This is a genomic window from Rhizobium sp. BK399, assembly GCF_014194695.1.
Taxonomy (GTDB): Bacteria; Pseudomonadota; Alphaproteobacteria; order Rhizobiales; family Rhizobiaceae; genus Rhizobium.
Window position 1 is genome coordinate 1 of sequence record NZ_JACIAH010000016.1, and the last position, 56,591, is coordinate 56,591.

Here is a 56,591-nt window from a genome sequence, read left to right on the forward strand (position 1 = left end):
CGGCCGAAGTCTTCCGAAAGAAACTGCTCGCGCAGATCAGACATGCCGGCTAGCTTGATGAGCCACAAAAGTCGCGGTTCAGCATGAACTCACACGAAGCGGTTCCATCTTCAAACCCGACGAGAACACGATAATGGCCATGATTTCGTGGTGGTGGATGGAGCTCCCCTAGTTTGTCCTACAGTTGAATATGCGAATGGCGGCGTTGATCGCGCGGATGCATGAGAAACGATCAGCAGACAGAAATTGCACCTTTGCTCCGCCGCTACGGCATGACGATCACTCGCGAACTGGTTCGGGATTTTTGCCATGATCGCGACACTCCGATAACGGCGCCGCCGCCGGGCGGCATGTATAGTCGTTGAGCGCAACAGCCCGGATGCATCGCGCTTATATAAATATTAGCAATGAGGTATATGGGGAGTGCCTGATATTAATCAGGTGGATGACTCGGCTTTCTCCATCGCCAGCTATCCGTTTCTACCCGTTTCTTTGGTTCCCTCAGCCATCCTTGCCCGCGTGAGTGGGCAGTCGATGGAGAATGGCGAGGAACTTCGTTCTCGATCCACTCGATCGGGGGAAGTTCCTTGCTTGGATAGCGGGTTTTCTCTCGATCTTAACAGACAAGAGGAATCCTATGAATCTCCTCAAAGCAACTGCCATTATTCTTACGGTATTCTGCGGCCTTGCCGCCTTCGCGATTGCTACGCTGCCCATTATTTTTCCGACGGTGCACAGCACCGCGATGCTTGACGAACTTTTCAAGGTGATGACCTTCCTGTTTTCGACAGGTGCGGGCGCACTGCTCTTCAAGGCCCTCGGCTAGGCTGTAGACGCAGGCGGGGTCGCGAGGCGTCGCGACCCCGCCACCAAAGCGAAAGCGCCATGCCTTCCTGCCCCTTCCCTTGTCCGTAGACTGCTTTAGAATACGCTGACACAGCCGGAGCCGTTGCCATGCGCGCCATTCTTGCAATTTTCATTCTGTTTGCCGCGTCTTTCGTTTTTCTTGGTACCACTCGGGCCGAGGATCCGATCGACACGACGCGTACGATGATCGAGGCGCAGATCAAGGCATTCTTGAACGACGATGTTGATACGGCCTATTCCTATGCTGCGCCCGGTATCAAGGCGATCTATCCCGACAAGAATGTTTTCTTCGCGATGGTCAAGAAGAGCTATGAGCCGGTTTATCATCCCGGCAACTATGCCTTCGGCCGCAGCCGATCGATCGACAACGGCGCGATGATCTATCACGAGGTACTGATATCAGGACGCGACGGCAAGGACTGGACCGCGATTTATCAGGTGGCCCGCCAACCCGACGGAAACTACAAGATCAATGGCGTCCAGATCGTGCCGAACACCGAAAGCAAGGGCATCTGAGTGGCGGGCAGGCGGGCTTCCACCGGACGGAGTGCAGTGCCCTTCCCGTCTTATACCGGCTCCAGGTCGCCCCTCGCCCATTCTTCCTGGGTCTCTGCCATAAAGTCGGCAAACCGGCCTTCAGCGATCGCCTTGCGGATGCCCTGCATCAGTTCCTGGTAGTAAGCAAGATTGTGCCAGGAGAGCAGCATGCCGCCGAGCGCCTCATTGGCGCGTACGAGGTGATGCAGGTAGGCGCGCGAGTAGTCACGCGAAGCCGGGCAATTCGACTGGTCATCGAGCGGACGCATATCCTCGGCGTGGCGGGCGTTGCGGATGTTGACCTTGCCGCGGCGCGTAAAGGCAAGCCCGTGCCGGCCGGAACGGGTCGGCATGACGCAGTCGAACATATCGATGCCGCGAGCGACGGACTTCAGGATGTCGTCAGGCGTGCCGACGCCCATGAGGTAGCGCGGCTTTTCCGTCGGCAGCACCGGCAGCGTTTCCTCGAGCATCTTCAGCATGACGTCCTGAGGCTCGCCGACAGCGAGACCGCCGACCGCATAGCCCTTGAGATCGAGATCGGTCAGGGCCGCGGCCGAGCGGACTCGAAGTGCCGGCACATCCCCACCCTGCACGATGCCGAACATCGCCTTCCCCGGTTGGTTGCCGAAGGCGATCTTGCATCGTTCGGCCCAGCGTAGCGACAGCTCCATGGCGCGCTCGATTTCGCGCGGTTCCGCAGGAAGTGCCACGCACTCGTCGAGCTGCATCTGAATGTCGGAATCCAGCAATCCCTGGATCTCGATCGAACGCTCCGGCGACATGTGGTGCAGGCTGCCGTCGACATGCGACTTGAAGGTTACTCCCTGCTCATCGAGCTTGCGAAGGCCGGAGAGCGACATGACCTGGAACCCGCCGCTGTCGGTCAGGATCGGCCCGTCCCAGCGGATCAGCTTGTGAAGACCGCCGAGGCGGGCAACGCGTTCGGCCGTCGGGCGCAGCATGAGATGGTAGGTATTGCCGAGAATGATGTCGGCACCGGTATCGCGAACCTGGTCAAGATACATCGCCTTGACGGTGCCGACGGTGCCGACAGGCATGAAAGCAGGCGTGCGGATCGTGCCGCGCGGCATAGAGACCTCGCCCAGGCGGGCACCAGCGTCGGTCGTCTTGAGGGTGAACTGGAAGTTCTCGGTCATTTAGGTTTTCCGGAAAAGGAGGCTGGAATCGCCATAGGAATAGAAGCGGTAGCCCGTCGAAATCGCGTGGCTGTAAGCTGCGTGCATCGTCTCGAAGCCGGCAAAGGCCGAAACGAGCATGAACAGCGTGGAGCGAGGCAAATGGAAGTTTGTCATCAGCATGTCAACCGCCTTGAAGCGGTAGCCGGGCGTGATGAAGATGCCGGTGGCGCCTGACCAAGCCCGGATTTCTCCGTTCTCCTGCGCGGCACTTTCGATCAATCGGAGCGACGTCGTGCCGACGCAGATGATGCGCCCGCCCCTTGCCTTCACGGCATTGAGGCTCGCAGCCGTCTCGGCGCTGACATAGCCGCTCTCAAGATGCATCTTGTGATCGTCGGTGTCGTCGGTCTTCACAGGCAGGAAGGTGCCGGCGCCGACATGCAGCGTCACGAAATGTCGCTCGACGCCTGCCTTGTCGATGGCTTCGAAAAGATCTGGCGTGAAGTGAAGCCCGGCCGTAGGAGCCGCGACGGCACCCTCCTCGCGGGCATAAATTGTCTGGTAGTCGGCGCGGTCGCGCTCGTCCTCGGCCCGCTTGGCGGCGATATAGGGCGGCAGCGGAATATGGCCGACGGAATGGATGGCCTCGTCGAGCATCGGTCCGGAAAGGTCGAAGGCAAGCGTGACTTCGCCGCCCTCGCCCTTCTCTTCGACAGTGCATTCGAGCTTGCCAAGAAGGCAGCTGCTACCATCGTGGCCGAACGAGATACGGTCGCCGATCTTGATGCGTTTGCCGGGCTTTGCGAAGGCCTTCCAGCGGCTGGCGCCGATGCGCATGTGGAGTGTCGCCGAAACCTGCTGACCGCCAGCACCTTCGCGATGACGGATGCCCTCAAGTTGTGCCGGGATCACCTTGGTGTCGTTGAAAACAAGCGCGTCCCCTGCTCTCAGAAAGCTGGGCAGTTCGCTTACCCGATGGTCCGACAGCTGCACCTCCCTGCCAGGGTCGACGACGAGCAGACGCGCGCTGTCGCGCGGCTCGGCTGGCCGCAGGGCGATCCGTTCATCCGGCAGGTCGAAATCAAAGAGGTCTACGCGCATCACTCAAAATCCAGGCAAAGCGAAACCCGCCCCACGCTTTCGCGCAAGGGCGGGTTTCAGCAGAAATCACAATCAGACGTCAGCGGCAACCCGCATCGAGACGATCGAGTCCGGATCGACGACCGGCTCGCCCTTCTTGATCTTGTCGACGTTGTCCATGCCTTCGATGACCTGACCCCAGACGGAGTACTGCTTGTTCAGCCAGGGAGCGTCGGTGAAGCAGATGAAGAACTGCGAGTTGGCCGAGTTCGGGTTCTGCGAGCGAGCCATCGAGCAAGTACCCCTGATGTGGCTGACGGCAGAGAACTCAGCCTTCAGGTCCGGCTTCTCGGAGCCACCCATGCCGGCGCGACCCGGGTTGAAGCTTTCGCTGCCCTTCTTGCCGAACTTCACGTCGCCGGTCTGCGCCATGAAATCGTTGATGACGCGATGGAAGACAACGCCGTCATAGGCCTTCTCGCGAGCGAGTTCCTTGATGCGGGCGACGTGCCCCGGCGCCACTTCCGGCAGCAACTGGATGACAACCTTGCCCTTGGTGGTTTCCAGGATGATGGTGTTTTCGGGATCTTTGATCTCGGCCATTCTTCTTCTCCTACTTGTCTTGAAACTTACTTCTTGCCGACGGTGACTTTGATCATCCGGTCGGGATTGCTGACTTCGCCGTTCTGGCCTTCGCCGCGCTTGATCTTGTCGACGTTCTCCATGCCGGAAACGACCTTGCCGACGACGGTATACTGGCCGTTGAGGAAGGATCCATCAGCGAACATGATGAAAAACTGCGAGTTGGCCGAGTTCGGATCCTGCGAGCGGGCCATGCCGACCGTGCCGCGAACGAAAGGCGTCTTCGAAAACTCTGCAGGCAGATCGGGCAGGTCGGAGCCGCCGGTGCCGGCAAGGCTTGCATCAAAGCCCTTTTCCATGTTGCCGAACTTCACGTCGCCAGTCTGCGCCATGAAGCCTTCGATGACGCGATGGAAGGCCACGTTGTCATATGCGCCCTTCTTGGCAAGCGCTTCGATCTGCGCGACGTGCTTCGGCGCAACGTCGGGCATAAGCTGGACTACGACCGGGCCGTCCTTCAGCTGGATCGTCAGCGTGTCACTGGACTGCGCGAACGCGTCGCCGGCGAACGAAGCAAGGTAAAGCACGCCTGCAAATGCGAGATAGAAGAGTTTCATGTTGGCTCCGTTGCGGCGAAAATGTCGCCTAGGATTTGCGCTTGGATTGAAGGGCTTTCAAGACGGCAGCCGGTACAAAGGCGCTGACATCGCCTCCCATGGCAGCGATTTGCCGGACCAATGTGGCGGTTATGGGCCGCGAGGCTGTTCCGGCCGGTAGAAAGATGGTTTGAATGTCAGGCGCCATCTGGCGGTTCATGCCGGCCATCTGCATTTCGTAGTCGAGATCGGTACCGTCACGCAGGCCGCGGATCAGGAGCGCAGCGCCATGAGTGCGCGCCGCATCGACCACGAGATTGTCGAAGGAAACGACCGAGATATTCCTGGCCTTCTCAGGCAGCGCATCCGCCAGAGACTGGCGAATGAGATCCGCCCGCTCATTGAAGGAAAAGAGCGGCGTCTTGCCGGGATGGATGCCGATCGCGACAATAACCTCGGACGCAACATTCAGCGACTGGATGAGCACATCCAGATGTCCGTTGGTCAGTGGGTCGAACGACCCCGGATAGAAAGCTGTCGTCATTGGCCTAGCCGTTTGTTTCGACGCCTTTTGTCACGGATAAAGGTCGCCCGCAAGTCGTTTGCCCGTCGCTGAACGGTGGATGAATGCGGCATTCAAGCCGGCTTCAGGCGAGATCTCTATAACAGAGAGCGTCAACAGCCGATGTCATTCCGGCATCGGCCCCTCCCCGGAAGCGCTCATGCTGATCATCATTGTTGCACTCGCTGTCATCGTCTCGCTGCTTGCCGAATTTTTCTACGGCTACGTGCAAGATAAGATGGATGCAGGTTGGGTTCGGCCAAGCGTGCGGGAACATTACGCAATCGTGCGTGCGACCGGAAATGTTGCGTTTAAACCGATTAAGAATTCTGAACGCCAGATGAACGACGCATTCAAAGTCGCTTCAGATCGGCCTTGGTAAATGACCGGCCAATACCCCTGGAACCATTTTCGCACGCATGCGTTCACTCAACCGAAGCGTAACGCGATACGCTGCACAAGGAAGAAAAAATGCCCAATAAGATTACCATGATTAATGCCGTCTGGATGGTAATGATGACCGGTATGCTTGCAGCGACTATCGCGCTCTACGATCACAAAGTGGATGCGTCCAAGGTATATGGCCCCTATGCGTCGGCACGCGCGGCGATAACGAGCCAGTACTAAGGAACGTGAACGCAAAGCCCAGGAGGATTGCTCATGTTCACGATATTGACTGTGCTTACTGCCCTAATCAGCATCATGTTTGTCGTGTCCGTGGCCTCCACCATCGCCGCTCTTCGCCATGAAAGCGAAGAGTTGAAGAAGGTCGATGGAAAGCAGAGTTGGTTCTAGCGCTGACGCTGACCTAGGAACGCCCCGATTTCAAGGCCGGATGACTCTGTCATTCGGCCTTTTGCATGCTTGGGACGGCAATGGTGATCTCGCGTGTGGTGCCGACGAGAGACGCTCTTGGTCCGCTAGACGCCGAACCATCATGACGTCATCGATTTCCCTGCCGTCGCGCAAAAGAAAACCGGGCAGCTTGCCCGGTTTTCAAAGTCGCCATTTCACTACGTCAAGCGTCCGCGTCAGGCGCGCTCTCGGCGGCGGGCCCAATGTCGTCGCCATTCTCGGTAACGTCTTCTGCCTCTTCTTCCTCGGGCTCGCTGATGCGCTCGACGGATACCACCTTTTCGTCCTTAGCCGTCGAGAAGATAGTCACGCCCTTCGTCGCGCGGCTGGCGATGCGGATGCCGCCCACGGGGACGCGGATGAGCTGCCCGCCATCGGAAACCAGCATAATCTGGTCGCCCTCGTTAACCGGGAAGGCCGCTACCAGCTCGCCGATCTCCGCGGTCTTCGACGTATCGGTAGCCCGAATACCCTTGCCACCGCGGCCAGAAATCCGGAAGTCGTAAGAAGAGGAGCGCTTGCCGAAGCCCTTTTCGGAAACCGTGAGCACGTATTGCTCGCGCGCCTTCAGTTCTTCGTAGCGCTCGTCGCTCAGTTGCCCCTCTTCGGTGACCTCCTCGCCGACGAGCGAGATTTCCTCAGCGTCACCTGTCGTCAAGCGTCGCTCGCTTGCAGCACGCTTGAGATAGGCCGCGCGCTCCCAGGGCTCGGCATCCACGTGGCCGACAATTGTCATCGAGATGATGCGATCGCCATCACCGAGGTTGATGCCGCGGACACCGATGGAGTTGCGGCCGGCAAAGACGCGGACGTCATCGACGGGGAAGCGTATGCATTGGCCCAGCGCGGTAGTCAGAAGCACGTCGTCATGTTCGGTGCACGTCTCGACGGAGAGGATTTCGTCGCCCTCTTCCTCCAGCTTCATCGCGATCTTGCCGTTACGGTTGACCTGGACGAAGTCCGAAAGCTTGTTACGGCGAACGGTGCCGCGCGTTGTCGAGAACATCACGTCGAGCTTGTCCCAGCTTTCCTCGTCCTCGGGCAGCGGCAGAATGGTGGTGATGCGTTCGCCGGGCTCCAGCGGCAGCATGTTGATCAGCGCCTTGCCACGCGCCGTCGGCGTGCCGATTGGCAGGCGATAGACCTTCTCCTTGTAGACGATACCGCGCGATGAGAAGAACAGAACCGGCGTATGTGTGTTGAGAACGAATAGCTGGCTAACGAAATCCTCGTCTCGCGTCGTCATACCGGAGCGACCCTTGCCGCCACGGCGCTGCGCGCGATAGGTCGTCAGCGGCACGCGCTTGATATAGCCGAGATGCGAGACGGTCACGACCATGTCTTCGCGGGCAATGAGATCCTCATCGTCCATCTCAAGCCCGCCGTCCATGATTTCCGTGCGGCGCGGCGTGCCGAATTCGTCGCGAACCGCAGCAAGCTCTTCCTTGACGATTGTCTGGATCCGGACGCGCGACGATAGGATCTCAAGATAATCCTTAATTTCTTCGCCTATCTTATTGAGTTCGTCTCCAATTTCGTCGCGGCCAAGAGCTGTCAGACGCGCCAGGCGCAATTCGAGGATGGCACGCGCCTGCTCTTCCGAGAGGTTGTACGTCATATCCTCGTTGATACGGTGACGCGGATCATCGATCAGTCGGATCAGGCTCTCGACGTCGGATGCCGGCCAACGGCGGGTCATCAGTTCTTCGCGTGCGGTCTGCGGATCCGGCGCCTGCCTGATCGTGCGGATGATTTCATCGATATTGGCGACGGCAATTGCGAGACCGACCAATACGTGCGCCCGCTCGCGCGCTTTGCGCAAGAGAAATTTCGTTCTCCGGCTAACGACTTCCTCGCGGAAGAAAACGAAGGCGCGCAGCATGTCGAGCAGCTGCAACTGTTCCGGCTTGCCGCCGTTTAGCGCCACCATGTTGCAGCCGAAGGATGTCTGCAGCGGGGTATAGCGGTAAAGCTGGTTCAGGATCACGTCGGCATTTGCGTCGCGTTTCAGCTCGACGACAACGCGGTAGCCCTGGCGGTCGGACTCGTCGCGAAGGTCGGAGATACCCTCGATGCGCTTGTCGCGCACCAGTTCGGCCATCTTCTCGATCATCGTCGACTTGTTCACCTGATACGGGATCTCGGTGATGATGATCTGCTCGCGATCGCCGCGCATCGGCTCGATCGTCGCAACGCCGCGCATGATCACCGAACCGCGGCCGGTCTCGTAAGCCGAACGAATGCCGGCGCGGCCAAGGATCTTGGCGCCTGTCGGAAAATCCGGGCCAGGAATGATCTGCATGATATCCGGAAGTTCGATGGCCGGATTGTCGATCAGCGCGATACAGCCGTCGATGACTTCGCCAAGATTGTGTGGCGGAATATTGGTCGCCATACCGACGGCGATGCCGCCTGCCCCGTTGACCAAGAGGTTCGGGAATTTCGCGGGAACGACGACGGGCTCCGACAGCGTGCCGTCATAGTTGTCGCGGAAATCGACTGTCTCCTTGTCGAGATCGTCGAGCAGCGAATGCGCGGCCTTCTCCAGACGGCATTCGGTGTAACGCTCTGCCGCTGGCGGATCGCCGTCGACGGAGCCGAAGTTGCCCTGGCCGTCGATCAACGGCAGGCGAAGAGACCAGTCCTGGGCCATTCGCGCCAGCGCGTCGTAAATCGCCGAGTTGCCATGCGGATGGTATTTACCCATCACATCCCCGGTCACGCGGGCGCACTTGACGTATTTCTTGTTCCAGTCGATGCCGAGCTCGGACATGCCGTAGAGGATGCGGCGGTGCACAGGCTTGAGGCCGTCGCGCACATCAGGCAAGGCGCGGCTGACGATAACGCTCATCGCGTAATCGAGATACGACCGCTGCATTTCCTCCATGATGGAGATGGGCTCGATGCCTGGCGGGAGCTTCCCGCCGCCGGGGGGTGTTTGCTCAGTCAAAACGGATCACGATCTCTTCTAGAATCACTTGAAGATTTATAGCGGAAAGGCTGTTCCTGCGCCAATTTTGGCGAGAGTTTTGAACAGTCTTTTGCGGTCTTATGAGGGCAATTTTGGCCTCAATGGCAACTATTTACGCCATTCGAAGAGCGCCATTTGCCAAATTGATTTCTCCGCATCACAATCGTCCAAAACCGAGCGTTTATATGGGCTCATGGAGGGACAATGGCAAGCGCCGACCAACTGATCAACGCCTTCACGACGCTGCTTGTCACCATCGATCCGCCTGGCCTTGCGCCAATCTTCCTCGGGCTAACCACCGGTATGAGCCGTAGCCAGCGAAAGCAGGTGGCGCTGCGCGGCTCGATCATCGCCTTTGTCATCCTTGCCATCTTCGCGCTGTTCGGCGCGAGTGTGCTCGGTGTCCTCGGCATCTCGATCGGCGCCTTTCGCATCGCCGGTGGCCTTCTCTTGTTCTGGATTGCGTTTGAAATGGTTTTCGAGAAGCGGCAGGACCGCAAGGAGAAGACGAGCACGGCCGCAATCACCATCGATCATATCCATAATATTTCGGTTTTTCCGTTGGCGATTCCGCTAATCGCCGGTCCCGGCGCGATTTCCGCGACCATCCTGATTGCCGGGTCAATGCACAGCTCCATCGAGCGCGCGCAATTGATCATCGTCCTTGCATCGAACCTGCTACTGCTCTTTTTCTCCTTGCTTGTCGCTGAAAGAGTCGATCGTTTCCTGGGTGTTACGGGGCGCGCAATTCTGACGCGCCTTCTCGGCGTCATCCTGGCCGCGCTGGCAACGCAATTCGTCGTTGACGGCCTGAAGTCCACCTTGGTCACAATGCCCGCGGGCTAGGCCTGGAGTAGGCGCTTTTGTGCTTCCAGGATCGTTTGCCGAGGCGCATCGGCCCGTTCGAATATTTGATAAAGGAATAACTTTACTGCCTCGGCTTCGCGAAGCACGACCGAGGTCAGTGCCGGATCGGTTTCGGCCCATGCCCTCATCGTGGCGATTGATCTGCCGATGGCGCCGGACCTGCGCATCGCGGCGGAGTTGAACAGTTTGCTCTCAACCACGTACCAGACGAAAATCCGGATTGCGACAGATCTGATGTGCGGCTCCTCTGCGCGGAGAGACTTGAATTCGCCCCACAGCGTCCGCAAGTGGTTTTCGCTCAGGCGGTCGAGATCCAACCCCAATTCAAGAAGGTCGTGCGCGACCATCGTTCTCGCAGCACTGGCCGTCATTGACCGAAATTGGGAGTTCGCTTCTGTCATCCTACGAATATCGCGCGGGTCTGGAGATTTGAGAACCCAGCCGTGCCTATCCTTTCGGAGAGTGAAGCGCCGTCACTTTGACTAGAATGATCGACTGAAATGCATCGCGTCCGCCTATTCGACTGAGGTATCGCGATGGAATGGTGACCGGGCGCTGCCGAGATGGGCCCGGTCCGGCTGAAGTCTTGGGCCCGTGAGAAAGAGCCGGCTGCGCCGAGCCTCGAGCCAAAACGCGTTCGGCGCACCTCTCGGCGCGCCGTCAGAGATGCCGTGATGACGGCTTCGATCAGAACGGGATATCGTCGTCGAGGTCGCGCGAGAAGTTTCCGCCGCTACCGCCGCTGCTGCGGCCGGACGATTGCGAGGGCGCGCCGTAATCGTCGCCGTAGCCACCGCCGCCACCGAAATCGCCACCGCCGGCATTGCTGCTGCGACCGCCGCCAAAGCCGGAGCTTGCGCCTCCGCCCTCGCCGCGACCGTCGAGCATCGTCAGCGTCGAGCCGAAGCCCTGCAAAACGACTTCCGTCGAATAGCGGTCCTGGCCATTCTGGTCCTGCCACTTGCGGGTCTGCAGCGCACCTTCGATGTAGAGCTTGGCGCCCTTCTTCACATACTGCTCGACGACCTTGCAGAGGCCCTCGTTGAAGACCACGACAGTATGCCATTCCGTCTTCTCGCGGCGTTCGCCAGAGTTGCGGTCGCGCCAGGTCTCGGACGTCGCGATGCGAAGATTGGCGATCGGCCGGCCATCCTGGGTCCGCCGGATTTCGGGGTCAGCGCCCACGTTCCCGATCAGAATTACCTTGTTTACGCTGCCAGCCATACTTTCACCTTACCTGCCGCCCTGCCCGGCGGCGCTTGAAACAATCGGTGCACCTTAAACCATAGGGCGCCGGCGATGGGCGCCCATAGCCGGTTCATCCACAGAGAATTTTGTTCTTTATTTGTTCTAGTTTATCCCTATGATCCTGTCAACCGAATCGAAAACCTTGCAGCAGACGGACATTGAGCCTCGACTCGCCAGCCGGCATCACTAAATAAGGGGCTTGTTCCAGCACAGAAGCAGAAGACGATGAGCGAACTGAAGACGATTTCCATCCGCGGCGCGCGCGAGCACAATTTGAAGGGCATCGATCTCGATCTGCCGCGAAACAAACTGATCGTCATGACCGGCCTTTCGGGATCCGGAAAGTCGTCGCTTGCCTTCGATACGATCTATGCGGAAGGCCAGAGGCGCTATGTCGAAAGCCTGTCGGCCTATGCGCGCCAGTTCCTCGAAATGATGCAGAAGCCCGACGTCGATCAAATCGACGGCCTGTCGCCGGCGATTTCGATTGAGCAGAAGACGACCTCGCGCAATCCGCGCTCGACGGTCGGTACGGTGACCGAGATCTACGACTACATGCGTCTGCTCTTTGCGCGCGTCGGCATACCGTATTCGCCTGCAACCGGGCTACCGATCGAGAGCCAGACGGTCAGCCAGATGGTCGACCGCGTGCTGGAGTTCGGGGAAGGCACGCGTCTCTACATCCTCGCGCCGCTCGTGCGCGGGCGTAAGGGCGAGTACAAGAAAGAGCTGGCGGACCTGATGAAGAAGGGCTTCCAGCGCGTGAAGGTCGATGGCCAGTTCTACGAGATCGCGGACGTCCCAGGCCTGGATAAGAAGTACAAGCACGATATCGATATCGTGGTCGACCGCATTGTCGTCCGCCCCGATATGGCATCGCGGCTCGCAGACAGCTTCGAGACCTCGCTAAAGCTTGCCGACGGCTTGGCCGTTGCGGAGTTCGCCGACAAGCCGTTGCCGCTGGAAGAAACCGCCGCCGGCGGGTCTGCCAACAAGTCGCTCAACGAAACGCACGAGCGAGTCCTCTTCTCGGAAAAATTCGCCTGCCCGGTGTCGGGCTTCACCATTCCCGAGATCGAGCCGCGGCTTTTTTCCTTCAACAATCCAGCCGGCGCCTGCCCGACCTGCGACGGTCTTGGCGCACAGCAGAAGATCGACGCCAATCTGATCGTGCCCGAGCCTGAGCGCACGCTACGCGATGGCGCCATTGCGCCGTGGGCGAAGTCGACATCGCCCTATTACAACCAGACGCTGGAGGCCCTCGGTAAACACTACGGCTTCAAGCTCGGTGCGCGGTGGAACGATCTGTCCGATATGGTCAAGGACGTCATCCTGAATGGCACCGACGAGAAGATCGAGTTTCACTATGCCGATGGTGCGCGGTCTTATACCACGCATAAGAATTTCGAGGGCATCATCACCAATCTCGAGCGCCGCTGGAAGGAGACGGATTCCGCCTGGGCGCGCGAGGAAATCGAGCGCTATATGTCGGCGGCCCCCTGCCCGTCTTGCGGCGGCTATCGCCTGAAGCCGGAGGCACTTGCTGTCAAGATCAACGCGCTGCATATCGGCCAGGTGACCGACATGTCGATCCGCGTCGCCCGCGACTGGTTCGAAGTTCTGCCGCAGTCGCTGAGCGCCAAGCAGAATGAGATTGCCGTTCGCATCCTCAAGGAGATCCGCGACCGCCTGCGCTTCCTCAATGACGTCGGCCTGGACTATCTCAGCCTGTCGCGAAACTCCGGGACCTTGTCCGGTGGCGAGAGCCAGCGCATCCGGCTGGCGTCGCAGATCGGTTCCGGCCTGACCGGCGTCTTGTATGTCCTCGACGAGCCGTCGATCGGCCTGCATCAGCGCGACAACGCTCGATTGCTCGATACGCTGAAGCACCTTCGTGATATCGGCAATACCGTGATCGTGGTCGAGCATGACGAGGACGCGATCTTGACCGCCGACGATGTCGTCGACATCGGTCCGGCGGCCGGCATCCATGGTGGCCAGGTGATCGCCCACGGTACGCCGCAAGAGATCATGGCGAACCCGAAGTCGCTGACCGGCAAATATCTGTCCGGTGAACTCGGCGTTCCGGTTCCAGACGAACGGCGCAAGGCCAAGAAGGGCAAGGAGATCAAGGTCGTCGGTGCCCGCGGCAACAATCTGAAGAATGTCACCGCCTCCATCCCTCTCGGCGTCTTTACGGCCGTTACCGGCGTATCGGGGGGCGGCAAGTCCACGTTCCTGATCGAGACGCTGTATAAATCTGCCGCGCGGCGCGTCATGGGCGCGCGTGAAATTCCCGCCGATCATGACCGCATCGACGGTTTCGAGCACATCGACAAGGTCATCGACATCGATCAGTCGCCGATCGGCCGCACGCCGCGCTCCAACCCCGCGACCTATACGGGCGCGTTCACCCCGATCCGCGACTGGTTTGCCGGTCTGCCGGAAGCGAAGGCGCGCGGCTATCAGCCGGGACGCTTCTCGTTCAACGTCAAGGGCGGACGCTGCGAAGCCTGCCAGGGCGACGGCGTCATCAAGATCGAGATGCACTTCCTGCCTGATGTCTACGTCACCTGCGATGTCTGTCATGGCAAGCGCTACAACAGGGAAACGCTCGACGTCACGTTCAAGCACAAGTCGATTGCCGACGTGCTGGATATGACTGTCGAGGAAGGCGTCGACTTCTTCGCGGCTGTTCCAGCCGTGCGTGACAAGCTGCAGGCGTTGAAGGATGTTGGCCTTGGGTACATCAAGGTCGGGCAGCAGGCCAATACGCTGTCCGGCGGCGAGGCGCAGCGTGTCAAGCTGGCCAAGGAGCTGTCGAAGCGGTCGACCGGCCGTACCCTCTATATCTTGGACGAGCCGACGACTGGCCTGCATTTCCACGATGTCGCCAAGCTCCTGGAGATGCTGCAGGAGCTGGTCAATCAGGGTAATTCGGTCGTTGTGATCGAGCACAATCTCGAGGTGATCAAGACCGCGGACTGGATTCTCGATTTCGGTCCGGAAGGCGGCGATGGTGGCGGCGAAATCGTCGCCGTCGGCACGCCTGAAGCGATCGTCAAGGAGAAGCGGTCCTATACCGGGCAATTCCTGAAGGAGTTGCTTGAACGGCGACCTGCTGGAAAAGCCGTAGTGGCAGCTGAGTGATGCTGAGAGCGGCGTCGCTCGATGATCTGCAGGCGGTCGAAGCGCTGACCGCCGAAGCCTATGCTCCATATACGCGTCTGCTTGGGCGCCCGCCGATCCCCGTCACCGAGGACTACGCGCCGCGCATTGAACGCGGTGAGGTCTGGCTGCGGGAGGTACTCGGCGGGCTTGCCGGTCTGGCCGTCATTGAGCGGCACCCGGACCATGTGATGCTCTTCAGCGTCGCCGTCTCGCCGAAATTTCAGGGCGGCGGTCACGGTCTTGCCATTCTGAGATGGGTGGAAGCGACCGCGCGGGAATGGCAGCTTCCGGAAGTGCGTCTCTACACGAATGCGCGCATGGAACGGAATATTGCGCTCTATCGAGCATTTGGCTTTCAGGAAACGGGTCGCCGCGAAAATCCGCATAGGCCAGGATGGGTGATCGTCGACATGGCAAAGCATGTCGACGCACAGATATAATCAGAGGAGGAAGGAATGACGAAATCCGGCAATGTTCGCGTCGGCATCGGCGGCTGGACCTTCGAGGCATGGCGGGACCACTTCTACCCTGGGGATCTGAAGCAGAAGGACGAGCTGCACTACGCAAGCCGCCAGCTGAAGGTCATCGAGATCAACGGCACCTATTACAGCTCGCAGAAGCCGGAAACCTTCGCCAAATGGGCTGCGGATGTGCCTGACGGCTTTATCTTTTCGCTCAAGGCCAGCCGTTTTGTCACCAATCGTCGCGTGCTGGCGGAGGCTGGCGAGTCGATGGAGCGTTTCCTGACGCAAGGTTTAACGGAGCTTGGTCCGCACCTTGGACCAATCCTCTGGCAGTTCGCACCGACGAAGAAGTTCGATCCGGATGATTTCGAAGGCTTTCTCAAGCTGCTGCCGGCAAAGCAGGACGGGCTTCCCCTGAGGCACGTCGTCGAGGTCCGACACGATTCCTTCAAGGTTCCCGAGTTCGTGGCGCTGCTGGAGAAATATGCCGTCGCACCAGTTGTCGCCGAGCATTTCGACTACCCGATGATAGCGGATGTTACGGCCGACTTTGTCTATGCGCGCCTGCAGCAAGGTTCCGATGAGATCAAGACCTGCTACGCGCCGAGTGATTTGAAAGCTTGGGCCACGCGCCTCGAAACCTGGGCGGATGGCAAGGTACCGGGCGATCTGCCTCTGATTGATGGCGAGCGCCAGGTTGCGGCCGAGCCGCGGGATGTCTTCGCCTTCATGATCCACGAAGGCAAAGTCAATGCGCCCTTTGGAGCAATGGCATTGCAGGAAGCGGTGTCGCGGTAGGCCTGTCGTCAGAGCGGACGAACCTGCGTCGCCAGGTCTTCCGCCGTCAGTCCTTTGCCCGCCCGCATGCCGGCCTCTCCATGCATGTAGACGCCCGCAGCGGCGGCCTCGAAAGCGGGAACTCCTTGAGCCATGAGCGCTCCGATGATCCCAGCCAGAACATCACCGGAGCCGGCGGTCGCGAGCCAAACGGGTGCGTTGGTGTTGATGTAAGCTCTGCCGTCGGGTGAGGCGATGACGGTGTCAGCCCCTTTGTAGACGATTGCGGCGTTTGCCCGTGTCGCTGCTGCTCGCGCCTTTTCGACCTTTCCCATGGCGGTGTCGGCGGCGATATCGGGAAACAGTCTACCGAACTCGCCCTCGTGTGGCGTAAGCACTAGACGCGGCTTGCCGGAAAACTTTGAAAACAGCTCGTCAGGGGCACTTTTGAACGAGGAGAGCCCGTCGGCATCCAGCACCAGATGCCTCTCGGACAACGCGGCGACGAACCGACGTGCCTTCTTGCCTACGCCGAAACCCGGCCCGAGAACGAAGGTCTGCAGCCGCGCGTCATGCAGCCAATCGCGGAGTGCCGCCTCGTCCTCGATCGGATGCAGCATGATCGCGGTCAGATGTGCTGCATTCTCGTCGATCGCATCGTCCGGCGTGGCGATTGTCACCAGCCCTGCCCCCGCCTTCAGCCCTGCCATAGCAGACATCCGCGCGGCGCCTGTCTTGCTCGCTTCGCCGGAGAAGACGACTAGGTGACCTCGCTTGTATTTGTGTGTCTCCAGGCCGGCAGAAGGCAAAACCTCACGCCAACGTTCGGGTCTATTTTCGGCGATCTGCTGTTTCTTCGCTGCGCGGATGATGCGGCCGGGTATGCCGATATCAAAGACTTCGAGTTCACCGCAGAGTTTGCGCCCCGGCATCAGGAGATGCCCGGGCTTTCGCGTCATGAAGGTGACGGTTCTGCTGGCGGCAAATGCAGCGCGTAGGACCGATCCGCTGCGACCATCAACACCGGATGGCAGGTCGACGGCAATAACCGGCACACCTGCTCCACTTACCCGTTCGATTGCGTCTCTAACGTCGGCCGGAACATCACGTGCAAGGCCAGCGCCAAAGATGGCGTCGATCACCACATCGCCGCTCCGCGGCTGATAGGATTCAAGTGGCCGAACCATGGTCGGGAAGCTATCCCTTGCCCGAGCGGCATCTCCCTTGAGCCTCCCCGGTTCCCCCAACTGGAAAATCTCCACGGCAACGCCGCTCTCTGCCAGGTGGCGCGCTGCGACATAGCCATCGCCGCCGTTATTGCCAGGCCCGCAAAGGACGACGGCGCGAAGGACGGTGGGAAAATGACGCAACAAGGTGGCGGCAATTGCTGCTCCTGCGCGCTCCATGAGCGCATAGCTGTCGATCCCGGATCCCGTTGCCGCCGCATCGACTGCCGTCATTTCCTCTGGAGTAAGGAGTAACTCGGAGATTTCATCGATCATCGCCGCATTCAAACAGAAATCGCCTAAATAACAACCGGCTGATTGATTGGTGGTGAGCTCATAAAATAATCAAATGCATAAAAAATATACAATTGCCGCGCATTTGTGCGGACCATTAGTGCGGGCGAATGTTCCGAAAAACGGCCCGAAATTGCGTCTGGCGGATCGATTCTGGAAAGTTCTGGGCTGAAAATCGATGAAAATCCCCGAGATTGCGGACTTTTATGAGCAGCGAGGCTCATTTTTCGAAAAATCAGCTTCCCAACTGGCACGATAACTGCATCATCACGGCAGCAGGTCTGAGCCTGCCATTAACGGGAGAAGCGGAGAGTCATTTTCTCATGAAAAAGATCGAAGCGATCATCAAGCCCTTCAAGCTCGACGAAGTGAAGGAAGCCCTTCAGGAAGTTGGCCTGCAGGGCATTACAGTTACGGAAGCGAAGGGCTTCGGTCGCCAGAAAGGCCATACGGAACTCTACCGTGGCGCTGAATATGTTGTCGACTTTCTGCCGAAGGTGAAGGTGGAAGTCGTTCTCGCGGACGAGAATGCGGAAGCCGTCATCGACGCCATCCGCAAGGCCGCACAAACCGGACGCATCGGCGACGGCAAGATTTTCGTGTCAAATGTGGAAGAAGTCATCCGCATTCGTACCGGCGAGACCGGTATCGACGCAATCTAATCTTTATCGCCTTTCCGGCGAGCCAAAGTATCGTCATCTCAAATAAAGGAACTATTTAATGGCGACCGCAAGCGAAATTCTTAAGCAAATCAAGGAAAACGACGTCAAGTTCGTCGATCTGCGCTTCACCGATCCCAAGGGCAAGCTGCAGCACGTCACGATGGACGTCGTGTGTGTCGACGAAGACATGTTTGCCGATGGCGTCATGTTCGACGGTTCCTCGATCGCTGGCTGGAAGGCCATTAACGAATCCGACATGGTGCTGATGCCCGACCCGGAAACGGTCCACATGGACCCGTTCTTCGCGCAGTCCACCATGGTCATCCTCTGCGATATCCTCGATCCCGTCTCCGGCGAGGCCTATAACCGCGATCCGCGCGGCACCGCCAAGAAGGCTGAAGCTTACCTGAAGGCATCCGGTATCGGCGACACGGTCTTCGTCGGCCCGGAAGCTGAATTCTTCGTCTTCGACGACGTTCGCTACAAGGCCGACCCTTACAATACTGGCTTCAAGCTGGACTCCACGGAACTGCCGTCCAACGACGACACCGAATACGAGACCGGCAACCTCGGTCACCGTCCGCGCGTCAAGGGCGGCTACTTCCCGGTTCCGCCGATCGACAGCTGCCAGGACATGCGTTCCGAAATGCTGACGGTTCTGTCGGAAATGGGCGTTGTCGTCGAGAAGCACCACCACGAAGTGGCTGCTGCTCAGCACGAGCTCGGCATCAAGTTCGACACGCTCGTTCGCAACGCCGACAAGATGCAGATCTACAAGTACGTCGTGCACCAAGTCGCCAACGCCTACGGCAAGACGGCAACCTTCATGCCGAAGCCGATCTTCGGCGACAACGGTTCGGGCATGCACGTACACCTTTCGATCTGGAAGGGCGGCAAGCCAGGCTTCGCCGGCGACGAGTATGCAGGTCTTTCCGAATCCTGCCTCTACTTCATCGGTGGCATCATCAAGCATGCCAAGGCGCTGAATGCCTTCACCAACCCGTCGACGAACTCCTACAAGCGTCTCGTCCCGGGCTATGAAGCACCGGTTCTGCTCGCCTATTCGGCGCGCAACCGATCGGCTTCATGCCGCATTCCGTTCGGCAGCAACCCGAAGGCAAAGCGCGTCGAAGTCCGGTTCCCGGATCCGATGGCGAACCCGTACCTCGCCTTTGCAGCGATGCTGATGGCTGGCCTCGATGGCATCAAGAACAAGATCCATCCTGGCAAGGCCATGGACAAGGATCTCTACGATCTGCCGCCGAAGGAACTGAAGAAGATCCCGACTGTCTGCGGCTCGCTGCGCGAAGCGCTGGAAAGCCTCGACAAGGACCGCAAGTTCCTGACCGCTGGCGGCGTCTTCGACGACGACCAGATCGACAGCTTCATCGAGCTGAAGATGACGGAAGTCATGCGCTACGACATGACCCCGCACCCAGTCGAATACGACATGTACTATTCGGCTTGATCTCAAAACCGAGGCCCCGGCTCCCGCCGGGGCTTCACCGACCGATGTCATGGTCGTCAAATGGCGTATGTGACACTCATGTGACGAGATCCCGCACAAATCTTGATTTGAGTGGGGCCAATCACCAAATCAGGTGATGAAAGGAAGTCGTACCATGAAAGAAAGAGTAGCTAAGTTCAGTATCGGCGAAGTGGTTCGGCACAAGGTATTTCCGTTTCGCGGCGTCATCTTCGATGTCGATCCGGAATTCGCGAACACGGAAGAATGGTGGAACTCCATTCCCGCCGAAGTGCGCCCCAGCAAGGATCAACCCTTCTATCACCTGCTGGCAGAGAATGATGAAAACGAATACGTTGCCTACGTATCCGAGCAGAACCTGGTGAACGACGAGAGCGGCGTCCCGCTCCGCAACGAACAGGTCTATCAGATTTTCGATATGGCACCGACGGGGCAGTTCAAACCCAAGATGAGCTTCGCCCACTAACGTTCACTGCCATAATTCAAAACCCCGCTCGCCGCGGGGTTTTTCTTTGTCTGGATTGGGCAACAAAAAACCCGGCGCGAGGCCGGGTTCTTCGACAATTCCGATGGGCCAGATTACTGAGCCTTGGCAGCCTTCTGGGCTTCTTCGAGCTTCTTGCGCGCTTCGTCAGCCTTCTTCTGCATGCTGTCCTGCAGGCTCTTCTGGCTTTCGGCGAGCTTGGAGGCGGAAACCGCTTCGCCATCGAATGCGCCGGTGAAGCCTTCGAGCGAGATCTTGATCGGGTTCGGCGCACGACGGAAGTTGATCGAGGTCAGAACCAGATCGGTGCCCTTCTTCAGGCTGGCGACCATGGCGTCGGTCAGCGGGATCTGGGCGACGCAACGGTCGGGCATGCACATCAGGTAGTCGATCTTCTGTGCCTTGCCGCCGTCGATCTGCATCGCTACACCTGGCGGGATCAGACGTGCCGGGGGAACAGAAACCTGAAGGCTCTTGTTGTTGATCTTGCCGGAGACGCTGATGAGGCCGACGCCCGTAACGAGCTGGCCGCCGCCTGCGAGAACGACGTTCTGGACGACGCAGACATCATTGTCTTCCTGCTTGCTGCAGGTTTTGTACCAGCCGAGACGCGGAGCGCCGGCAGCCGTGGCAGGCGCATCGGCGGGTGCTGCTGCCTCCTGCGCGTAGGACGATACCGGAGCCGCTGCAGCACCAAGCATCACTGCCAGAACGGACAGGGCTGCCCGCGTTTTGTTTTCAGCCTTGAACATCATAACGAATTCCGTCTCCTGAAATCCCTTAGGGACGACAACGTGCCATCCTCACCAACAGGGTTGTTCGCACTCCACCTCTTAAAACAATGAGGCAAATGCATGACCCCCGACTTCGGGTTCCCCTGTTACATCGCGTCGGGCTAGATATCCAGTATTTCTTTGGCCTTTTCGGAGTGATCCGAAAGAATTCGGCGCGGATGGTGAATTGCCGCGGCCGCGTGATAGTCTTGCGCCGAATCGTGCCGTTCCCGGAAAGGACCTCAACGATGCTCCGGATCGTTCTCCCCGTCATTTTCACCTTGGTTGGCAGCGCAGCTCTCGCAGAGCCCGTGCATGGCATCGCGATGCATGGCGAGCCGGCCCTACCCGCCGATTTCAAGAATCTTCCTTACGTTAATCCCGATGTGAAGAAGGGCGGCAAGATCAGTTATGGCGTCGTCGGCACCTTCGATAGCCTCAATCCGTTCATCCTGAAAAGCATGCGCACGACGGCGCGCGGCATGTGGGATCCGGAATACGGAAACCTTGTCTTCGAAACGCTGATGCTGCGCTCGCGCGATGAGCCATTCACGCTCTACGGGCTGCTGGCGGAATCCGTTGAATGGGATGAAGACCGGACCTTCATCCAGTTCAATCTCAACCCGGCCGCCAAATGGTCTGACGGTCAGCCGGTGACACCCGATGATGTGATTTTCACGCTCAATCTGCTCAAGGACAAGGGCCGCGTCCCCTTCAGCACGCGGTTGAATGCCGTCGAGAAGATGGAGAAGGTCGGCGATCACAGTGTTCGCTTCACCTTTAATGACAAGGCCGATCGCGAATTCCCGCTGATCCTGGCCGGGTCAACGCCGATCCTGCCGAAGCATGCCATCGATCCAGAGACATTTGATCGTTCGTCGCTCACGCCGCCCGTCGGGTCCGGCCCCTACAGGATCAAGGCGCTGAAGCCCGGCGAAAGCATCACCTTCGAGCGCGATCCCAATTATTGGGGCAAGGATATTCCGGCCAAGGTCGGCCTCGACAATTACGATCAGATTTCGGTCCAGTATTTCCTGCAGGACACGACGCTCTTTGAGTCCTTCAAGAAGGGTGACGTCGACATCTATCCCGACGGCAGTCCCGGCCATTGGGCAAGCGCGTATAACTTCCCCGCGGTCACCTCGGGCAACGTCGCCAAGGACACGTTCGAACCGAAGCTGCCGAGCGGCATGTTCGGCTTCGTCTTCAATACGCGGCGGCCGGTGTTTGCCAACGCGAAGCTTCGCGAGGGGCTGTCGCTGGTCTTCGATTTCGAATGGGCGAACAAGAACCTCTTCTCGAACGCCTATATCCGCACCCAGAGCTTCTGGCAGAACTCCGAGCTGTCGAGCTTCGGCGTGCCGGCTGATGAACGCGAACTGAAGCTTCTCGGCCCGATCAAGGATCGAATCGATCCAGCGATTCTTGACGGTACGTATAAGCTTCCGGTTACCGATGGTTCGGGGCGCGATCGCAATGTTCTGAAGCAGGCCGCCGCGCTCCTCAAGGAGGCGGGTTACACGATCAAGAATGGCAAGATGAGCGACGCCAACGGACGTCCGCTCACCTTCGAAATCATGACGCAGAACACCGACCAGGAGAAGCTCGCGGTCTCCTATCAGCGTTCGCTGCAACTGCTCGGCATTGGAGCGACAATCCGCACGGTGGACGATTCGCAGTATCAGAGCCGCACCAGCAGTTTTGACTACGATGTGATCGTGAAGTCGTACACCTCATCCCTGTCTCCCGGCATCGAACAGCTCGGACGTTGGTCTTCCGCTGCCAAGGAACGGGATGGCACTGACAACTTTGCTGGCGTTGCCGACCCTGACGTTGATACGCTGATCCAGCATATCCTCACCGCCCGTTCGGCGGAGGACTTTACGGCTGCAGTGCGCTCGCACGATCGAATGCTGTTGTCGGGGCACTATGTCCTGCCGCTCTATCATGTTGATAAGCAATGGGTTGCGCGTAGCAAACGGATCGGCCACCCCGATACCGTGCCGCTCTATGGCTATCAGTTGCCGGCGTGGTGGGATCAGAGCGTGCAATAGGCGGTTCCCTTTTCCTGCCTGGTTGAAGTCGCCCGCCACAGGGCCTAGATGGCGGGAAGGTTCGATTTCAGGAAGAAAAAGGAAAAGCCCATGGAACGCATTACCATCGACGTTGTCTCCGACGTCGTCTGCCCGTGGTGCTATCTTGGCAAGGCGCGGCTGGAGCTTGCGATTGCCGAGGTTCAGGACGAGATCGGCGTGGACATCAATTGGCGCCCCTACCGCCTCAACCCCGACTATCCCAAGGAAGGCGTCGACCAGAAGAAGGCATTGGAGCAGAAGCTTGGTGGCGCCGAGCGTGTCGCTGAGGGGCACAAGATGCTTAGCGAACTTGGTCGCGACGTCGGCATCAACTTCGATTTCGAGGCGATCAAGATCGGCCCGAATACGCTGGATGCGCATCGCCTGATCCATTGGGCAATGGTTGAGGACCGCGACAAGGCGGACAAGGTCGTCAACGGCCTGTTCAAGGCGAACTTCGAGGAAGGCCGCAATGTCGGCGATCATGCCGTGCTGCTCGACGTTGCCGAGAAGGCGGGCCTCGACCGCACGGTCACTGCGTCGCTGCTCGCCTCCGATGCCGATACGGTCCTGGTGGTCGAAGAGATCGAGGCGGCGCAGAAGATGGGCGTGAATGGTGTGCCGTTCTTTATCTTCGACCAGCAATATGCCGTCAGCGGGGCTCAGACGCCGGACGTTCTGGCAGGCGCGCTCCGCGACATCGCCAAGGCGAAGGCGGAAGCGCGCGCCGGCATGAACTGAGCCCTTACCCCTTCGCCATTTCCGCAAGCTGCGTCATGATAACGGCTGCGCCCTGCAGCCGCTTTTCCGGCGTCGGCAGATCGCGTGTGAGGAAGACGCTCTGGTCCGGCCGAATCTTTGCCATCGTTCCCTGCTTGGCGATGTAGCCAACCAGGTTCGCTGGATTCGGAAACTCCTTATTGCGGAACTGGATGACCACCCCCTTGGGACCTGCATCCAGCTTCTCCACGTTGGCGACCCGGCAGAGCGATTTCACATACACGATCTTTAGAAGGTGCTGGACCTCGATCGGCATGGGGCCGAAGCGATCGATCATTTCTGCGCCGAAGGCATCGATTTCCTTCAGTTCCGTGATCTCGCCGAGGCGGCGATAGAGTGCCATGCGCAGATGCAGGTCCGGCACGTAACCGTCGGGGATCATGACTGAGGTGCCGACCGAGATCTGCGGCGACCAGCCGGTGTCCTGGATCTCATCGACGCCCTTTACTTCCGCGACGGCCTCTTCGAGCATCTGCTGGTAGAGTTCGAAACCGACTTCCTTGATATGGCCGGACTGCTCTTCGCCGAGCAGGTTTCCTGCGCCGCGAATGTCGAGATCGTGGCTGGCAAGCTGGAAGCCGGCGCCGAGCGTGTCGAGCGACTGCAGCACCTTGAGGCGCCGTTCCGCCGTCGCCGTCAGCACCTTGTTGACCGGCAGCGTGAAGAGCGCAAAAGCGCGCACCTTCGAACGTCCGACGCGACCACGCAGCTGGTAGAGCTGCGCCAGGCCGAACATGTCGGCGCGGTGCACGATCAGCGTATTGGCCGTTGGCACGTCGAGACCCGATTCCACGATCGTCGTCGACAACAACACGTCATAGCGGCCCTCGTAGAAGGCGTTCATGATGTCCTCAAGCTCGCCCGCCGGCATCTGGCCGTGCGCAACGGCGACCTTCAATTCCGGCACATCCGAGCGCAGGAAGGCATGTACGTCCTCCAAATCTGCGAGACGCGGGCAGACATAGAAGCTCTGGCCGCCACGATAATGTTCGCGCATCAACGTTTCGCGGATGACAAGCGAATCGAAGGGCGAAATGAAGGTGCGAACCGCCATGCGGTCGACCGGCGGCGTCGTGATCAGCGACAGCTCGCGTACCCCGGTCATCGCGAGCTGCAGCGTGCGCGGGATCGGTGTCGCCGAGAGCGTCAGCACATGGACATCGCTTTTCAGTTCCTTCAAGCGTTCCTTGTGCTTGACGCCGAAATGCTGCTCTTCGTCGATGATCAGGAGGCCCAGATTGGCAAACTTGATCCCGGCGCCAAGAAGCGCATGGGTGCCGACGACGATATCCGTCTTGCCCTCTGCTACTTCCTTCTTCGTCAACGCCAGCTCCTTCGAGCCGACGAGGCGCGAGGCTTGCTGGATGCGAACCGGCAGGCCGCGGAACCGCTCGGCGAAGGTCTTGAAGTGTTGGCGCGCTAGCAATGTGGTCGGCACGACGACGGCAACCTGTATGCCGTTCATCGCCGCAACGAACGCAGCGCGAAGCGCCACCTCAGTCTTGCCGAAGCCGACGTCGCCGCAAACGAGGCGGTCCATCGGTCGGCCGGCTCCAAGGTCGGAGCGCACAGCCTCGATGGCATTATCCTGATCCTCCGTCTCGTCGTAAGGGAAGCGAGCGGCAAACTCGTCGTAAAGCCCTTCCGGCGTCGTTAGCACGGGCGCATGGCGGGTCAGGCGCTCGGCAGCAATGCGGATGAGTGCATCCGCCATATCAAGCAGCCGCTTCTTGAGTTTGGCCTTGCGCATCTGCCATGCGCCGCCGCCGAGCTTGTCGAGCTGGGCTTCCGTCCCCTCGCCCCCATAGCGCGACAGGAGATCGATGTTCTCGACCGGCAGGAACAGCTTCGCCTCGTCTGCATATTGTAGCTCGAGGCAGGCGTGCGGTGCACCGGCCGCTTCGATGGTTCGCAGGCCGACAAATCGGCCGATACCATGCTGCGCGTGGACGACGACCGAGCCCTCGTCAAGACCGGCAACCTCGGAGATGAAATCGGCGGCACGCTTGCGTCGCTTCGAGCGTCGCACCATGCGGTCGCCGAGAATGTCCTGTTCGCCGATGACGACCAGATTGCCGACTTCAAATCCGGATTCGAGACTGAGCACGCCAGCCGCCGCCTCACCCTTGGCAAGGCCGTCGATCTCCTTCAGCGCGCCGACCGGCTTCACGCGCTCGAGCCCGTGTTCGTTCAGAACCTGCAGCAGACGTTCGAGCGATCCTTCCGTCCAGGCGGTGATCAGCACCTTCGCACCGGAGGAGCGCTTGTCGGCAATGTGCTTCACAACCGCGTCGAACACATTGATGCGCTCAGCATTCCCCCCACCCTCGGCGTTCGAGCGCGCCCAGCGCTCGCCTTGGCGAGCGTCGAGATTGATCACGCGACGCGCCTCTCCCTCATGCTCGTTAAAGGGTGAAATGCGCATCGCGTTGAACGCGTCGAGCGTGTTGGCGAAAGTCTTTCCGTCCAAATAGAGCTGGCCGGGCGTCACCGGCTTATAGGGCGTTCCTTGCGCCATCTGCCCCTTGGCGGGCTGTCCGGAATTCAGGCGCGCGTCATAGTAGTCGAAGACGAGCTTGGAGCGTTCCTCAGCGGCTTGGCGCACAGTATGATCGGTGACCATCCGGAAGCCTCTGAGATAGTCGAACACCGTCTCCAGCTTCTCGTAGAAAAGCGGCAGCCAATGCTCCATGCCGGGGTAGCGTCTCCCCTCCGATATGGCGAGATACAGCGCATCGTCGCGCGTCGCCGCGCCGAACGAAGAAAGGTAGTTTTTCCGGAAACGGCTGATCGTATCGGGCGTCAGCGTGACTTCGCTCATCGGGTTGAGGTCGAGCGAGCGGATCTGCCCAGTTGTGCGCTGGCTTGCCGGATCGAAGCTGCGGATGCTTTCGAGCGTATCGCCGAAGAAATCGAGGCGAACGGGCTCTTCGGAGCCGGGCACGAAAACATCAAGAATACCGCCGCGCACCGCATATTCGCCGACCTCGCGAACCGTTGCGACGCGGTCGAAGCCGTTGCGTTCGAGGCGCCCGGCAATATCGTCCATCCGCACGGTGTTTCCGGGACGGGCCGAGAAGGCAAGGCTTTCGATAATCTCTTGAGGAGCAACTTTCTGCAGCATCGCATTGACGGTCACCAGCACGATCGCCGCATGCGGTTTCCTGTGATGGGCGATCAAACCGCCCAGCGCCGCGAGACGGCGTGCAGATGTGTCGGCGCTCGGTGAAACGCGGTCATAGGGAAGACAGTCCCAGGCCGGCAGAGTTAGCACCGGGATCTCGGGGGCAACGAAGCCGAGCATCTGCTCAAGGTCTATCATCCGCTGGCCGTCGGAGAGGACGTAGGCGACCGGTTCGCCGGCGCGTGCCAGATCGGCCAGCAACAGAGCTTCCATACCTGTCGGCACATTGCCGATTGTCAGCGGCTCGGCGATCGCTGACAGCTTCCTTGCGTCAAAACCTGAGGTCATTAGGCATTCCTGGCGAGGGCGACGGCTGGATATTCGAAATCGGGCTTGTAGGCGGCAAGGCGTGCAAACATCGGCGTCTGGAAACGCTCAGGCACTGGCCAGGTTCCCATAATCCAGCGCACGAGATCGTTGTCCTCTTCGGCCATGATGGTTTCGAACTCGTCGAGCTCGGCTTCCGACAGGGTGGCGATCTCCTTCTCGGCGAACTGCCCGAACACCAGATCCATCTCGCGGATGCCGCGATGCCAGCAGCGAAAGAGGATTCGGCGGCGACGCGGATCAAGATCGGCGCTCGAGAGTGACACACCCGTCATGGCTTTACCTTCCTGTTGATGCGCCTCTATAGACCCTCGAAAGCGGCTTGTCAGCCTTGCCAAGGCCGCATTGTTCATCGCATTTTGCCGCCATGCGCCCAGCCATTCTCGATCCGCTGTTTTCGCCAGTTTCCGCTCTGCCCGGCGTCGGCCCAAAGATCGCCGAGTTGCTGGTGAAGCTGCTCGGGCGCGAGACGCCAGATGATACGCGTGTCGTGGACCTGCTGTTTCATGCGCCTCACTCTCTGATCGACCGTCGAAACCAACCGGGTATCGCCCGCGCGCCGCAGGGTGCGATCGTCACCGTCACGGCGCGTGTCGATCGTCATCAGGCACCGCCGCGCGGCAAGAGCAACATTCCGTATCGCGTCACACTACACGACGAAACCGGCGAACTAACCCTTGTCTTCTTTCGCGGCCAGGCGGCCTGGCTGGAAAAGCAGCTGCCCTTGGACGAGGAGGTGACCGTTAGTGGCAAGATCGACTGGTTCAACGGCCGTGCGTCGATGGTCCACCCCGACTATATCGTGAGGGCCAGCGAAGCCGAGAACCTGCCCCTCGTTGAGCCGATTTATCCGCTCACGGCAGGTCTTTCACCAAAGACACTGCGCAAGATCATCGAAGCGGCACTGCCTCGTACGCCCGAACTGCCGGAATGGATCGATTTGGCTCTTGCTCAGAAGCAGGGGCTGCCGTCGATATCAGACGCCTTCCATGGACTCCACGAACCACGCGATCCCTCGGATATCGACCCGCAAGCCCCTTCCCGCCGCCGGCTTGCCTATGACGAATTTCTCGCGGGCCAACTATCGCTGAGCCTCGTTCGCCAGCGTTTGCGTAAGGTTGCCGGCCAGCCGGTACACGCTACCGGCCAGGTCAGTAGGCAGATCCTCCAGGCTCTGCCGTTTTTGCCGACCAACAGCCAGAATAGCGCGATTGCCGACATCCTGAAGGATATGGCTGGCGAAGACCGGATGCTGCGCCTGCTCCAAGGCGACGTAGGCTCCGGCAAGACGCTGGTTGCTCTCTTGTCGATGGCCGCGGTGATCGAAAGCGGGGGCCAGGCGGTCCTCATGGCGCCAACGGAAATCCTTGCGCGCCAACACCATGCGACGATCTCCAAATTTGCCGGTTCCGCTGGCCTCGGGATAGAGGTCCTCACCGGCCGCACCAAAGGGCGCGAGCGTGAAGACATCTTGGAAAGGATCGCATCGGGAGAGGCGCAAATCATCATAGGCACCCATGCCCTCTTCCAGGACAGCGTCAACTACCGCAATCTCATGCTGGCCGTCGTCGACGAGCAGCACCGCTTCGGCGTTCACCAGCGCCTGCGCCTGACGGCGAAGGGTATCACGCCGCATATGCTTGTCATGACGGCCACGCCGATCCCGCGCACTCTGGTGTTGGCTGCCTTCGGCGACATGGACGTCTCCAAGCTGACGGAGAAGCCCGCTGGCCGAAAGCCGATCCAGACGATCACTGTTCCGACAGAGCGCATCGGCGAGATCGTCGGACGTCTGAAAAGCGCCCTGGCGGAAGGCAAGAAGGCGTACTGGATTTGCCCGCTCGTCGAGGAGTCCGAAGAGAGCGATCTCATGTCGGTCGAGGAGCGTCACGCAGCGCTCGTCTCGTCGCTCGGTCCGGGTATCGGCCTGATCCATGGCCGCATGAGCGGCCCGGAAAAGGATACCGCGATGATGGCGTTCAAGAACGGCGAAATCCGCCTCTTGGTCGCGACAACAGTCGTGGAAGTCGGCGTCGATGTCCCCGATGCGACCATCATGGTGATCGAGCATGCGGAGCGCTTCGGCTTGGCGCAACTGCATCAGCTGCGCGGTCGTGTGGGCCGTGGCGACGAGGCTTCGACCTGTATTCTGCTCTACAAGGGCCCGCTTGGCGAGACAGGTCATGCGCGCTTGTCCATCATGCGTGAAACCGAAGACGGCTTCCGCATCGCGGAGGAAGACCTGAAGCTGCGCGGCGAAGGCGAGTTGCTCGGTACGCGCCAGTCGGGGACCCCGGGCTTTCGCGTCGCGAGCCTTGAGGCACATGCCGACCTGCTGGAAATCGCCCGTCGGGATGCCGCCTACTTGATCGAGCGCGATCCGGAACTTACCAGCGAGCGCGGCAAGGCCGTACGTACCCTGCTCTACCTATTCCGTCGCGACGAGGCGATCCGCTTCCTGCATGCAGGATGAGGCCGAGCCACCGCCCCCAGCGCTCAAGCCGCCCTACAGCGTCCGGAACATTACCAGAGCGTCAACGTAGCCTTTTGTCGGGTGCTCGAAGGCGCCGGGCAAGCGGCCGACCGTCTCAAAGCCCAGCGATTGCCAGAGGCGAACGGCGCGTTCGTTGGCGCTGACGACGAAATTGAACTGCATCGCCCGGAAACCACGCTCGCGGGCTCGGACGAGCGAGTGCTCGTGCATCTGTCGTGCTACGCCTTTGCCGCTCGCCGCTGCTGCGGTCATATAGCCACAATTGCAGACATGTGCGCCACCGCCCGCCTGGTTGGCGCGGAGATAATAGGTGCCGAGAATGTCGCCCGTTTCGTCTTCGGCGACGAACGTCTCTTTGTCCGGCCCCAGCCAATAAGCAAGCGCATCGGTCTCGCTCATGCCGCGGTCGAGTGTGTAGGTCTGCCCAGCGCGAATTGTCGGTTCGATGACAGTCCAAATGGAGGAGCGGTCTTCGGTGGTGGCGAGTCTGATCAGCATTGCGTATGTCATCCTTCAACCGCCATGCACTGCGATACGGCGAACGAACTGACGTGATCCCGGATGCAGGCCGGCCAGGTGCAGAAGTTACATCTCGATCGGCGCCGGCAGTGGCTTGCGCGTTCGCTCTTGTCTCGCCATGCGCGCGGCAAGTTCTTCCGGCGTGACGAGGCCACCAGAGATCAAGAGCTTTGCAGCGTCCTCTGGCGACATGTCGAGTGGAACGATCTTCTCTCGTGGGATGAAGATCAGAAATCCTGCCGTGGGAACCGGAGTCGGCGGAAGAAAGACGCAAACCATGTCCTGACCCATGGCTTTGAATTTTGAGGCAATTTCGCCTTTGGCATCTGTCGCGACGAATACGAGCGCCCACAGGCCGGGGCTCGGATATTCGATGAGGCCGACCTTTTTGAACGAGTTCGTCTTGTCCTTCAGCACCGTCTCAAAAATTTGCTTCACGCTCTGATAGATGCTGCGTACCAGTGGCACGCGCACCACCAGCGATTCGCTGAACTGAACGATACTTTGGCCGATCAGGTTTTTGCCGAGGAAGCCAATCAGGGTTATAGCGACGAGCGCGATCAACAGCCCGGAGCCGGGAACGGCGAAGTTCAGGTAGTTATCCGGATCATAGCGCGCAGGCAGATAGGGCTTCACCCAACTGTCGGCCCATCGTACGATCGACCACGTCAGCCACAGCGTGATTGCGATTGGCGCACAAATGATGAGCCCCGCCAGGAAGTTGTTCCTGATACGGGTAGCTATTGGCAATCGGGGCAGTTTTTCCGTCATCGCGTGCTGATGAACTCCGTTGAGCAGACCGGCTATCGGAAATCAGCTCCCCCATGCTTTCCTAGTTGAAAAGCTGCCAGAAATTGGGGTGCCACACAAGTATCAGAAGATTTGACGACCGGTCACTCCACCGTTACCGACTTTGCCAGATTGCGCGGCTGATCGACGTCCGTGCCCATGAAGACGGCGGTGTGGTAGGCGAGCAGCTGGATCGGCAGCGAGAAGATCATCGGCGCGATGATTTCGTTGACATTGGGCAGCACGATTGTTGCCATCGTCGGTAGCTTCGATGCCGCCGCGCCGGCCGCGTCGGTGATAAAAATGATGCGACCGCCGCGCGCGGCAACCTCCTGCATGTTCGATACTGTCTTGTCGAAGAAACGATCGAACGGCGCGATCACGATCACCGGCATATTTTCATCAATCAGTGCAATAGGCCCATGCTTGAGTTCGCCCGCAGCGTAGCCCTCGGCATGGATATAGGAAATTTCCTTGAGCTTGAGCGCGCCTTCCATGGCAAGCGGGAAGCTGGTGCCGCGACCGAGATAAAGGACGTCCCGGCATTTCGAGAGCTCGCGTGCGAGGCTTTCCATCTGCGGCTGGATGAGGTTTAGGACGTGGCTCATGATGCGGGGCATTTCCGCGAGATGACGGACCAATTCCGTTTCCTGTTTCGCGCTGATCGTTCCCCTCGCCTTGCCGGCGCCGAGCGCCAGCGACGCCAGGACTGCCAACTGGCAGGTGAATGCCTTGGTGGAGGCGACGCCTATCTCCGGACCGGCCATGATCGGGAACACGGCATCCGACTCACGGGCAATGGTTGATTCTTTCACGTTGACGACAGCGCCAATCTTCAGCCCGTGGTCCTTGCAATAGCGCAGCGACGCCAGTGTGTCCGCGGTCTCGCCCGACTGCGATATGAAAAGCGCGGCCTGCGATGGCGACAGCGGCATTTCGCGATAACGGAATTCGGAGGCGACATCGATCTCGACGGGCAGGCGCGCATAGCGCTCGAACCAGTATTTGCCGACGAGGCCGGCGAGATAGGCGGTTCCGCACGCGGAGATTGCCAGACCGGAGGCGGTCTTGAAATCGATCGCATTGACGTTGTCGCTGATCTTGTTGCTGGCGAAGTCGACGTAATGGCTGAGGGCATGCGAGATGACCTCGGGCTGCTCGTAAATCTCCTTCTCCATGAAATGGCGGTGATTGCCCTTATCCACCACATAGGCCGTCGTCTGCGAAATCTGCCGCGGGCGACGCACCTCATTGCCTGAAAAGTCGAGGATCGTCGCGCCATCCCGCGTCAGCACCGCCCAATCGCCGTCGACCAGATAGGTGATCTCATTGGTGAAGGGGGAAAGGGCAATCGCATCCGAGCCGAGGAACATTTCGCCGGAGCCATAACCGACGGCAAGCGGCGGGCCGGAGCGTGCTGCCATGATCGTGCCGGGGTCGCTCCGCAGCATGATTGCCAGCGCATAAGCACCGGTTACCCGGTTCAGCATCTTGAGCATCGCCGAGCGTGGCTCGAGGCCATCACGCAGATACTTCGCCATGAGGTGCGCGACGACTTCCGTATCCGTCTGCGTGTCGAAGACGGCGCCTTCTGCGATCAACTCGTCACGCAGCTCGGAGAAATTCTCGATGATGCCATTGTGAACGACAGCAACACCCTCGACGAAATGAGGATGCGCGTTGGTTTCGTTGGGCACGCCATGGGTCGCCCAGCGCGTATGCGCGATGCCGATCGTTCCCGGCAGCGGGTCGCTGTCCAAGCGCTTTTCGAGATTGAAGAGCTTTCCTTCGGCACGACGACGCGCCATCTCGCCGTCATGTATCGTGGCAACACCCGCGGAGTCATAGCCGCGGTACTCAAGCCGCTTCAGCGCATCAACGAGACGCCCCGCAACCGGGCTGTTTCCAACGATTCCAACAATACCGCACATAATGGTCCCCAAGGCCTTCCGTTCGGAGGCCACTCGTAACGATTCTGTCTTTTTTTTCAATGGCCTTGGCGGTCACTTTCGATTTCCGCACGTTACGCGCAAACTTACGGCTTGGCCTTTTTTGCCGCCTTGATTGCCAATGCCCGTTCGCGCAGCACGGTAGCCCTGCCCGGTTTCAGTTCCTGACGCGCCCGGCCTAAAGCGAGCGCATCGGCCGGAACATCCGCGGTGATCACGCTGCCGGAGGCCACGTAGGCGTTGTCGCCAATACTGACCGGCGCCACGAGAGAGGAGTTCGATCCGATGAACGCATTTGCCCCGATCAGTGTTTCGTACTTGTTGACGCCGTCATAGTTGCAGGTGATCGTACCGGCACCGATGTTCGCCCCGGCTCCGATCTTCGCGTCGCCGATATAGGTCAGGTGATTGACCTTGGCCCCCTCGCCGATCTTCCCGTTCTTCACCTCGCAGAAATTGCCGACCTTCGAGCCAGTGGCAAGATCGGCTCCCGGCCGAAGTCTAGCAAACGGGCCGACGGTTGCACCGGCGCTGACATGCGCGCCTTCGATGTGCGAGAAAGCATGAATGACCGCACCACCGTCGATTGTCGCGCCGGGGCCGAACACGACGTTCGGCTCGATCAGTGCGTCCTGCCCGATTGCGGTGTCGTAGGAAAGGAACACGGTTTCGGGTGCGATCATCGTCACGCCCGAAATCATCATCTCGTGGCGCCGGCGCTCTTGCCAGAATCGTTCGATCACCGCGAGTTCAGCGCGATTGTTGCAGCCCATCATTTCGACTTCAGGCGCGTCGACAGCAGTGACGCGACCGCCAATGGAGCGGACGATCTCTACCAGGTCGGTCAAGTAGTATTCGCCCTTGGCATTGCCGTTGCCGATACGGGACAGGAGATCGAGCGCCTTGCGACCGTTGATCGCCATCAAGCCGCTGTTGCACCATTTCACAGCACGCTCCGCGTCTGTGGCATCCCGTTCCTCGCGGATGGCGATCAGTTCGCCATCCTTGACGAGTAGGCGGCCATAGCCAGTCGGCTTGTCGGTGTGAAAGCCGATCACGACCACATCGCTACCTTCGGCCAGGAGCTGGCGTGCGGCTTTGAGCGGTCCTTCTGTCTGCAATGGCACGTCGCCGTAGGTCACGACGATGTCGTCGTATCCGCGCGCGATCGCCTCGCGCGCTGCCAGCACCGCATGGCCCGTGCCGAGCCGCTCCCTTTGCAGGAACGCCTCAATCTTAACGCTTCCGACCTGGGCGGCCCTCGCCACTTCGTCGGCATCGCGCCCCACGACGAGCGCGACCGATGAAATATCACTCTTGGCTACGGCATCCGCGACGTGAGCGATCATCGGGCGGTTTGCGATCGGATGCAGCACCTTCGATTTCGACGACTTCATTCGCGTGCTGTCACCCGCAGCGAGAATGACGGCGAGGCAAGTGCGTTCCATGATCTGCTCCGAGAATCCGGTGTTTGCGGTCTTTGTTGCCTCTTAGCAGCAAGACATCGGCGGGACAAAGATCAAAATCGATCAGGCCGTTACCTTGCTCATGGCCGCATAGGCCTCACGCACGTGATCGCGGCCGTCGATGATGACGACCTCCATGGCCCGTCGGGCCGCATCGACATTGCCGGCAACAATTGCATCGACGATCCGCATGTGCGTGTCGGCAATATCCGAGAAACCGTTCTGTGAGGGCGGCGTACTGATGCGGAACATCCCCACCAATGCGGCTTCGATGAGACTTCCCAGTGTTCGCATGAAGGGATTATGAGAGGCTTCGGCTATCGCCAGGTGAAAGTGAAGGTCCGCCAGCGCCAGACTTTCGCTGGTATGACCCAAGGCCGCCATCTCGGTTGCCAGCGTCCGCAGGTTTTCGACATCTTGCTTGCTTGCCCTTTCGGCGACGAGACCGGCGGCAAACGGCTCGAAAGCTAGCCGGATATCGTAAAGCTGGAGCAGGAATTCCTCCGTCACGCCGCTGTCGAAATGCCAGGCTATGATCTCGCTATCGAACATGTTCCAGAGGTTTTTCTCTGTCACGCGCGTTCCGACACGGGCCTTGGCGACGATCATCCCTTTTGCGGCGAGCGTCTTCATCGTTTCTCGAAGGACTGTGCGTGAGACCTTGAAGCGCTGAGCAAGTTCGGCGTCTCCCGGCAGAATACTTCCAACGGGAAAGTTTCCCGCAACAATCGCCCTGCCGAGCTCATCCACGACTTGGGCATGGCTCGTCCGTGATTTCCGTGCTGTCTTTCCGGTCTCAAGCAATCTGCTACGCAACGAATACCTCCCCGCTCAGGCATACCTCTTATTCATACTGGAAAGGAAGAGAATAACCTTCTGCATTAGAATGAATGCAAAAAGCAACAGGCCGATCAAGATCTTCGTCCACCAACTCGAGAGCATCCCGTCGAAGGTGATGTAGGTCTGAATGAGGCCCTGGATCAGGATGCCGATGAAGGTACCTGCCACGAATCCCGCCCCCCCGGTCAACAGCGTCCCCCCAATGACCACTGCTGCGATCGCATCGAGCTCGACGCCGACTGCTGCCAGAGAATAACCGGCCGACGTATAGAGCGAAAAAACGATTCCCGATAGACCGGCAAGAAAGCCGGATAATGCATAGATCTGGATTGTCGTGCGGCCCAGCGGAACGCCCATCAATTGCGCCGTCTGAGCGCCGCCGCCTAGGGCGTACACATTGGTCCCGAACCGCGTACGGTGGGCGAGGAATATGCCGGAGACAAAAACCAGAAGCATGATGCCGCCGATTAGCGTCAGTCGACCGCCGCCCGGCAGCTTGTAATAGATGCTGGTCAAGGTGCCGTAATAATCGTGATTGATCGGAATGCTGTCGATCGAAAGTACAAAAGCCATGCCACGCGCAAGGAACATGCCCGCGAGCGTCACGATGAAAGCCGGCATTTCCAGGTAGTGGATGATAGCGCCCATTGCCGCGCCGAAGATCGTCGTGATGATCAGCACCAGCGCAAACGCAAGGAGCGGATGGATTGGCGTGTTCTGCAGAACGACAGCCAAGAACACGCCAGTGAAAGCAATGACAGAGCCGATCGACAGGTCGATGCCGCCCGAGATGATGACAAACGTCATGCCGACCGCCGCGATGCCGAGAAAGGCATTATCGGTCAATAGGTTGCCGACGACGCGGGTGGACAAGATGTTCGGATACTGCAGTGTGCAGACAGCATAGGACAGGACGAAAATTACGACGGTCGCAAGCAACGGCAGATATTTCGAGTTCATTGAATCTGGCCTTCCCTGACGCCGCTCGATCGCCGGCTTAAGATGATCGCGGCCGATTGGACCGCCGGCGACTGAATGACGAGGATCACGATCACGATCACCGCCTTGATGATCAGGTTGAACTCCGGCGGGAACCCTGAGAGCAAAATACCGGTGTTTACAGCCTGAATGATCATCGCCCCGATCAACGACCCCACAATACTGAAGCGCCCACCAAGCAGCGAGTTGCCACCAACGACAACGGCCAGGATCGTGTCGAGCTCCAGCCAAAGACCGGCATTGTTGGCATCCGCGCCCTTGATGTCAGCGGCGACGATGATCCCGGCGATCGACGCGCAAAGGCTGCTCAACATATAGACGGCCATTAGCAGTACAGGCGTCCGCACGCCGGACAGCGTGCTTGCACGTCGATTGATGCCGGTGACTTCGATCAGCATGCCAAGCGCCGTGCGCCTTACCAGCAGGATCACCAGGGCGCTCATGATCAGCCATATGATGACAGGCATCGGAAGGAAGGCGAACGAACCGCTGCCAAGAGCGATCAGCCCTTCATCGTTGAAGGTCATGATGACCCCCTCGGTGATGAGTTGCGCGATCCCCCGCCCAGCCACCATCAGCACGAGTGTCGCGATGATTGGTTGAATATTGAGCACGGCAACCAGAAATCCGTTCCAGACGCCGCAAAGCAGCCCAACCCCGACCGTCACCAGCAGTGTCATTGCAAGCGATTGACCGGCTACGATGGATGACGCAGCAACCGCGCCGCAAATCGCGATCACCGCGCCGACCGAAAGGTCGATCCCCTTGGTCGCGATTACAAGCGTCATGCCGATTGCCAGCAACGCAACCGGTGCTCCACGGTTCAGCACATCTATCAAGCTACCGTATAGGCGGCCATTCTGAACTACCACATTAAAGAACTGCGGAAACATTATGAAATTTAAAAGAAGAATGAGCGCGAGCGCAATAAGCTGCGGCGCCAAGCGGATCAGCAATGCATTGAGCGACGACTTCATGCGTACTCCGTCTTCTTTTGGGCCGCGGCGATGGCGTCGACGATGCGCGCGGTGCTGATATCGTCGCCCGCCAGCTCTGCGACATGCTCGCGATCGCGAAGTACCAAAATACGTGAGCTATAGGCGATAAGCTCTTCTAGTTCCGAGGAAATAACGATCAGAGACATGCCTTTTGCGCAAAGGTCCTCAATCAGGCGGATGATCTCGGCGTGGGCGCCGACGTCGATGCCGCGGGTTGGCTCGTCGAGGATCAGAAAGTCAGGATTGGTGGCCAGCCAGCGGGCAAGGATTGCCTTCTGTTGGTTGCCGCCGGACAGGAGACGGATCGGCTTCTCCCTGTCCGTCGTGCGGATGTCGAGCGCCTTGATATAGCGATCGGCCAGTGCATTTTGATCGGCGCGCGAAATCGGTCGCGCCCAGCCCCTGCGGGCCTGTAGCGCCAAGGCGATATTCTCGCGAATGGAAAGGTCACCGATAATCCCATCCGTCTTACGATCTTCCGGACAGAAGCCGAAGCCATGGCGGATCGCCGCCCGTGGATTCGAGAGCGTCACTTCCTTGCCGTCGACTCTTGCCGTTCCGTTGTCTGCCTGCTCGATCCCGAAGAGTAGCTCGGCAGTCTCTGTACGGCCTGAACCGAGCAGCCCCGCAACGCCCACCACCTCGCCAACACGAACCTCGAGGTCGAACGGTTTGATTTTGCCGCGTTTGCCGTAGCCTTGGAACCTGTATTTGACCGGGCCAGCCGCGACGGTATGTGCGCGCGCAGTTGCCTCGGCATTTGCCAATTCGTGACCGAGCATCATGGAGATGAGGCTCTGGCGAGACAGTTCGGACGTTTCGCGCGTGCCAACTAGCCTGCCATTGCGAAGCACCGTGATACGATCACTGACTTCGTAGACCTGCTCCAGAAAATGGGTAATAAAGACAATGCCAAGGCCGCGCTCTTTCAAGTTTCTCATGATACGAAAGAGCATCGCGACTTCTTGAGTATCGAGGCTTGCCGTGGGCTCGTCGAGGATGAGAACTTTGCCGGACAAATCAACAGCCCGGGCGATTGCGACGACCTGCTGGACAGCGACCGAAAACCGATCGAGCTGCGCGGTGACGTCAACTTCTATACCGTATTGGTCAAGCAGCGCCCGTGCCTGCTGGTTCATTGCCCTTACGTCGATCATGCCAAGCCGTTTTGGTTGGCGGCCGAGATAGAGGTTTTCGGCGACACTCAGGTTGGGCAGAAGGTTGACCTCTTGGTACACCGTGCCAATGCCAAGCCTTTGCGCGGCCAACGTATCGGACGGATTAATTTCCGTGCCGTCGAGAGCAAGGCGCCCTTGGTCGCGGTGATAGGCTCCAGTGATGCATTTGATCAGCGTTGATTTTCCAGCGCCGTTTTCGCCCAAAAGCGCATGCACTTCGCCCTTGCGCAGCGAGAAATCGACGTTGTCGAGCGCAACGGCGCCGGGGAAGAACTTCGATATCCCGGTGGCGGTCAGAACGTTCTCGAAATCGTGAATCATGAAGGCAGCTTTTCCTGATATGGACCGACATGCCTCGCTATCAACGGACATGACGTCCTGATCGGCATCTGGCAGGTCCGCACCGGCCCATGATGGGCCGGTGCGGTTCTGGCCTCAAGGATTAGTAGCCAAGGTTCTTCTTGGACTCATAGACCTTCATCGGATCGTCGGATGGCGTATAAAGCTTCGATTCCGTCTGAATCCATTTTGCCGGTGCCTTCTTGTCCTTCAGGTAGGCATCGAGCACGTCGAATGCGGGACCTGCCATGTTCGGCGTCAGTTCCACAGTGGCATTTGCTTCGCCGGCTGCCATAGCCTTGAAGATATCTGGCACGGCGTCGATGGAGACGACGAGAATATCCTTGCCCGGCTTCAGGCCTGCTTCCTTGATCGCCTGGATGCCGCCAACGGCCATGTCGTCGTTGTGGGCGTAGAGAGCGCATATATCCTTGCCGCCGTTCTCAGCCTTCAGGAAGCTTTCCATGACTTCCTTGCCCTTGGTGCGGGTGAAGTCGCCGGTCTGGCTGCGCACGATCTTGAAGTTGGCCTTGCCAGCGATCGCCTCCTCGAAGCCCTTCTTGCGGGCGATGGCCGGTGAGGAACCCGTCGTACCCTGAAGCTCGACGATGTTGCAGGGCTTGTCGCCAACGGTCTTTGCCAGCCAGTCGCCGGCAACCTTGCCTTCGTGAACCTGGTCCGAGGTAACGGCGGTCAGGTACAGGTCCTCCGGCGCCTTGATCGTACGATCAAGCAGGATGACCGGGATTTCCGACTCCTTTGCTTCCTTCAGGACGGCGTCCCAACCGGTTTCGACAACCGGAGCGAGGAAGATGGCGTTGACGCCCTGAGCGATGAACGAGCGGATCGCCTTGATCTGGTTTTCCTGCTTCTGTTGCGCGTCAGCAAACTTCAGGTCCACGCCGCGCTTCTTGGCTTCTTCCTTGGTGACCGTCGTCTCGGCGGCACGCCAACCGGATTCAGAGCCGATCTGCGAAAAGCCCACGACCAGCTCTGCGGCTGATGCCGAGCCGAACATGCAGGCAGCCAGAATCGTGGCACTCAAGAGTGCAGTCTTCAATTTCATGATTTCCTCCCAAAGCCGCCTCCACGCGGCACAGCTGGAAAAAATCATATAGTATTACTTTTGTAAATGCACTTTTTGGTTTGCAGCGCAGAAAAAAGGCGCTCGAAGTGAGCGCCCTTTCGCAAGTGCTAATTGTTAGCCGAAAATCACTTCGGCAACTTGTCGTCCACGCCTTCGACGTAGAAGTTCATGCCCAGCAGAGTGCCGTCATCAGCTTTCTCGCCAGCCTTCAGCCAGGGCGTGCCGTCCTGCTTGTTGATCGGACCGGTGAAGGGATGCAGTTCGCCGGACTTGATCTTGGCTTCGGTTTCCTGGGCCATCTTCTTCACGTCATCGGGCATGTTGGTGTAGTCGGCCATCTTGAGGATGCCGTCCTTCAGGCCGTCCCAGCTTTGCTCGGACTTCCAGGTGCCATCGAGAAGAGCGTGAACGCGCTTGGAGTAGTAGTTACCCCAGGTGTCGACAATTGCCGTCAACTGAGCCTTCGGCCCTGCTGCGATCATATCGGAGGCCTGGCCGAATGCATGGATGCCGCGTTCCTCGGCAACCTGCATCGGAGCGGTCGTGTCCGTGTGCTGCGTCAGGACGTCAACACCCTGGTCGACCATAGCCTTTGCAGCATCGGCTTCCTTGCCCGGATCGAACCAGGTGTTCACCCAGATGACCTTCAGCTTGAAGTCGGGATCGATGGAGCGAGCGCCCTGCTCGAAGGCGTTGATACCCATGACGACTTCCGGGATCGGGAAAGAAGCGATGTAGGCAGCGCCATGGTTCTTCGAGGTCTTCGCCGCGATCTGGCCGAGGATGTAGCGGCCTTCATAGAAGCGGGAGTTGTAGGTCGCAAGATTCGGACCGGACTTGTAGCCCGTGCCGTGTTCGAACTTCACGTTCGGGAATTTCGCAGCAACCTTCACGGTAGCATCCATGAAGCCGAAGGACGTCGTGAAGATCAGCTTGCAGCCCGAACGCGCCAAACGCTCGATAGCACGCTCGGCATCGGGGCCTTCCGGCACGTTTTCGAGGTATGGCGTATCGATCTTGTCGCCGAACTCCTTCTGGATCTGCTGGCGGCCAAGATCGTGCGCCTGCGAGTAGCCGCCGTCAGTGTGCGATCCGACGTAGACGAAGCAGACCTTCGTTTTGTCGGCAGCCTGCGCGGTAGAGCCGACGCTCAGGACCGCGGCAGCCGATGCGGCAAATGCAAGTGCTAGTTTTTTCATGATAACCCCTGTTGGTTTGGAATTTCCGGAAGCGCTTTTCATTCTTTTGTTTAGCGCTCCGGGACGAATGCTTTTCCCAGCGACGCGGGCGTGTTGATCAACGTCGTGCGCCGATTATGAGAAATGATGACAAGAACCACAATAGTCGCAGCATAGGGGAGCATCGACAGAAACTGGGCCGGAATTCCAACGCCGAAAGCCTGTGCGTGAAGCTGCAGGATCGTGACTGCACCGAACAGATAGCCGCCGGCAAAAACCCGCCACGGCCGCCAAGACGCGAAGACGACAAGCGCGAGCGTGATCCAGCCGCGGCCGGAAGACATGTTCTCCACCCATTGCGGCGTATAGACGAGGGAAAGCTGTGCTCCCGCAAGGCCCGCGCAGGCACCGCCGAACATGACGGCGAGATAGCGTGTCCGGATGACGCCGATGCCGAGGGCGTGCGCCGAGCCGTGGCTGTCACCGATCGCGCGCAGTTTCAAGCCGGCGCGGCTGCGGAACAAGAACCAGCTCACGCCGAACAGCAGAGCGAGCGACAGGTAAAAAGTCAGGTCCTGACGGAAGAGCACGGAGCCGATCAGCGGGATGTCGGAAAGATAAGGGACGACGATCGGCGCGAGGCGAACGCCGGGCACGCTGACATAGCCCTCCCCAAGCATGCCCGAAACCCCAAGCCCGAGGATCGTCAACGCCAGGCCGGTCGCTACCTGGTTGGCGACCAGCGTGAGGGTGAGAAAGCCGAAAAGCAGCGAAAACAGAGCACCGGCGACAATCCCGCCCAACAGTCCGATATAGGGAGAACCTGACATTTGCGCTGTTGCGAAGGCCGCAACAGCGCCCATGATCATCATGCCTTCGACACCGAGGTTCAAAACACCGGATCGTTCGGTAACGAGTTCGCCCAAGGCGGCAATGACCAGAGGCGTAGACGCAGTGATGACTGTCAGCAAAATTGCTTCGAAGATGCTCATGCTACACCTCCCCGGACCCGCGACCAGAGAATACGGATCTTGTAGTAGATGAGGGTGTCACACGAGAGAACGAAGAACAGTATCAGGCCCTGGAAGACGCGGGTCACCTTGTCGGATACGCCGAGCGACAGCTGTGCAGCCTCACCGCCGAGATAGGTCAAAGCCAGCACGAGGCCTGATGCGATGATACCGAGCGGGTTCAGGCGTCCGAGAAACGCGACGATGATCGCCGTGAAGCCGTAGCCGGGAGAAATAGCAGGCTGCAGATGCCCGATCGATCCCGATACTTCCGAGATGCCGGCGAGCCCGGCAAGCGCGCCCGAAAACAGGAAGCTGAACCAGATCATCTTCTTCGACGAAAAGCCGGCGAACCGCCCTGCCCGCTCAGACTGGCCGAGCACGACGATCTCGAAGCCCCTCAGCGTATACTTTAGCATGAACCAGACAAGAAACGCCGCGACAATCGCGAACACGAAGGCCCAATGCGCCCGGCCGGACTCCTCCCATATCGCCGGCAGCGTCGCTTCCGGCGGAAACGGCACGCTTTCCGGAAAGTTGAAGCCCTGCGGATTGCGCCACGCACCGCGGATCAGCCAGTCGAGGAAAAGCTGCGCGATATAGACGAGCATCAGGCTCGTCAGGATTTCGTTGGTATTGAAATGTGCCTTCAGCAGTGCAGGAATGGCCGCGAACAAAGCGCCGCCGATGGCGCCCATGATAAGCATTAGGGGCAGTACGAGAGGCGAATGCAACTCCGTGAACAGGATAGGCAGAATGGAGCCAGTGATCGCGCCGATCGTAAACTGCCCTTCGGCGCCGATATTCCAGTTGTTGGAGCGATAGCAGACGGCCAGTCCGACGCCGATCATGATCAGCGGTGCCGCCTTCACGGCAAGTTCATGCAGTGACCACACCTCAAGCAAGGGCTCGAGGAAAAAGGCGTCGAGCGCTTCGACCGGGTCCTTGCCAAGAATGGCAAACATGATCGCGCCAGCGATCAATGTCAGCAGCAACGCCAACACCGGTGACACAAGGCCGTAAAGCTTCGACGCTTGCGGTCGCTTTTCCAGCTCAATGCGCATCTTGCGCCTCCGAGGCGGTCTTACTCTCGTGCAGGCCGCCCATCAAAAGGCCAATCTTTTCCCGAGACAGTTCTCCCGCCGGGAAGGGTTGCGAAAGTCGCCCTTCAGAAATCACGGCAATCTCCGTTGCGACTTCGAATATTTCGTCAAGGTCCTGGCTGATGACGACGACGGCGGAGCCGTTCCGCGCCAGATCCACGAGCGCCTGGCGAATGCGGCTGGCCGCCCCTGCATCGACGCCCCAAGTCGGCTGGTTGACGACGAGAACGGCGGGTTGGCGATCCAATTCGCGTCCAACGATGAACTTCTGTAGATTGCCGCCGGAGAGCGAACCCGCTACCGGATCCTCACCGCTTTTGCGGACGTCCATCGCCTCGGCGATCCGCCGGGTCGCTGTCTTTACGGCGCTCCGGCGGATGACCTTGAGAAAGCCGCCACCGAGGAAGGCCCGACGGTCGGATTGACTGCGCGCCAGCACCAGATTGTCGGAGAGTTTCATTGCCGAGACGGCAGCATGGCCATGGCGCTCTTCGGGCACAAAACCGGCGCCGAGCAAACGACGCGCAGTGATACCCTGGGTGCCCACGGCCTTCTTTCGGATCGCTATCGCCTCCGCCGAACCGACGGGATACTCGCCGGAGAGCGCATCGAAGAGTTCTCCCTGGCCGTTGCCCGCAACGCCCGCGATCGCCAAGATCTCGCCGGAGCGAACCGTCAAGGACACATCCTTAAGGGGCATGGCGAAGGGCGTGCGCGCGGCAGCCGAAAGACTGGCGACTGCAAGCTGTACCTCTCCTTTGATGCCGCGATCCGGATGCGTGACCGTCGCAACGTCGCTGCCGACCATCATCCGGGCGAGAGAAGCCGGCGTCTCCTGACGCGGATCGCAGGCGCCTGTGACCCTGCCGCTGCGCAGCACCGTCGCGCGGTCGCAGATGCGCTGCACTTCTTCAAGCCGATGGCTGATGTAGAGCACCGATTTGCCCTCCGCCTTCAGCTTGAAGAGTGTTTCGAAAAGCTTGTCGGCCTCCTGCGGCGTCAGCACGGACGTCGGCTCATCAAGGATAATCAGCTTGGGATTCTGCAGCAGCGCGCGCACGATTTCGATGCGCTGGCGTTCACCGACGGAGAGGTCGGCCACGTGGGCGTGCGGGTCGAGCGGCAGCCCGTAGGCCTGCGAAAGCGCCCTAGCCTCTTCGGCAATCCTGCCGATCGGAATGCTGTCGTCGAGCGAAAGCGCGATATTCTCAGCGACGGTCAGCGCCTCGAAGAGCGAAAAGTGCTGAAATACCATGCCGATGCCGAGCCTGCGGGCATCGCCGGGAGAGCCGATCGAAACCGGCCGGCCCTCCCACAGGATGCGGCCTTCGCTTGGTTCCAGCACCCCGAACAGCATCTTGACCAGCGTCGATTTGCCGGCGCCGTTTTCGCCAAGGAGAGCATGGATTTCGCCGGGCGCGATATCTAGATCGATATGGTTGCAGGCGGCAAAGCTGCCGAAGAATTTCGTCAGTTGCTGGACCGACAGTAACGCACCGGAGTCCGGCACATCAGATAATGACACGTTCCCCTCATTTCCCTCTGCCGACCCTGCCCGTTCGGGTCATTATGGGATCAGTAGCGTAGTTCCGGTAGTTCTTCTGGATTCCAGATCCATGTGGGCCCGCCCGACCTCACGCAATGGATAGGTTTGGTTGATATTGATACGCACTTTATTGCTCAAAACAACATCAAATAACGCGTTTGCACAATTGGTTAGCTCTTCGCGCGTCGCGATGTAAGTGAAAAGGGTCGGCCTCGTTGCAAAGAGCGATCCTTTCTGGGCGAGCATGGCGAGTGTGAAGTTCTCGATCGGCCCAGAAGACTGGCCAAAAGAGACAAACATGCCGAGGCGTCTCAGACAGTCGAGCGACTGGGGAAATGTGTCCCGGCCGATCGAGTCATAGACCACGTGAACCCCCGCGCCACCGGTGATCTCGCGTACACGCTCGGCAAAATTCTCGGTATTGTAATTGATGACGTGATCGTATCCGTGTTCGAGAGCCAACTGCACCTTGCTGTTCGACCCGGCGGTGCCGATCACCGTTGCGCCGAGCGCCTTTGCCCATTGTCCGGCTATTAGGCCAACACCGCCGGCCGCCGCATGAAACAGGATCGTGGTACCGGGGGCGACGCTGTAGGTTCGGTTGAGAAGGTACTCGGCGGTCATTCCCTTCAGCATCATCGAAGCGGCCGTCTCGAGCGGAATTCCATCTGGAACCTTGACGAGATGCTTCGTTTCGATGTTTCGCTCGACGCTGTAGGCGCCGTCAGAGCCGGCATAGGCGACGCGATCGCCGGCCTTGAACTCCTCCACACCAGGGCCCACGGCTGTAACGGTGCCAGCCGCTTCCTTGCCGGTCACGAACGGCATATGCGGCGCTTTGTAAAGCCCGGTCCGGAAGTAGACATCGATGAAGTTCAAGCCAATGGCCGCGTGCTTGATCTGGACTTCCCCTGCGCCGGGAGGCGGCAGGTCGATACCGATATATTCGAGAACTTCAGGTCCGCCGGTCTTGCTGAAAGAAACCGCCTGCGTTCTTGCCATTGCCTTCTCCTAATCGCGCCTTCCAAGCGCCGGGAAGAACTGCAACACAGCGCCAATGCAGTAGAGGTAGATACCGCTGAGAATAAAGAGGACAAGCGCCCATTGTGGGATCACGAAATGCATCAGCAGCGCATACATCCCGAGCCCCGACCACAAGAAGAAGACGCCGAGGTTGAGCGGCCTGAGCCGCTGGACGCGGACGGGGTGGAGGAAATTGATCGGCAGGAAGGTGAGGATGACGGAGACGAGGACGACCGTTAGCGCCGTGATCGCACTGGCATCGATGACGAACAATGTGAAGACGATCATGTTCCAGACCACCGGAAAGCCCGAGAAGAAGTACTCGTCGGTCTTCATGCCAGTATCGGCGTAGTAGATTGCGCTGGATACCACGATCATGCCTGCAGCCACGAAGGACCACGGCTCGCCGATCATGCCGCTCTGGTAGAGCGCAAACGCAGGCAGCAGGACGTAGGTCACATAGTCGATGATATTGTCGAGCGTATCGCCTGACCAGTTTGGCAGGACTTCCTTGACACTGACCTTGCGCGCGATCGGTCCATCGATGCCATCAACAAGGAGTGCCAGCCCCAGCCACCAGAACATGTCGATAAAACGGTGCTCGGCAGCGGCGACGACGCCGAGAAAGGCAAGAAAGGACCCGGACGCCGTCAGAATATGGACGGAGAATGCGCGCATTTCCGCGTAAGGTACGCGCTTGTAATTGAAAATCTTCATGTTTCCCCGAGCAGCCTATGGCGTCCGCGCCCGGCAGACGCGGTTTTTGCCTAATATGCATCCTTTGTCCCGCTTCGCCAGCGCAAAAGCAATGAAGCCTCGTAAGGCCCTGGAATCACGACAGCGACACGCATATTTCGTGCAAGTCGCTCGAGAAAGAATGGAATACCTTTAATCGAGACACTATTTGTAATATCTCGCTGGCATCGAAAACATTGTGCGACCAATACGGGATCCGATACCGAAATGAACGCCCCTGCAAAGACCGAAGACTTCGCCTCACCGATTCCGGCTGGAGTCTATGCCGAAACCGTGCTCAGCGTGACCCATTACACGGATCGCCTGTTCCGGTTTACGATGACGCGTCCGCAGGGCTTCCGCTTCCGGTCGGGAGAATTCGCAATGATCGGATTGATGGTCGACGGCAAGCCGATCTTCCGTGCCTATTCGATCGCAAGCCCCGCCTGGGCAGAAGAGCTTGAATTCTTCTCGATCAAGGTCCCGGACGGCCCTCTGACCTCACACCTCCAGGCGATCAAGCCGGGCGACCAGGTTCTGATGCGCAAGAAGCCGACAGGCACGCTGGTGCTTGACGCGCTGACGCCCGGCCGTCGCCTCTATATGTTTTCGACCGGGACTGGCATTGCGCCTTTCGCCAGCCTGATCCGTGATCCGGAAACCTACGAGAAGTACGAGGAAGTCATCCTGACCCACACGACCCGGGACGTGGCGGAGCTGAAATATGGCTTCGACCTGGTCGACGAGATCAAGAATGACGAACTCCTTCAGGAAGTCGTCGGGGACAAGCTGCGCCATTATGCGACCGTCACCCGTGAAGACTTCGAGTACCGCGGCCGTATCACCGACCTGATTTTCTCAGGCAAGCTCTTTACCGACCTCGGCGTCCCGCCGCTCGATCCGGTAATCGATCGCGGCATGATCTGCGGCTCCTCCGCGATGCTGAAGGATACGAAGGAATTGCTGGAAGGCGCCGGCCTCAACGAGGGCGCAAACAGCAAGCCGGCGGAGTTTGTGATCGAACGCGCATTCGTCGGGTAAATTTGCAGTGACGGACTTATTTACGGCCCCTGCAACGGGGCCGTTTTCAATTGTGGTTGCTGAGATATTCGATCAGTGCGCTCATCGCGTGGCCGGCGTCCTTCGACCTGCCCTGCTCGATGGCTCGCATGACTGCAACATGCAGCGCGATAGATTGATCCATCCGGGTGGGACTCGTGGACGCGGACCAGAGCCGACGCGAATGGGTTTGAACCGGTCCAAGCGCCGACGTGATAAAAGCGTTGGGGCAAGCCTCTTCCAGAATTTCGTCAAACGCCTTGTCCGCGGCGAAAAATGCTGCCACATCGCCGGTTGTGGCGCACATTTGCATTGCCTGCGCGCATTCGATCAGTTCTCGACGCTGCTCTGATGTGGCGGATTCGGCAGTCAGCGCCGCTGCGATCGGCTCAAGCTCGCGGCGAACCTGCATGACATTGTCATGGTCGGTCGGCTTGATCTCCGCCACCTGCAGCCCGACACGCGGCTTCACCACGATCAACCCTTGCCAAGCAAGCTTCTGAATCGCCTCGCGCACCGGCGTACGCCCGTGGCCGGCCAAGTCGATCAGGTGTTTCTCAGTGACCAACGCGCCCGGCCGCAAAGCCAAGGTTACGATCGCATGCTCCAGGCTAAGGTAGGCAAGGTGGCTGAGTGAATTCTGCATTCGCGTATCCATAGCTTCTAAAAATGCGCGTCGCGAGGGCGACCTAAAACCGATGATATATCAGCGTGCTGTCGAGCGGCAAGTTGGCGCCGCACCTGGATGGCGGTGCGGAAGTAGTGCGACGCTTCCTCAACCCTGCCCTACGGTTGCTCGTGGAATAGATGTCGGAAACTCTCTCCGCCAGCATCAGCGCCGCCTGGCTGGCTATTCGTGTCGCAGAGCCTCGATTGGATTGAGTTGTGCCGCTCGCCGTGCCGGGAAGTATCCGAACACCATTCCGATTGCGGCGGAGAACGCGAAAGCAACCCCAATCATCGTGGGGCTGACAACGAAGGGCACCTTCAGGGCTGTTACGGCCCCGTAGCCGAGGCCAATCCCCAGCAGGATCCCGGCGACGCCGCCAAAGACCGACAATGCCACCGCTTCGACCAGGAACTGCAGCAGCACCTGCTTTTCCAGCGCACCAATCGCCAGGCGTATGCCGATTTCCCGAGTACGCTCGGTCACCGACACCAGCATGATGTTCATGATTCCGATCCCGCCAACGAGCAGGCTGATCGCGGCGACCGCACCGAGCAAGCTGGTCAGTAGCGTCGTGGTGCCGGTCATCGCGTCGGCAATCTGCGTCATGTCATTGACGCTGAAGTCGTCCTCGCGGCCCGGGATAATCTTTCGCCGCTCGCGAAGCAGGTTCTCGGTTTCATCCTGAATTTTCGATGTCGAGACACCGTCACGCGCGGAAATTACGATCATCTGGACATTGGCATTTGCCTTGCCGCCGACCCGGCGCTGATAGACTTTGACAGGCATTATAACAACGTCGTCCTGGTCGTTGCCCATGCCGGATTGGCCGCGCTTGGCAAGGACGCCGATAACACTGCAGGACACCTTGCCGACGCGAATCTGCTGCCCGTTGGGATTGGCAGCGCCAAAGAGCTGTGAGCGTACGGTCTCACCGAGAATGCAGCGCGGGCGCCCACGCTCCTCTGCTGCGTCGAAGGTGCGGCCAATCGCCATGTCCCAATCCTGGGCGATGAAATAGTCGTTGGTCGTGCCCATGACCGTCGTCGAATGGCTCTGCCCGCCGTAAATGACTGTCGCGGTCGTCTGATTGAGCGGCGCCGCGGCACGAAGACCATTGACCTGGTCACGGATGGCGTCGACATCCTTCACGGTAAAGCGACGTGCCTCCGAACTTGCGCGGCCAGGGCCGAACTGACCCGGACGCGCAAACAGCATGTTGGTGCCCAGCCGCGAAAGCTCGGCCGAGACCTGAGCGGTGGTGCCGTTGCCGATCGTCACCAACGCGATGACTGCCGCCACGCCGATGACGACGCCGAGCACGGTGAGAAACGAACGTAGCATATTGCGACTGATTGCGCGGAGCGCGAGTTTCAGCGTTTCAAAGAACATGATCCGCCCTCCCGCGATGCTCGGCCTCAGTCTCCAACTTGCCGTCGATGAAGCGCAGCAGCCGCTGGGCATAAGCGGCGATGTCGGGTTCGTGCGTGACCATGACGATCGTGATGCCTTGCTCCCGGTTCAACCGCGTCATCAAGTCCATGATCTCAACGCTGGTCTTGGTGTCGAGATTGCCGGTCGGCTCGTCCGCAAGAAGCAGCGAGGGTTCTGTTACAATCGCCCGGGCGATGGCCACACGTTGCTGCTGGCCGCCGGAAAGTTCCTGCGTTTTGTGATGCTCGCGCCCGGAGAGCCCCACAAGCCCGAGCGCCTCCTTGGCCTTGCGGTGGCGCTCACTCGCCTGCATGCCGCGATAGATGAGCGGCAGTTCGACATTCTCCAAAGCTGAAGTCCGCGGCAGCAGGTTGAACCCCTGGAACACGAAGCCGAGCATATGACGGCGCAACAACGTCAGTTGGCTACGGTCGAAGCCCTGTGTCGATACGCCCTGGAAAATGTAGTCGCCGGCGCTCGGGACATCGAGGCAGCCAAGGATGTTCATGGCCGTCGATTTGCCCGAGCCCGAGGGGCCCATGATGGCGACGAACTCGTGTTCGCGGATCGACAGATCCACCCGGTCAAGGGCGCGAATGGCCGCCTCTCCGTGACCGTAGATCTTCGAGACCTGCTTGAATTCGATGAGCGGCGGGCTCGTCATGCTGAGCCTCACCTATTTCGCTTGCGCGGTGGCGTCGGTGATCACGGCGTCGTTTTCTTTGATGTCCCCGGATACAATCTGGGTGAATTGTCCGTCGGAGGAACCCACTTGGATGACCGCTGCTGCCGGCTTGCCCGATTTCAGCACCCAAACGCGCCGCTTTGCTCCAGTCAGCGCTTCTCCGCCCTGGTTGCCGGTCCGCGGTCCCATGCGCGGCGGTCTGAGCAAGCTGAAGATACCTCGGCCACGGGGTGAGTCTGCCGCCGGGGGCGCATAGCGAAGCGCCGAGTTGGGAATCATAAGAGTATCCTTGACTGCCTCAACGGTGACGTCGGCCGTGGCTGTCATGCCCGGCCGCAGCAACAGATCGGCATTATCGACCGACAGAATCGCCTTGTAGGTCACGACATTGTTTGTCGTCTCGGACGCAAATCGGATCTGTTTGATCTCCGCGGGAAAAGTCCGGTTGGGATAAGCGTCGACCGTGAACATCGCCTTCTGGCCGACGGCAATCTGACCGACATCGGCCTCGTCGACATCGACCTGCAACTCCATCTTCCTCAGATCGCCGGCGATCACGAAAAGCACGGGCGCCGACAGCGATGCGGCGACTGTCGCGCCCGGGTCGACGGAGCGTGTCAGAACCACACCATTGATGGGCGAGATGATCTTCGCTTTGGCTAGGTTGACCTCGGCCAGGCGCAAATCCGCCTCCGCGGAGGCTACCGCGGCGACATTGATGTCCTTGGCAGCGACCGCAGAATCGAACTTGTAGCGTGCATCCTCGAGGCTTTGTTGTGTCGAAACATTGCTTTGAACGAGGTTGCGAAAGCGCTGGAATGAACTTTGGGCCGACTCCAGATCAGCCGTAGCCTTCACAACGTTAGCCCTAGCAGAATCGAGTTTTGCCCGCGAACTCTTCACATCGGCCTCAAGCTTGTTCGTATCGAGCGCGGCTAGAACCTCGCCGGCTTTGACCTCGCTGTTGTAGTCGACGTTTACGTCGCGAACCGTCCCGGAGAGCTCACTCGATATGTCTACCTGCTCGGTCGGCTGCACGGATCCTGTTGCTGTCACCAGCACGGTCAGGTCACCACGGTTAATGGGCTGAGTTGTGTAGTTGTATTGGTTGGCCTCCTGCCGCGAATAGAAATAGCCCACGCCGCCGACGGCCAGAATCAGCAGAAGCAATAGCGATAGTCGACCACGCCAACGGCCCTTCGACTGTTTGCGTGAGGCCGCAAGAACGGTCGCCAGCTCGGCGCTCGCCTTTTTCGGCTTGGTTTCATGCATATCCTTGACGTCGTTCATTCCGGCCTCGATCAACATGCTGCCAATGCAGCTGTCAGCAAGATAACTATGTCGAAGCTGAACGGCAGATTAGCATCGGCCCGGATTGGCACGAAACGGCGTTGGAATGAAATGAAATCTTGGTAATGAGAGTTCAGTTTTCCGTAGGGTCCTTGGCATCGAAGGCGTCCGCTTCGTATTGCCCAGCGGCCGGCAATGGATGCAGCCAGGTTTCTCGTCGCTTAATCCAAAGCTCCTGAACCGGCCGGAGGCCATTCGGAGCATCGTCCAGCGATCCAATCCGGATTTCTGCAAACCCATCAGTCAAGCAGAAGAGACGTCCACCACATCGCGGACAAAAGCTGCGACCGGCGTAAGTGGACACCTCACCCGATTGATTAAATGAGGATCTCGGCCAGATCGCAAAGGCTACGAAGACCGATCCACTCGACTTGCGGCAATCGGCGCAGTGACACAGTCCCACGCGGATGGGCTCGCCTCTGACCGTGTAGCGCACTGCACCGCAGAGGCAGCTTCCCTTCCGGGTACCGGCCGACGAAGCCATCAGTGAGCCGGCAATCGGCGTTTGGCGGCCATCAGTAGGTCGAGTTCTGTCGCAGAGGGGCCGAACTTTTCAAAGAGCCGCTTTGCTTCGGTTTCCTCCAGGCGATATTTCCTTGCGAACTCACCAAGACTATAGGGTCGGCCACGCAACACTTTTCGGGTTGTCGGTGCTGGTGTAGTCATGCTCGTCATGCACATTCTCCTTGGTTGCACAAGGGGCTAGCTAGAGCATCGCGTGATTTTGTGAAGGTGTTGATCAGTCCTCGGAAGGGTTTGATTCGATTAAATTTTTTTTGGGAACCTTCTGACCATTTGTGCATTTATAAGGCGAGATTGTGAGCCGCGCCAAGCGGACACGGCGATGCGAAAGAATGCCCGGATTTTTCCGCTTTCCCCGGGTGGCCAACGAAACGGCACTCGAGCTTTCGCCCGCCCGGTTCGTGATCTCGTTTCCCCCAACTTTTATAAAGCGCCCTCGGGCGCTTTTCTTTTTTTGGACCGGCTGTTTCAGGCTAGGGCGCAAGAAATGTGCCTAATGCACAGGGAACGATGATTTTTTGGTTGACCACAATGGGGCACCTGCATATGTTCCGCGCACTTCCAGCCGGGCGAACCGCCGGGCACCTGGGAGAGCGTAGCTCAGCCGGTAGAGCAACTGACTTTTAATCAGTAGGTCTCGGGTTCGAACCCCGACGCTCTCACCATGAAAATCAAAGACTTGGTATAGAAACGTGCCGCACTGGTGAGCCTTGCCGACTGGCGCAGTTAGTAGCTGCACGGACGATTGTCGCTCGGTCTAAATCCGCCTGCACAGGCTGGGTTCAGCGAGTAATCGCGTTGATAGGACGTGGGAGATCCGATTGACGAGGTGTAGTCGGGGTTGGTGGTACAAGCCGAAACGATCGTGGAAAGACTGATCAGCGTTCCGGTCGCTACGAATGCGAGAAATCGGCTCATCTGAACTTCTCCCTAGGTGAGTGCTCACCCCGCGCAATCTCGGCGCCATTCGCTGAGAAAAGGCGGCTTCAGGTCCGGTAATCTTCTCTGCGGGCAGAGACCAGTTTCCCGGTGGCCACCTGTCCGCAGATCATTTCGTGTCCTCTGCCCCCAGTATGACACGTATCAATGTGACGTCGTCTTCCGGCTTGCCAACAGCAGAATGTAGTCGTCTGCCGCATCCGCAATTGCCATCGCTACCTCCGCGGGCGCCCATCCCTTTTGCTGCGCGTCGCGGATGATCTGATGGAGGGCGGGTTCAACATCAGCGCGGCAATCGAGCAGACGTTGATCATGCGTAGTGTCATTGCGAACCGACTGAAGATTGATCATAGCGGAACCCCTCTCATACGAAGGAAGTTACCATGACATAGATTGCAGGTTGAGCAAGCAAATGCTTAAGGAAAGAGGCGATTTCGTTGAGAATGCGCTTTTTTGATTACACAAGCGGCGTCGGCAAAACGTTTCACGGCATAATCAGCCGTTAAATCCATCACCAGAGTGCGGCCAATTTCCACCGGCCCTACGCTACAACGGGTTCAAAACGTCGCTGCAGGGAACAAAACCAATAGATATTGGTATTATTTGTACCACGCTGATATGGCAAAAGGTATAAGAATTGGTATGCATCGCGGTACCGTGGATTGTGCGCAACTGGAGTCGGACAATGCATGTCGTGCAGAATGGCGATTTAGGACAGTCTCGGCCTGGTCTTACCGGAACCCTAAGCACTTCTCCAAACGTACTCGACATAGCGTCGAGTATTTTTAACAAAACGTCCAGTGGTTGTGCTTTGTAATGGCCAGGTGGACTGTGCCCGGTCGAGTACTGCCGGTGGGGGCGAAGTGTAAAATAGACTTCCTCCAGACCACGTGAGCCTCTTTGCGCCGCGCCTATTTTCGGGCGAATAGATTTGCGTTGCGCAACCAGGCGGATGGCTTATCTTTTTTGTTGTGGGGGAATTGAGTCTCGGTGGCGTGTTTTGACGCTTTACGCTGCCATTTGCGTTGCGAAACAGTCTCGCGTTGCTAGTCACATATTTCCGCCTCTACTATAGGGGACGCCTCAATTTCCACCTTGGGCGCTGACTTCGTTGTTTCTCTGAAAGGAAATCATATGGAAGACGCAGGTGTGGGTTGGGTAGCGGCCATCATCATCGGGGGCATTGCCGGATGGCTCGCGGAAAAGTTCATGAACAGCAACATGGGGCTGTTGATGAACATCATTTTGGGCATTGTCGGCGCAATCGTCGCCAATGCAATCCTCGCAGGACTGGGCATCACGCTCGCCGGCTGGCTAGGCTATCTGATTGCGGGATTCGTCGGCGCCTGCCTGCTGATTGCCGTGGGGCGGGTTATTCGTCGTTAAATACCCGCAAAAAATTAAAGCCGGGCGTCAGCACGCCCGGCCCTCGCCTTGTCAACTGCCAATCGACTTCTATCGACGGCTCATCAATCCGAAAAGATAGGCGACGCCGGCTGTCACGGCGAGCGCGAAGATAGGCTCCTCCCTTACCTTGTCGCGCAGCCGTTCCGTCATGACCGAGGCTTCGTCGGCTACGGCGGTCTTGGCGCCCTGACCGAGTGCAACAACGCTCTCGGATAGGCGTGCAAGGTCTTCGCGCAATGCTGTGACCTGTGCGGAAAGATCGTCTGCCGCGATCTCCGCCTTCACACGCGCGGTTGCGGACTGGGCGGAGGCGGTTTTCATATCGGCCATGGTCTGCTCCTCTTTTTCCGGATGCTCTTCAACGAATTAGCCCTTAGAAAGGTTCCGATATCGGGCGTCTTTTGCTGCGCCAAGCGCTTCGACATGGTTGCAGATATAGCGCAGATGTTTTCGTGCGATAACCCTTCATTTCCTGCCGGCTTTGTTCTAAGGAACGTCCAATGCTTTGCCCGCGAACGGGCGAATATAATGCGAGGTTTGCGTTTCGATGTTCGATCTTCTGAGAAGAGCTGCTCACACCTGGGTTGCCAAGCTCCTCATGCTGCTGCTGGTTGCCTCTTTTGGTATCTGGGGCGTGTCGCGCTCGTTGATATCGGGCGGCAACAGCACGACGGTTGTCAGCGTCGGAGACCAGCACGTCGACGTCAACGAATTTCGCTTGGCCTACCAGCGACAGGTCGCAAATCTCAGCCAGCAATTCGGCATGCGCTTGACGCCCGACCAGGCCCGCGCTTTTGGCGTTGAACAGCAGGTGCTGGCGCAGCTCGTCGCCGGCGCATCACTCGACCAGTTGGCGGACGAGATGAACCTTGGCCTCTCCCAGGATCGGCTTGCGCAGTTGATCGGCGATGACCCAGCCTTCAAGGCGGTCAACGGCCAGTTCGACCGCACCCTCTTTACATCGCGGCTGCGCAATGCCGGCATCCGCGAGGATGACTATATCAAGGAACGCAGCAAGGTTGCCGTCCGCAGCCAGATCGTGGACGCTGTCTCGAACGGCTTCACAGCCCCGAAGACGCTGGTCGACGCCCTCAAGCTTCATGGACAGGAAAGCCGCGGTATCGATTACCTGTTGCTGACCAATGCCAACATCGAGCCGATCAAGGCGCCTGCCGAGGATGTGCTTGCCAAGTGGTTCGAGGGCACCAAGACACGCTACCGCGCTCCTGAATACCGCAAGGTGGCTTTCCTCAAGCTTCAGCCGGAGGACATCGCCGACGCCGCCTCCGTTACCGATGACCAGATCCGCGAGGATTTCGAAAAGCGCAAGGATAGTTTCCGCACGCCTGAAACCCGCACGATCGAGCAATTGACGTTCCAGAACAGGGATCTCGCCAACGCCGCCGAAGCCGCGCTGAAGACCGGCACGACATTCGATCAGCTGGTAACCGATCAGGGCAAGACCGCTACCGACGTGTTCCTCGGCGAATTCTCCAAGGACAAGGTTCCGGATCAGGCCATTGCAGAGGCTGCCTTCGCAGTCTCGAAGGACGGCGGAACGACGCCGGTCGTCGATGGCACGTTTGGTCCGGTCGTCCTCCGCGTGAGCAACATCAAGCCCGAAAGCGTCAAGAGCCTTGATGAGGTCAAGGACGAGATCCGCAAGCAGCTCTCCGTCTCCAACGCATCGCAGGAACTCATCAACGTACACGATCAGATCGAGGACCTGCGCGGCTCCGGCTCGACCCTGGAGCAGATTGCAGAACAGCTCAAGCTGAAGGCCGTCGTCGTCGACGCCGTCGACGCTACGGGTCTCGACAAGGACGGCAATGAGGTCAAGGACATTCCGGCCAAGCAGCAGGTTCTCGGCGCGGCCTTTAAGACCGACGCCGGCGCTGATGCTCCTTCCCTTTCGATCGGCACTGACGGCTATCTTTGGTTCGAAGTCCGCGATGTCATGCCGGAACGCGACCGCCCACTGAGCGAAGTGCATGATAAGGCGGTCGCCGATTGGACTGCGGAACAGCAGAAGCTTGAACTGGCCAAAAAGGCCGAAGACCTGAAGCAGCAGGCCAAGAAGGGAACATCGCTGGCGGACATTGCGGCCCCGCTTGGCATTACCGTCGAAAGCAAGAGCGGCATTACTCGCGGGACCGACGACCCCGTCCTCGGTCGCGCCGGCGCCAACGCTGCCTTCTCCGGGCCGATGGATACAGTCGCCATTGCCGTCGGCGGCGACGCGACGACGCAGATCCTTCTCAAGGT

The 56,591-nt window shown here is 59.1% G+C and carries 54 protein-coding genes and 1 tRNA gene (1 of these 55 running past the window's edge); 19 read left to right on the forward strand and 36 right to left on the reverse strand.

Features of this window, described 5'->3' with window-relative positions:
* Positions 1-637 precede the first annotated feature (637 nt).
* The gene (locus tag FHT97_RS24645) at positions 638-826 is read left to right on the forward strand and encodes a hypothetical protein (RefSeq protein WP_183864538.1); all 189 of its coding nucleotides are present in this window, start codon (positions 638-640) and stop codon (positions 824-826) included.
* A gap of 128 nt (positions 827-954) precedes the next feature.
* Positions 955-1,383: a DUF4864 domain-containing protein gene (locus tag FHT97_RS24650; protein WP_183864539.1), complete on the forward strand. Its 429-nt coding sequence runs from the start codon at positions 955-957 to the stop codon at positions 1,381-1,383.
* A gap of 50 nt (positions 1,384-1,433) precedes the next feature.
* Here the strand turns inward: FHT97_RS24650 and tgt are convergent, their stop codons facing one another.
* The 5 genes from tgt to coaD all read right to left on the reverse strand — a co-directional run bounded on the left by tgt (position 1,434) and on the right by coaD (position 5,348).
* Positions 1,434-2,564: a tRNA guanosine(34) transglycosylase Tgt gene (gene tgt, locus FHT97_RS24655; RefSeq protein ID WP_183864540.1), complete on the reverse strand. Its 1,131-nt coding sequence runs from the start codon at positions 2,562-2,564 to the stop codon at positions 1,434-1,436.
* Positions 2,565-3,647 (reverse strand): tRNA preQ1(34) S-adenosylmethionine ribosyltransferase-isomerase QueA, encoded by a 1,083-nt coding sequence (gene queA / locus FHT97_RS24660; protein ID WP_183864541.1) that lies wholly within the window; start codon positions 3,645-3,647, stop codon positions 2,565-2,567.
* A 72-nt stretch (positions 3,648-3,719) separates the two neighbouring features.
* A complete protein-coding gene (locus FHT97_RS24665; RefSeq protein WP_183864542.1) occupies positions 3,720-4,229 on the reverse strand; it encodes a peptidylprolyl isomerase in 510 nt (169 codons plus the stop codon).
* A 26-nt stretch (positions 4,230-4,255) separates the two neighbouring features.
* Complete coding sequence (locus tag FHT97_RS24670) at positions 4,256-4,825, reverse strand: peptidylprolyl isomerase (RefSeq protein ID WP_183757283.1); 570 nt, start codon at positions 4,823-4,825, stop codon at positions 4,256-4,258.
* Positions 4,826-4,853: 28 nt separating this feature from the next.
* Positions 4,854-5,348 (reverse strand): pantetheine-phosphate adenylyltransferase, encoded by a 495-nt coding sequence (gene coaD, locus FHT97_RS24675; protein ID WP_183864543.1) that lies wholly within the window; start codon positions 5,346-5,348, stop codon positions 4,854-4,856.
* A gap of 178 nt (positions 5,349-5,526) precedes the next feature.
* Here coaD and FHT97_RS24680 point away from each other — a divergent pair, with 178 nt between their 5' ends.
* The 3 genes from FHT97_RS24680 (at position 5,527) to FHT97_RS31465 (ending at position 6,161) form a co-directional block, all read left to right on the forward strand.
* Complete coding sequence (locus tag FHT97_RS24680) at positions 5,527-5,748, forward strand: hypothetical protein (protein ID WP_183864544.1); 222 nt, start codon at positions 5,527-5,529, stop codon at positions 5,746-5,748.
* An 89-nt stretch (positions 5,749-5,837) separates the two neighbouring features.
* Complete coding sequence (locus tag FHT97_RS24685; RefSeq protein WP_183757280.1) at positions 5,838-5,993, forward strand: hypothetical protein; 156 nt, start codon at positions 5,838-5,840, stop codon at positions 5,991-5,993.
* 33 nt (positions 5,994-6,026) lie between these two features.
* Entirely contained in the window at positions 6,027-6,161 is a 135-nt protein-coding gene (locus FHT97_RS31465) for a hypothetical protein (RefSeq protein WP_259130528.1), read from the forward strand.
* 223 nt (positions 6,162-6,384) lie between these two features.
* Here the strand turns inward: FHT97_RS31465 and gyrA are convergent, their stop codons facing one another.
* Positions 6,385-9,171, reverse strand: coding sequence for a DNA gyrase subunit A (gene gyrA / locus FHT97_RS24690; protein ID WP_183864545.1), 2,787 nt, complete (start codon positions 9,169-9,171; stop codon positions 6,385-6,387).
* Between the two features lie 225 nt (positions 9,172-9,396).
* On the opposite strand from gyrA, the gene FHT97_RS24695 reads away from it, so the two are divergent.
* Entirely contained in the window at positions 9,397-10,038 is a 642-nt protein-coding gene (locus FHT97_RS24695; protein ID WP_183864546.1) for a MarC family protein, read from the forward strand.
* Here FHT97_RS24695 and FHT97_RS24700 read toward each other — a convergent pair.
* Both FHT97_RS24700 and FHT97_RS24705 read right to left on the reverse strand, forming a co-directional pair.
* Positions 10,035-10,430, reverse strand: coding sequence for a hypothetical protein (locus FHT97_RS24700; RefSeq protein WP_183864547.1), 396 nt, complete (start codon positions 10,428-10,430; stop codon positions 10,035-10,037). The two genes, FHT97_RS24695 and FHT97_RS24700, sit on opposite strands and share 4 nt — an antisense overlap.
* 316 nt (positions 10,431-10,746) lie before the next feature.
* Positions 10,747-11,283 carry a single-stranded DNA-binding protein gene (locus FHT97_RS24705; protein ID WP_183864548.1) on the reverse strand — a complete coding sequence of 179 codons (537 nt, stop codon included), beginning with the start codon at positions 11,281-11,283 and terminating at the stop codon, positions 10,747-10,749.
* A 249-nt stretch (positions 11,284-11,532) separates the two neighbouring features.
* On the opposite strand from FHT97_RS24705, the gene uvrA reads away from it, so the two are divergent.
* From uvrA to FHT97_RS24720, 3 genes are read left to right on the forward strand one after another with little or no spacing between them, the layout of a single operon-like run.
* Positions 11,533-14,457 (forward strand): excinuclease ABC subunit UvrA, encoded by a 2,925-nt coding sequence (uvrA, locus tag FHT97_RS24710; RefSeq protein ID WP_183864549.1) that lies wholly within the window; start codon positions 11,533-11,535, stop codon positions 14,455-14,457.
* The gene (locus tag FHT97_RS24715) at positions 14,454-14,918 is read left to right on the forward strand and encodes a GNAT family N-acetyltransferase (RefSeq protein WP_183864550.1); all 465 of its coding nucleotides are present in this window, start codon (positions 14,454-14,456) and stop codon (positions 14,916-14,918) included. Before uvrA ends, FHT97_RS24715 begins: the two co-directional genes overlap by 4 nt.
* Positions 14,919-14,933: 15 nt before the next feature.
* Positions 14,934-15,740, forward strand: a complete 807-nt coding sequence (locus tag FHT97_RS24720) for a DUF72 domain-containing protein (protein WP_183864551.1) — start codon at positions 14,934-14,936, stop codon at positions 15,738-15,740.
* An 8-nt stretch (positions 15,741-15,748) separates the two neighbouring features.
* On the opposite strand, the gene FHT97_RS24725 is transcribed toward FHT97_RS24720, so the two are convergent.
* On the reverse strand, positions 15,749-17,221 hold the full coding sequence (locus tag FHT97_RS24725; RefSeq protein WP_183864552.1) for an NAD(P)H-hydrate dehydratase: 1,473 nt from the start codon (positions 17,219-17,221) through the stop codon (positions 15,749-15,751).
* A 341-nt stretch (positions 17,222-17,562) separates the two neighbouring features.
* Between FHT97_RS24725 and FHT97_RS24730 the strand changes: the two genes are divergently transcribed.
* The 3 genes from FHT97_RS24730 to hspQ all read left to right on the forward strand — a co-directional run bounded on the left by FHT97_RS24730 (position 17,563) and on the right by hspQ (position 19,853).
* Entirely contained in the window at positions 17,563-17,901 is a 339-nt protein-coding gene (locus FHT97_RS24730; RefSeq protein ID WP_003539626.1) for a P-II family nitrogen regulator, read from the forward strand.
* 58 nt (positions 17,902-17,959) lie between these two features.
* On the forward strand, positions 17,960-19,369 hold the full coding sequence (gene glnA, locus FHT97_RS24735; RefSeq protein ID WP_016553963.1) for a type I glutamate--ammonia ligase: 1,410 nt from the start codon (positions 17,960-17,962) through the stop codon (positions 19,367-19,369).
* A 154-nt stretch (positions 19,370-19,523) separates the two neighbouring features.
* Positions 19,524-19,853, forward strand: coding sequence for a heat shock protein HspQ (gene hspQ / locus FHT97_RS24740; protein WP_016553964.1), 330 nt, complete (start codon positions 19,524-19,526; stop codon positions 19,851-19,853).
* 113 nt (positions 19,854-19,966) lie between these two features.
* Here the strand turns inward: hspQ and FHT97_RS24745 are convergent, their stop codons facing one another.
* The gene (locus FHT97_RS24745) at positions 19,967-20,626 is read right to left on the reverse strand and encodes an invasion associated locus B family protein (protein ID WP_183757271.1); all 660 of its coding nucleotides are present in this window, start codon (positions 20,624-20,626) and stop codon (positions 19,967-19,969) included.
* Positions 20,627-20,892: 266 nt separating this feature from the next.
* On the opposite strand from FHT97_RS24745, the gene FHT97_RS24750 reads away from it, so the two are divergent.
* Both FHT97_RS24750 and FHT97_RS24755 read left to right on the forward strand, forming a co-directional pair.
* Complete coding sequence (locus tag FHT97_RS24750; RefSeq protein ID WP_183864553.1) at positions 20,893-22,698, forward strand: extracellular solute-binding protein; 1,806 nt, start codon at positions 20,893-20,895, stop codon at positions 22,696-22,698.
* Positions 22,699-22,788: 90 nt separating this feature from the next.
* Positions 22,789-23,460 (forward strand): DsbA family oxidoreductase, encoded by a 672-nt coding sequence (locus tag FHT97_RS24755; protein WP_183864554.1) that lies wholly within the window; start codon positions 22,789-22,791, stop codon positions 23,458-23,460.
* Positions 23,461-23,464: 4 nt separating this feature from the next.
* Here FHT97_RS24755 and mfd read toward each other — a convergent pair whose 3' ends face one another.
* Both mfd and FHT97_RS24765 read right to left on the reverse strand, forming a co-directional pair.
* Complete coding sequence (mfd, locus tag FHT97_RS24760) at positions 23,465-26,971, reverse strand: transcription-repair coupling factor (RefSeq protein WP_183864555.1); 3,507 nt, start codon at positions 26,969-26,971, stop codon at positions 23,465-23,467.
* Complete coding sequence (locus FHT97_RS24765; RefSeq protein ID WP_183864556.1) at positions 26,971-27,285, reverse strand: succinate dehydrogenase assembly factor 2; 315 nt, start codon at positions 27,283-27,285, stop codon at positions 26,971-26,973. The genes mfd and FHT97_RS24765 overlap by 1 nt, the downstream gene beginning before the upstream one ends.
* A 92-nt stretch (positions 27,286-27,377) precedes the next feature.
* Between FHT97_RS24765 and recG the strand changes: the two genes are divergently transcribed.
* Complete coding sequence (gene recG / locus FHT97_RS24770; RefSeq protein WP_183864557.1) at positions 27,378-29,483, forward strand: ATP-dependent DNA helicase RecG; 2,106 nt, start codon at positions 27,378-27,380, stop codon at positions 29,481-29,483.
* Between the two features lie 33 nt (positions 29,484-29,516).
* On the opposite strand, the gene FHT97_RS24775 is transcribed toward recG, so the two are convergent.
* From FHT97_RS24775 to pcsA, 15 genes are all read right to left on the reverse strand, one after another.
* Entirely contained in the window at positions 29,517-30,002 is a 486-nt protein-coding gene (locus FHT97_RS24775) for a GNAT family N-acetyltransferase (RefSeq protein ID WP_183864558.1), read from the reverse strand.
* Positions 30,003-30,089: 87 nt separating this feature from the next.
* On the reverse strand, positions 30,090-30,794 hold the full coding sequence (locus FHT97_RS24780; protein WP_183864559.1) for a DUF502 domain-containing protein: 705 nt from the start codon (positions 30,792-30,794) through the stop codon (positions 30,090-30,092).
* A gap of 122 nt (positions 30,795-30,916) precedes the next feature.
* A complete protein-coding gene (glmS, locus tag FHT97_RS24785) occupies positions 30,917-32,743 on the reverse strand; it encodes a glutamine--fructose-6-phosphate transaminase (isomerizing) (protein WP_183864560.1) in 1,827 nt (608 codons plus the stop codon).
* 104 nt (positions 32,744-32,847) lie between these two features.
* Entirely contained in the window at positions 32,848-34,209 is a 1,362-nt protein-coding gene (gene glmU, locus FHT97_RS24790; protein WP_183864561.1) for a bifunctional UDP-N-acetylglucosamine diphosphorylase/glucosamine-1-phosphate N-acetyltransferase GlmU, read from the reverse strand.
* Positions 34,210-34,290: 81 nt separating this feature from the next.
* On the reverse strand, positions 34,291-35,043 hold the full coding sequence (locus tag FHT97_RS24795; RefSeq protein WP_040674286.1) for a FadR/GntR family transcriptional regulator: 753 nt from the start codon (positions 35,041-35,043) through the stop codon (positions 34,291-34,293).
* A gap of 15 nt (positions 35,044-35,058) precedes the next feature.
* Positions 35,059-36,027 carry a galactofuranose ABC transporter, permease protein YjfF gene (gene yjfF, locus FHT97_RS24800; RefSeq protein ID WP_183864562.1) on the reverse strand — a complete coding sequence of 323 codons (969 nt, stop codon included), beginning with the start codon at positions 36,025-36,027 and terminating at the stop codon, positions 35,059-35,061.
* Positions 36,024-37,043 carry an ABC transporter permease gene (locus tag FHT97_RS24805; RefSeq protein ID WP_183864563.1) on the reverse strand — a complete coding sequence of 340 codons (1,020 nt, stop codon included), beginning with the start codon at positions 37,041-37,043 and terminating at the stop codon, positions 36,024-36,026. Before FHT97_RS24805 ends, yjfF begins: the two co-directional genes overlap by 4 nt.
* Positions 37,040-38,563 (reverse strand): galactofuranose ABC transporter, ATP-binding protein YtfR, encoded by a 1,524-nt coding sequence (gene ytfR / locus FHT97_RS24810; protein WP_183864564.1) that lies wholly within the window; start codon positions 38,561-38,563, stop codon positions 37,040-37,042. Before ytfR ends, FHT97_RS24805 begins: the two co-directional genes overlap by 4 nt.
* Before the next feature lie 121 nt (positions 38,564-38,684).
* Entirely contained in the window at positions 38,685-39,647 is a 963-nt protein-coding gene (ytfQ, locus tag FHT97_RS24815; RefSeq protein ID WP_016553979.1) for a galactofuranose ABC transporter, galactofuranose-binding protein YtfQ, read from the reverse strand.
* 146 nt (positions 39,648-39,793) lie between these two features.
* Positions 39,794-40,867, reverse strand: coding sequence for a BMP family ABC transporter substrate-binding protein (locus tag FHT97_RS24820; RefSeq protein WP_016553980.1), 1,074 nt, complete (start codon positions 40,865-40,867; stop codon positions 39,794-39,796).
* A gap of 50 nt (positions 40,868-40,917) precedes the next feature.
* Entirely contained in the window at positions 40,918-41,838 is a 921-nt protein-coding gene (locus FHT97_RS24825) for an ABC transporter permease (RefSeq protein ID WP_016553981.1), read from the reverse strand.
* Positions 41,835-42,920, reverse strand: a complete 1,086-nt coding sequence (locus tag FHT97_RS24830) for an ABC transporter permease (RefSeq protein WP_183757257.1) — start codon at positions 42,918-42,920, stop codon at positions 41,835-41,837. Before FHT97_RS24830 ends, FHT97_RS24825 begins: the two co-directional genes overlap by 4 nt.
* Positions 42,910-44,484, reverse strand: a complete 1,575-nt coding sequence (locus FHT97_RS24835) for an ABC transporter ATP-binding protein (RefSeq protein WP_183864565.1) — start codon at positions 44,482-44,484, stop codon at positions 42,910-42,912. The genes FHT97_RS24830 and FHT97_RS24835 overlap by 11 nt, the downstream gene beginning before the upstream one ends.
* A gap of 42 nt (positions 44,485-44,526) precedes the next feature.
* Entirely contained in the window at positions 44,527-45,507 is a 981-nt protein-coding gene (locus FHT97_RS24840; RefSeq protein WP_183864566.1) for a quinone oxidoreductase, read from the reverse strand.
* A gap of 9 nt (positions 45,508-45,516) precedes the next feature.
* The gene (pcsA, locus tag FHT97_RS24845; RefSeq protein WP_016553985.1) at positions 45,517-46,245 is read right to left on the reverse strand and encodes a phosphatidylcholine synthase; all 729 of its coding nucleotides are present in this window, start codon (positions 46,243-46,245) and stop codon (positions 45,517-45,519) included.
* Between the two features lie 246 nt (positions 46,246-46,491).
* Here pcsA and FHT97_RS24850 point away from each other — a divergent pair, with 246 nt between their 5' ends.
* Complete coding sequence (locus tag FHT97_RS24850; protein WP_183864567.1) at positions 46,492-47,304, forward strand: ferredoxin--NADP reductase; 813 nt, start codon at positions 46,492-46,494, stop codon at positions 47,302-47,304.
* A gap of 46 nt (positions 47,305-47,350) precedes the next feature.
* On the opposite strand, the gene FHT97_RS24855 is transcribed toward FHT97_RS24850, so the two are convergent.
* The 6 genes from FHT97_RS24855 to FHT97_RS24880 form a co-directional block, all read right to left on the reverse strand.
* On the reverse strand, positions 47,351-47,968 hold the full coding sequence (locus FHT97_RS24855) for a GntR family transcriptional regulator (protein WP_183757254.1): 618 nt from the start codon (positions 47,966-47,968) through the stop codon (positions 47,351-47,353).
* A 204-nt stretch (positions 47,969-48,172) separates the two neighbouring features.
* Positions 48,173-49,381 (reverse strand): ABC transporter permease, encoded by a 1,209-nt coding sequence (locus FHT97_RS24860; RefSeq protein ID WP_183864568.1) that lies wholly within the window; start codon positions 49,379-49,381, stop codon positions 48,173-48,175.
* Entirely contained in the window at positions 49,371-50,087 is a 717-nt protein-coding gene (locus FHT97_RS24865) for an ABC transporter ATP-binding protein (RefSeq protein ID WP_183864569.1), read from the reverse strand. Before FHT97_RS24865 ends, FHT97_RS24860 begins: the two co-directional genes overlap by 11 nt.
* Positions 50,088-50,099: 12 nt before the next feature.
* A complete protein-coding gene (locus FHT97_RS24870; RefSeq protein ID WP_183864570.1) occupies positions 50,100-51,398 on the reverse strand; it encodes an efflux RND transporter periplasmic adaptor subunit in 1,299 nt (432 codons plus the stop codon).
* A 133-nt stretch (positions 51,399-51,531) separates the two neighbouring features.
* Positions 51,532-51,942 carry a GFA family protein gene (locus FHT97_RS24875; protein WP_183864571.1) on the reverse strand — a complete coding sequence of 137 codons (411 nt, stop codon included), beginning with the start codon at positions 51,940-51,942 and terminating at the stop codon, positions 51,532-51,534.
* Positions 51,942-52,133, reverse strand: coding sequence for a hypothetical protein (locus tag FHT97_RS24880; RefSeq protein ID WP_016553992.1), 192 nt, complete (start codon positions 52,131-52,133; stop codon positions 51,942-51,944). The genes FHT97_RS24875 and FHT97_RS24880 overlap by 1 nt, the downstream gene beginning before the upstream one ends.
* Before the next feature lie 436 nt (positions 52,134-52,569).
* Between FHT97_RS24880 and FHT97_RS24885 the strand changes: the two genes are divergently transcribed.
* Positions 52,570-52,645: transfer RNA gene (locus tag FHT97_RS24885), tRNA-Lys, on the forward strand.
* Between the two features lie 61 nt (positions 52,646-52,706).
* On the opposite strand, the gene FHT97_RS31070 is transcribed toward FHT97_RS24885, so the two are convergent.
* Together FHT97_RS31070 and FHT97_RS24890 are read right to left on the reverse strand one after the other, a co-directional pair.
* Positions 52,707-52,898 (reverse strand): hypothetical protein, encoded by a 192-nt coding sequence (locus FHT97_RS31070; protein WP_246712765.1) that lies wholly within the window; start codon positions 52,896-52,898, stop codon positions 52,707-52,709.
* Positions 52,899-53,063: 165 nt separating this feature from the next.
* Positions 53,064-53,270: a hypothetical protein gene (locus FHT97_RS24890; protein WP_016553993.1), complete on the reverse strand. Its 207-nt coding sequence runs from the start codon at positions 53,268-53,270 to the stop codon at positions 53,064-53,066.
* A 783-nt stretch (positions 53,271-54,053) separates the two neighbouring features.
* Here FHT97_RS24890 and FHT97_RS24895 point away from each other — a divergent pair.
* Positions 54,054-54,305 carry a GlsB/YeaQ/YmgE family stress response membrane protein gene (locus FHT97_RS24895; protein ID WP_016553994.1) on the forward strand — a complete coding sequence of 84 codons (252 nt, stop codon included), beginning with the start codon at positions 54,054-54,056 and terminating at the stop codon, positions 54,303-54,305.
* Between the two features lie 69 nt (positions 54,306-54,374).
* Here FHT97_RS24895 and FHT97_RS24900 read toward each other — a convergent pair whose 3' ends face one another.
* On the reverse strand, positions 54,375-54,656 hold the full coding sequence (locus FHT97_RS24900; RefSeq protein ID WP_016553995.1) for a hypothetical protein: 282 nt from the start codon (positions 54,654-54,656) through the stop codon (positions 54,375-54,377).
* 217 nt (positions 54,657-54,873) lie between these two features.
* Between FHT97_RS24900 and FHT97_RS24905 the strand changes: the two genes are divergently transcribed.
* Positions 54,874-56,591, forward strand: partial view of a peptidylprolyl isomerase gene (locus tag FHT97_RS24905; RefSeq protein ID WP_183864572.1) — the 5' portion only. Its footprint extends 175 nt past the window's final position; only the first 1,718 of its 1,893 coding nucleotides appear in the window; it begins with the start codon at positions 54,874-54,876; the stop codon falls past the right edge of the window.

Excerpts from the sequence above, each read along its gene's own strand:
- FHT97_RS24645 (WP_183864538.1), top strand. The coding sequence starts at position 638 with ATGAATCTCCTCAAAGCAACTGCCATTATTCTTACGGTATTCTGCGGC.
- FHT97_RS24650 (WP_183864539.1), top strand. The coding sequence starts at position 955 with ATGCGCGCCATTCTTGCAATTTTCATTCTGTTTGCCGCGTCTTTCGTT.
- tgt (WP_183864540.1), bottom strand. The coding sequence starts at position 2,564 with ATGACCGAGAACTTCCAGTTCACCCTCAAGACGACCGACGCTGGTGCC.
- queA (WP_183864541.1), bottom strand. The coding sequence starts at position 3,647 with ATGCGCGTAGACCTCTTTGATTTCGACCTGCCGGATGAACGGATCGCC.
- FHT97_RS24665 (WP_183864542.1), bottom strand. The coding sequence starts at position 4,229 with ATGGCCGAGATCAAAGATCCCGAAAACACCATCATCCTGGAAACCACC.
- FHT97_RS24670 (WP_183757283.1), bottom strand. The coding sequence starts at position 4,825 with ATGAAACTCTTCTATCTCGCATTTGCAGGCGTGCTTTACCTTGCTTCG.
- coaD (WP_183864543.1), bottom strand. The coding sequence starts at position 5,348 with ATGACGACAGCTTTCTATCCGGGGTCGTTCGACCCACTGACCAACGGA.
- FHT97_RS24680 (WP_183864544.1), top strand. The coding sequence starts at position 5,527 with ATGCTGATCATCATTGTTGCACTCGCTGTCATCGTCTCGCTGCTTGCC.
- FHT97_RS24685 (WP_183757280.1), top strand. The coding sequence starts at position 5,838 with ATGCCCAATAAGATTACCATGATTAATGCCGTCTGGATGGTAATGATG.
- FHT97_RS31465 (WP_259130528.1), top strand. The coding sequence starts at position 6,027 with ATGTTCACGATATTGACTGTGCTTACTGCCCTAATCAGCATCATGTTT.
- FHT97_RS24695 (WP_183864546.1), top strand. The coding sequence starts at position 9,397 with ATGGCAAGCGCCGACCAACTGATCAACGCCTTCACGACGCTGCTTGTC.
- FHT97_RS24700 (WP_183864547.1), bottom strand. The coding sequence starts at position 10,430 with ATGACGGCCAGTGCTGCGAGAACGATGGTCGCGCACGACCTTCTTGAA.
- FHT97_RS24705 (WP_183864548.1), bottom strand. The coding sequence starts at position 11,283 with ATGGCTGGCAGCGTAAACAAGGTAATTCTGATCGGGAACGTGGGCGCT.
- uvrA (WP_183864549.1), top strand. The coding sequence starts at position 11,533 with ATGAGCGAACTGAAGACGATTTCCATCCGCGGCGCGCGCGAGCACAAT.
- FHT97_RS24720 (WP_183864551.1), top strand. The coding sequence starts at position 14,934 with ATGACGAAATCCGGCAATGTTCGCGTCGGCATCGGCGGCTGGACCTTC.
- FHT97_RS24725 (WP_183864552.1), bottom strand. The coding sequence starts at position 17,221 with ATGATCGATGAAATCTCCGAGTTACTCCTTACTCCAGAGGAAATGACG.
- FHT97_RS24730 (WP_003539626.1), top strand. The coding sequence starts at position 17,563 with ATGAAAAAGATCGAAGCGATCATCAAGCCCTTCAAGCTCGACGAAGTG.
- glnA (WP_016553963.1), top strand. The coding sequence starts at position 17,960 with ATGGCGACCGCAAGCGAAATTCTTAAGCAAATCAAGGAAAACGACGTC.
- hspQ (WP_016553964.1), top strand. The coding sequence starts at position 19,524 with ATGAAAGAAAGAGTAGCTAAGTTCAGTATCGGCGAAGTGGTTCGGCAC.
- FHT97_RS24745 (WP_183757271.1), bottom strand. The coding sequence starts at position 20,626 with ATGATGTTCAAGGCTGAAAACAAAACGCGGGCAGCCCTGTCCGTTCTG.
- FHT97_RS24750 (WP_183864553.1), top strand. The coding sequence starts at position 20,893 with ATGCTCCGGATCGTTCTCCCCGTCATTTTCACCTTGGTTGGCAGCGCA.
- FHT97_RS24755 (WP_183864554.1), top strand. The coding sequence starts at position 22,789 with ATGGAACGCATTACCATCGACGTTGTCTCCGACGTCGTCTGCCCGTGG.
- mfd (WP_183864555.1), bottom strand. The coding sequence starts at position 26,971 with ATGACCTCAGGTTTTGACGCAAGGAAGCTGTCAGCGATCGCCGAGCCG.
- FHT97_RS24765 (WP_183864556.1), bottom strand. The coding sequence starts at position 27,285 with ATGACGGGTGTGTCACTCTCGAGCGCCGATCTTGATCCGCGTCGCCGC.
- recG (WP_183864557.1), top strand. The coding sequence starts at position 27,378 with ATGCGCCCAGCCATTCTCGATCCGCTGTTTTCGCCAGTTTCCGCTCTG.
- FHT97_RS24775 (WP_183864558.1), bottom strand. The coding sequence starts at position 30,002 with ATGCTGATCAGACTCGCCACCACCGAAGACCGCTCCTCCATTTGGACT.
- FHT97_RS24780 (WP_183864559.1), bottom strand. The coding sequence starts at position 30,794 with ATGACGGAAAAACTGCCCCGATTGCCAATAGCTACCCGTATCAGGAAC.
- glmS (WP_183864560.1), bottom strand. The coding sequence starts at position 32,743 with ATGTGCGGTATTGTTGGAATCGTTGGAAACAGCCCGGTTGCGGGGCGT.
- glmU (WP_183864561.1), bottom strand. The coding sequence starts at position 34,209 with ATGGAACGCACTTGCCTCGCCGTCATTCTCGCTGCGGGTGACAGCACG.
- yjfF (WP_183864562.1), bottom strand. The coding sequence starts at position 36,027 with ATGAACTCGAAATATCTGCCGTTGCTTGCGACCGTCGTAATTTTCGTC.
- FHT97_RS24805 (WP_183864563.1), bottom strand. The coding sequence starts at position 37,043 with ATGAAGTCGTCGCTCAATGCATTGCTGATCCGCTTGGCGCCGCAGCTT.
- ytfR (WP_183864564.1), bottom strand. The coding sequence starts at position 38,563 with ATGATTCACGATTTCGAGAACGTTCTGACCGCCACCGGGATATCGAAG.
- ytfQ (WP_016553979.1), bottom strand. The coding sequence starts at position 39,647 with ATGAAATTGAAGACTGCACTCTTGAGTGCCACGATTCTGGCTGCCTGC.
- FHT97_RS24820 (WP_016553980.1), bottom strand. The coding sequence starts at position 40,867 with ATGAAAAAACTAGCACTTGCATTTGCCGCATCGGCTGCCGCGGTCCTG.
- FHT97_RS24825 (WP_016553981.1), bottom strand. The coding sequence starts at position 41,838 with ATGAGCATCTTCGAAGCAATTTTGCTGACAGTCATCACTGCGTCTACG.
- FHT97_RS24830 (WP_183757257.1), bottom strand. The coding sequence starts at position 42,920 with ATGCGCATTGAGCTGGAAAAGCGACCGCAAGCGTCGAAGCTTTACGGC.
- FHT97_RS24840 (WP_183864566.1), bottom strand. The coding sequence starts at position 45,507 with ATGGCAAGAACGCAGGCGGTTTCTTTCAGCAAGACCGGCGGACCTGAA.
- pcsA (WP_016553985.1), bottom strand. The coding sequence starts at position 46,245 with ATGAAGATTTTCAATTACAAGCGCGTACCTTACGCGGAAATGCGCGCA.
- FHT97_RS24850 (WP_183864567.1), top strand. The coding sequence starts at position 46,492 with ATGAACGCCCCTGCAAAGACCGAAGACTTCGCCTCACCGATTCCGGCT.
- FHT97_RS24855 (WP_183757254.1), bottom strand. The coding sequence starts at position 47,968 with ATGCAGAATTCACTCAGCCACCTTGCCTACCTTAGCCTGGAGCATGCG.
- FHT97_RS24860 (WP_183864568.1), bottom strand. The coding sequence starts at position 49,381 with ATGTTCTTTGAAACGCTGAAACTCGCGCTCCGCGCAATCAGTCGCAAT.
- FHT97_RS24865 (WP_183864569.1), bottom strand. The coding sequence starts at position 50,087 with ATGACGAGCCCGCCGCTCATCGAATTCAAGCAGGTCTCGAAGATCTAC.
- FHT97_RS24870 (WP_183864570.1), bottom strand. The coding sequence starts at position 51,398 with ATGAACGACGTCAAGGATATGCATGAAACCAAGCCGAAAAAGGCGAGC.
- FHT97_RS24875 (WP_183864571.1), bottom strand. The coding sequence starts at position 51,942 with ATGGCTTCGTCGGCCGGTACCCGGAAGGGAAGCTGCCTCTGCGGTGCA.
- FHT97_RS24880 (WP_016553992.1), bottom strand. The coding sequence starts at position 52,133 with ATGACGAGCATGACTACACCAGCACCGACAACCCGAAAAGTGTTGCGT.
- FHT97_RS31070 (WP_246712765.1), bottom strand. The coding sequence starts at position 52,898 with ATGAGCCGATTTCTCGCATTCGTAGCGACCGGAACGCTGATCAGTCTT.
- FHT97_RS24890 (WP_016553993.1), bottom strand. The coding sequence starts at position 53,270 with ATGATCAATCTTCAGTCGGTTCGCAATGACACTACGCATGATCAACGT.
- FHT97_RS24895 (WP_016553994.1), top strand. The coding sequence starts at position 54,054 with ATGGAAGACGCAGGTGTGGGTTGGGTAGCGGCCATCATCATCGGGGGC.
- FHT97_RS24900 (WP_016553995.1), bottom strand. The coding sequence starts at position 54,656 with ATGGCCGATATGAAAACCGCCTCCGCCCAGTCCGCAACCGCGCGTGTG.